56 protein-coding genes (2 of these 56 running past the window's edge) are annotated in these 56011 nt (G+C 63.3%); 20 read left to right on the forward strand and 36 right to left on the reverse strand.

Annotation, left to right across the window (positions count from 1 at the left end; genetic code table 11):
* The 3 genes in view from AC04SF_RS23245 to AC04SF_RS23255 are tightly spaced (at most 53 nt apart) and all read left to right on the forward strand, a layout consistent with a single transcriptional unit that may run on beyond the window.
* Window positions 1-187: the end of a hypothetical protein gene (locus AC04SF_RS23245; protein ID WP_488479677.1), read on the forward strand. 458 nt of this gene lie to the left of the window's left edge; the window shows 187 of its 645 coding nt (coding positions 459-645); its start codon lies beyond the left edge, outside the window; its stop codon occupies window positions 185-187.
* A gap of 51 nt (window positions 188-238) precedes the next feature.
* Entirely contained in the window at window positions 239-1111 is an 873-nt protein-coding gene (locus tag AC04SF_RS23250) for a uracil-DNA glycosylase (RefSeq protein ID WP_488479678.1), read from the forward strand.
* A 53-nt stretch (window positions 1112-1164) separates the two neighbouring features.
* A complete protein-coding gene (locus tag AC04SF_RS23255) occupies window positions 1165-1977 on the forward strand; it encodes a helix-turn-helix domain-containing protein (RefSeq protein ID WP_488479679.1) in 813 nt (270 codons plus the stop codon).
* Window positions 1978-2067: 90 nt separating this feature from the next.
* Here AC04SF_RS23255 and AC04SF_RS23260 read toward each other — a convergent pair whose 3' ends face one another.
* On the reverse strand, window positions 2068-3033 hold the full coding sequence (locus AC04SF_RS23260) for a DMT family transporter (RefSeq protein WP_488479680.1): 966 nt from the start codon (window positions 3031-3033) through the stop codon (window positions 2068-2070).
* A 198-nt stretch (window positions 3034-3231) separates the two neighbouring features.
* On the opposite strand from AC04SF_RS23260, the gene pepN reads away from it, so the two are divergent.
* Window positions 3232-5877 carry an aminopeptidase N gene (pepN, locus tag AC04SF_RS23265; protein WP_488479681.1) on the forward strand — a complete coding sequence of 882 codons (2646 nt, stop codon included), beginning with the start codon at window positions 3232-3234 and terminating at the stop codon, window positions 5875-5877.
* A gap of 199 nt (window positions 5878-6076) precedes the next feature.
* Window positions 6077-8398, forward strand: a complete 2322-nt coding sequence (locus AC04SF_RS23270) for a PAS domain-containing sensor histidine kinase (RefSeq protein WP_488479682.1) — start codon at window positions 6077-6079, stop codon at window positions 8396-8398.
* Between the two features lie 45 nt (window positions 8399-8443).
* Here the strand turns inward: AC04SF_RS23270 and AC04SF_RS23275 are convergent, their stop codons facing one another.
* From AC04SF_RS23275 to AC04SF_RS23295, 5 genes are all read right to left on the reverse strand, one after another.
* Window positions 8444-8920, reverse strand: coding sequence for an EF-hand domain-containing protein (locus AC04SF_RS23275; RefSeq protein WP_488479683.1), 477 nt, complete (start codon window positions 8918-8920; stop codon window positions 8444-8446).
* Window positions 8921-8974: 54 nt separating this feature from the next.
* Window positions 8975-11929, reverse strand: a complete 2955-nt coding sequence (locus tag AC04SF_RS23280) for a bifunctional [glutamine synthetase] adenylyltransferase/[glutamine synthetase]-adenylyl-L-tyrosine phosphorylase (RefSeq protein ID WP_488479684.1) — start codon at window positions 11927-11929, stop codon at window positions 8975-8977.
* Window positions 11929-13410 (reverse strand): sensor histidine kinase, encoded by a 1482-nt coding sequence (locus AC04SF_RS23285; RefSeq protein ID WP_488479685.1) that lies wholly within the window; start codon window positions 13408-13410, stop codon window positions 11929-11931. The genes AC04SF_RS23280 and AC04SF_RS23285 overlap by 1 nt, the downstream gene beginning before the upstream one ends.
* A 92-nt stretch (window positions 13411-13502) precedes the next feature.
* Complete coding sequence (locus AC04SF_RS23290; protein ID WP_027041628.1) at window positions 13503-14177, reverse strand: response regulator transcription factor; 675 nt, start codon at window positions 14175-14177, stop codon at window positions 13503-13505.
* A 365-nt stretch (window positions 14178-14542) separates the two neighbouring features.
* Window positions 14543-16096, reverse strand: a complete 1554-nt coding sequence (locus AC04SF_RS23295; RefSeq protein WP_488479686.1) for a Do family serine endopeptidase — start codon at window positions 16094-16096, stop codon at window positions 14543-14545.
* 195 nt (window positions 16097-16291) lie between these two features.
* On the opposite strand from AC04SF_RS23295, the gene AC04SF_RS23300 reads away from it, so the two are divergent.
* Both AC04SF_RS23300 and AC04SF_RS23305 read left to right on the forward strand, forming a co-directional pair.
* Complete coding sequence (locus tag AC04SF_RS23300; protein ID WP_488479687.1) at window positions 16292-16561, forward strand: CopG family ribbon-helix-helix protein; 270 nt, start codon at window positions 16292-16294, stop codon at window positions 16559-16561.
* Window positions 16558-16866 (forward strand): type II toxin-antitoxin system RelE/ParE family toxin, encoded by a 309-nt coding sequence (locus AC04SF_RS23305; protein ID WP_202350792.1) that lies wholly within the window; start codon window positions 16558-16560, stop codon window positions 16864-16866. Before AC04SF_RS23300 ends, AC04SF_RS23305 begins: the two co-directional genes overlap by 4 nt.
* Here the strand turns inward: AC04SF_RS23305 and AC04SF_RS23310 are convergent.
* From AC04SF_RS23310 to AC04SF_RS23380, 15 genes are all read right to left on the reverse strand, one after another.
* The gene (locus AC04SF_RS23310; RefSeq protein WP_488479688.1) at window positions 16863-17324 is read right to left on the reverse strand and encodes a cytochrome c-type biogenesis protein; all 462 of its coding nucleotides are present in this window, start codon (window positions 17322-17324) and stop codon (window positions 16863-16865) included. The genes AC04SF_RS23305 and AC04SF_RS23310 overlap by 4 nt on opposite strands.
* Window positions 17321-19312: a heme lyase CcmF/NrfE family subunit gene (locus AC04SF_RS23315; protein WP_488479689.1), complete on the reverse strand. Its 1992-nt coding sequence runs from the start codon at window positions 19310-19312 to the stop codon at window positions 17321-17323. Before AC04SF_RS23315 ends, AC04SF_RS23310 begins: the two co-directional genes overlap by 4 nt.
* 5 nt (window positions 19313-19317) lie before the next feature.
* On the reverse strand, window positions 19318-19761 hold the full coding sequence (ccmE, locus tag AC04SF_RS23320) for a cytochrome c maturation protein CcmE (protein WP_010915048.1): 444 nt from the start codon (window positions 19759-19761) through the stop codon (window positions 19318-19320).
* Window positions 19762-19769: 8 nt separating this feature from the next.
* Window positions 19770-20909 carry a c-type cytochrome biogenesis protein CcmI gene (gene ccmI / locus AC04SF_RS23325; RefSeq protein ID WP_488479690.1) on the reverse strand — a complete coding sequence of 380 codons (1140 nt, stop codon included), beginning with the start codon at window positions 20907-20909 and terminating at the stop codon, window positions 19770-19772.
* Between the two features lie 117 nt (window positions 20910-21026).
* On the reverse strand, window positions 21027-21464 hold the full coding sequence (locus tag AC04SF_RS23330; RefSeq protein WP_096456239.1) for an RT0821/Lpp0805 family surface protein: 438 nt from the start codon (window positions 21462-21464) through the stop codon (window positions 21027-21029).
* 186 nt (window positions 21465-21650) lie between these two features.
* Window positions 21651-23021: an ATP-binding protein gene (locus AC04SF_RS23335; protein ID WP_488479740.1), complete on the reverse strand. Its 1371-nt coding sequence runs from the start codon at window positions 23019-23021 to the stop codon at window positions 21651-21653.
* 40 nt (window positions 23022-23061) lie between these two features.
* The gene (locus AC04SF_RS23340) at window positions 23062-23727 is read right to left on the reverse strand and encodes a response regulator transcription factor (RefSeq protein ID WP_095203169.1); all 666 of its coding nucleotides are present in this window, start codon (window positions 23725-23727) and stop codon (window positions 23062-23064) included.
* A 122-nt stretch (window positions 23728-23849) separates the two neighbouring features.
* Window positions 23850-24149, reverse strand: a complete 300-nt coding sequence (locus AC04SF_RS23345) for a hypothetical protein (RefSeq protein WP_096456235.1) — start codon at window positions 24147-24149, stop codon at window positions 23850-23852.
* Between the two features lie 173 nt (window positions 24150-24322).
* On the reverse strand, window positions 24323-24730 hold the full coding sequence (locus tag AC04SF_RS23350; protein ID WP_096456234.1) for a DUF3168 domain-containing protein: 408 nt from the start codon (window positions 24728-24730) through the stop codon (window positions 24323-24325).
* Between the two features lie 330 nt (window positions 24731-25060).
* Entirely contained in the window at window positions 25061-25783 is a 723-nt protein-coding gene (locus AC04SF_RS23355; protein ID WP_488479691.1) for an SDR family NAD(P)-dependent oxidoreductase, read from the reverse strand.
* 136 nt (window positions 25784-25919) lie between these two features.
* The gene (locus AC04SF_RS23360) at window positions 25920-26726 is read right to left on the reverse strand and encodes an ABC transporter permease (protein WP_488479692.1); all 807 of its coding nucleotides are present in this window, start codon (window positions 26724-26726) and stop codon (window positions 25920-25922) included.
* Window positions 26726-27559 (reverse strand): ABC transporter permease, encoded by an 834-nt coding sequence (locus tag AC04SF_RS23365; protein WP_488479693.1) that lies wholly within the window; start codon window positions 27557-27559, stop codon window positions 26726-26728. Before AC04SF_RS23365 ends, AC04SF_RS23360 begins: the two co-directional genes overlap by 1 nt.
* Window positions 27560-27581: 22 nt before the next feature.
* Window positions 27582-28694 (reverse strand): ABC transporter substrate-binding protein, encoded by a 1113-nt coding sequence (locus AC04SF_RS23370; protein ID WP_488479694.1) that lies wholly within the window; start codon window positions 28692-28694, stop codon window positions 27582-27584.
* A 69-nt stretch (window positions 28695-28763) separates the two neighbouring features.
* Window positions 28764-29858, reverse strand: coding sequence for an ABC transporter ATP-binding protein (locus tag AC04SF_RS23375; protein WP_488479695.1), 1095 nt, complete (start codon window positions 29856-29858; stop codon window positions 28764-28766).
* A 136-nt stretch (window positions 29859-29994) separates the two neighbouring features.
* Window positions 29995-30882: a LysR substrate-binding domain-containing protein gene (locus AC04SF_RS23380; RefSeq protein ID WP_095203162.1), complete on the reverse strand. Its 888-nt coding sequence runs from the start codon at window positions 30880-30882 to the stop codon at window positions 29995-29997.
* A gap of 75 nt (window positions 30883-30957) precedes the next feature.
* Here AC04SF_RS23380 and AC04SF_RS23385 point away from each other — a divergent pair, with 75 nt between their 5' ends.
* The 5 genes from AC04SF_RS23385 (at window position 30958) to AC04SF_RS23405 (ending at window position 37310) form a co-directional block, all read left to right on the forward strand.
* Window positions 30958-32544, forward strand: a complete 1587-nt coding sequence (locus AC04SF_RS23385; RefSeq protein WP_488479696.1) for a zinc-binding metallopeptidase family protein — start codon at window positions 30958-30960, stop codon at window positions 32542-32544.
* Window positions 32545-32584: 40 nt separating this feature from the next.
* The gene (locus AC04SF_RS23390) at window positions 32585-33517 is read left to right on the forward strand and encodes a dimethylarginine dimethylaminohydrolase family protein (RefSeq protein WP_488479697.1); all 933 of its coding nucleotides are present in this window, start codon (window positions 32585-32587) and stop codon (window positions 33515-33517) included.
* 220 nt (window positions 33518-33737) lie between these two features.
* Entirely contained in the window at window positions 33738-35891 is a 2154-nt protein-coding gene (locus AC04SF_RS23395) for a transglycosylase domain-containing protein (protein ID WP_202350801.1), read from the forward strand.
* A 272-nt stretch (window positions 35892-36163) separates the two neighbouring features.
* Window positions 36164-36748 (forward strand): DUF1214 domain-containing protein, encoded by a 585-nt coding sequence (locus tag AC04SF_RS23400; protein WP_488479698.1) that lies wholly within the window; start codon window positions 36164-36166, stop codon window positions 36746-36748.
* Window positions 36741-37310: a DUF1254 domain-containing protein gene (locus AC04SF_RS23405; RefSeq protein ID WP_027034350.1), complete on the forward strand. Its 570-nt coding sequence runs from the start codon at window positions 36741-36743 to the stop codon at window positions 37308-37310. Before AC04SF_RS23400 ends, AC04SF_RS23405 begins: the two co-directional genes overlap by 8 nt.
* 61 nt (window positions 37311-37371) lie before the next feature.
* Here the strand turns inward: AC04SF_RS23405 and AC04SF_RS23410 are convergent, their stop codons facing one another.
* Window positions 37372-37557 carry a hypothetical protein gene (locus AC04SF_RS23410; RefSeq protein ID WP_096456218.1) on the reverse strand — a complete coding sequence of 62 codons (186 nt, stop codon included), beginning with the start codon at window positions 37555-37557 and terminating at the stop codon, window positions 37372-37374.
* Between the two features lie 210 nt (window positions 37558-37767).
* Between AC04SF_RS23410 and AC04SF_RS23415 the strand changes: the two genes are divergently transcribed.
* On the forward strand, window positions 37768-38802 hold the full coding sequence (locus tag AC04SF_RS23415; RefSeq protein ID WP_488479699.1) for a hypothetical protein: 1035 nt from the start codon (window positions 37768-37770) through the stop codon (window positions 38800-38802).
* Here AC04SF_RS23415 and AC04SF_RS23420 read toward each other — a convergent pair.
* From AC04SF_RS23420 to AC04SF_RS23430, 3 genes are all read right to left on the reverse strand, one after another.
* Window positions 38780-39127, reverse strand: a complete 348-nt coding sequence (locus tag AC04SF_RS23420; RefSeq protein ID WP_488479700.1) for a DUF1491 family protein — start codon at window positions 39125-39127, stop codon at window positions 38780-38782. The two genes, AC04SF_RS23415 and AC04SF_RS23420, sit on opposite strands and share 23 nt — an antisense overlap.
* 69 nt (window positions 39128-39196) lie before the next feature.
* A complete protein-coding gene (locus AC04SF_RS23425) occupies window positions 39197-39997 on the reverse strand; it encodes a peptidoglycan-binding domain-containing protein (protein ID WP_488479701.1) in 801 nt (266 codons plus the stop codon).
* Window positions 39972-41720, reverse strand: coding sequence for a sensor histidine kinase (locus AC04SF_RS23430; protein ID WP_488479741.1), 1749 nt, complete (start codon window positions 41718-41720; stop codon window positions 39972-39974). The genes AC04SF_RS23425 and AC04SF_RS23430 overlap by 26 nt, the downstream gene beginning before the upstream one ends.
* Window positions 41721-42253: 533 nt before the next feature.
* Here AC04SF_RS23430 and AC04SF_RS23435 point away from each other — a divergent pair.
* A complete protein-coding gene (locus tag AC04SF_RS23435; RefSeq protein ID WP_488479702.1) occupies window positions 42254-42604 on the forward strand; it encodes a DUF5330 domain-containing protein in 351 nt (116 codons plus the stop codon).
* 119 nt (window positions 42605-42723) lie between these two features.
* Entirely contained in the window at window positions 42724-43152 is a 429-nt protein-coding gene (locus AC04SF_RS23440) for a SufE family protein (protein WP_096456208.1), read from the forward strand.
* A gap of 93 nt (window positions 43153-43245) precedes the next feature.
* On the opposite strand, the gene AC04SF_RS23445 is transcribed toward AC04SF_RS23440, so the two are convergent.
* Together AC04SF_RS23445 and AC04SF_RS23450 are read right to left on the reverse strand one after the other, a co-directional pair.
* On the reverse strand, window positions 43246-43671 hold the full coding sequence (locus AC04SF_RS23445) for a Ros/MucR family transcriptional regulator (protein WP_010915014.1): 426 nt from the start codon (window positions 43669-43671) through the stop codon (window positions 43246-43248).
* A 439-nt stretch (window positions 43672-44110) separates the two neighbouring features.
* Window positions 44111-44479 (reverse strand): SH3 domain-containing protein, encoded by a 369-nt coding sequence (locus AC04SF_RS23450; protein WP_488479742.1) that lies wholly within the window; start codon window positions 44477-44479, stop codon window positions 44111-44113.
* A 116-nt stretch (window positions 44480-44595) separates the two neighbouring features.
* On the opposite strand from AC04SF_RS23450, the gene AC04SF_RS23455 reads away from it, so the two are divergent.
* The 3 genes from AC04SF_RS23455 (at window position 44596) to AC04SF_RS23465 (ending at window position 47887) form a co-directional block, all read left to right on the forward strand.
* Complete coding sequence (locus tag AC04SF_RS23455; RefSeq protein WP_488479703.1) at window positions 44596-46719, forward strand: S9 family peptidase; 2124 nt, start codon at window positions 44596-44598, stop codon at window positions 46717-46719.
* Entirely contained in the window at window positions 46716-47342 is a 627-nt protein-coding gene (locus AC04SF_RS23460) for a LysE family translocator (protein ID WP_488479704.1), read from the forward strand. The genes AC04SF_RS23455 and AC04SF_RS23460 overlap by 4 nt, the downstream gene beginning before the upstream one ends.
* A gap of 155 nt (window positions 47343-47497) precedes the next feature.
* Window positions 47498-47887 (forward strand): SET domain-containing protein, encoded by a 390-nt coding sequence (locus AC04SF_RS23465; protein ID WP_488479705.1) that lies wholly within the window; start codon window positions 47498-47500, stop codon window positions 47885-47887.
* Between the two features lie 7 nt (window positions 47888-47894).
* Here the strand turns inward: AC04SF_RS23465 and AC04SF_RS23470 are convergent, their stop codons facing one another.
* The 4 genes from AC04SF_RS23470 to AC04SF_RS23485 all read right to left on the reverse strand — a co-directional run bounded on the left by AC04SF_RS23470 (window position 47895) and on the right by AC04SF_RS23485 (window position 51103).
* Window positions 47895-48842, reverse strand: coding sequence for a cytochrome c (locus AC04SF_RS23470; RefSeq protein WP_488479743.1), 948 nt, complete (start codon window positions 48840-48842; stop codon window positions 47895-47897).
* Window positions 48843-48851: 9 nt separating this feature from the next.
* The gene (locus tag AC04SF_RS23475) at window positions 48852-49289 is read right to left on the reverse strand and encodes a c-type cytochrome (protein WP_488479706.1); all 438 of its coding nucleotides are present in this window, start codon (window positions 49287-49289) and stop codon (window positions 48852-48854) included.
* Window positions 49290-49448: 159 nt separating this feature from the next.
* A complete protein-coding gene (locus tag AC04SF_RS23480; RefSeq protein WP_013532667.1) occupies window positions 49449-50048 on the reverse strand; it encodes a superoxide dismutase in 600 nt (199 codons plus the stop codon).
* Window positions 50049-50224: 176 nt separating this feature from the next.
* The gene (locus AC04SF_RS23485; RefSeq protein WP_488479707.1) at window positions 50225-51103 is read right to left on the reverse strand and encodes a branched-chain amino acid aminotransferase; all 879 of its coding nucleotides are present in this window, start codon (window positions 51101-51103) and stop codon (window positions 50225-50227) included.
* 155 nt (window positions 51104-51258) lie between these two features.
* On the opposite strand from AC04SF_RS23485, the gene AC04SF_RS23490 reads away from it, so the two are divergent.
* Complete coding sequence (locus AC04SF_RS23490) at window positions 51259-51921, forward strand: haloacid dehalogenase type II (RefSeq protein WP_096456195.1); 663 nt, start codon at window positions 51259-51261, stop codon at window positions 51919-51921.
* Window positions 51922-52089: 168 nt separating this feature from the next.
* Window positions 52090-52920, forward strand: coding sequence for a L,D-transpeptidase (locus AC04SF_RS23495; RefSeq protein WP_096456193.1), 831 nt, complete (start codon window positions 52090-52092; stop codon window positions 52918-52920).
* Window positions 52921-52987: 67 nt separating this feature from the next.
* Here the strand turns inward: AC04SF_RS23495 and AC04SF_RS23500 are convergent, their stop codons facing one another.
* The 5 genes from AC04SF_RS23500 to AC04SF_RS23520 all read right to left on the reverse strand — a co-directional run.
* The gene (locus AC04SF_RS23500) at window positions 52988-53800 is read right to left on the reverse strand and encodes a 3-methyl-2-oxobutanoate hydroxymethyltransferase (protein WP_096456191.1); all 813 of its coding nucleotides are present in this window, start codon (window positions 53798-53800) and stop codon (window positions 52988-52990) included.
* A 10-nt stretch (window positions 53801-53810) separates the two neighbouring features.
* Entirely contained in the window at window positions 53811-54593 is a 783-nt protein-coding gene (locus AC04SF_RS23505) for a TIM barrel protein (protein WP_488479708.1), read from the reverse strand.
* A gap of 1 nt (window position 54594) precedes the next feature.
* A complete protein-coding gene (locus AC04SF_RS23510; protein WP_488479744.1) occupies window positions 54595-54906 on the reverse strand; it encodes a MocE family 2Fe-2S type ferredoxin in 312 nt (103 codons plus the stop codon).
* A 110-nt stretch (window positions 54907-55016) separates the two neighbouring features.
* Entirely contained in the window at window positions 55017-55841 is an 825-nt protein-coding gene (locus AC04SF_RS23515) for an ATP-binding cassette domain-containing protein (RefSeq protein ID WP_488479709.1), read from the reverse strand.
* Window positions 55841-56011 carry the 3' portion of an ABC transporter permease gene (locus tag AC04SF_RS23520; protein WP_488479745.1) on the reverse strand. 831 nt of this gene lie beyond the right edge of the window, so the window shows 171 of its 1002 coding nt (coding positions 832-1002); its start codon lies beyond the right edge, outside the window; it ends in the stop codon at window positions 55841-55843. The genes AC04SF_RS23515 and AC04SF_RS23520 overlap by 1 nt, the downstream gene beginning before the upstream one ends.

Consider the following 56011-nt stretch of genomic DNA (forward strand, 5'->3'; position numbering starts at 1 on the left):
GCCCGACAATATCTGGTCGAGCAATTTCGCCGATTTCGACCGCGACTTCGAACCCTATGACCGGCTGCTGTTCAAGAACGGCAAGGTCGACCCGCTGAAGACCGTCAGCTTCGAGTTCCTGATGACGGATTACACACCACGATGGACCTTCTATCTGGTGCAAGATCCGCGCATCCCGACCGGATAGTGCAAGCAGCCGGTCTTGCAAATTGCAGTCATGCGGACGAATGTGCGCGCCATGACTGCCGCCTCCCCCAACAGCCCGACCGATATTGCCGACATCCTGGCGTTCTATGCCAGCGCCGGCGTCGATGAGGCGCTGGAAGACGCCCCGGTGAACCGCTTCGCCGAGGCGGCGCCGAGACCTGTCGAGCGGGCACCTACGCCGGCGGCGCCGCCTCGCGAAGACAAGGCGCCGGAGCGCCCCGCGACATCGCCCGGGTTGGATGCGAGCCGGGTGCCGGACGCACCGGCGCGTCCATCGGTCGCCGCCGTGCCAGACGAAGCTCAGGCGGCGCTTGCGCGCCAGTTGGCAACAACGGCAACAACCCTGGACGAGCTGCACCAGCATATGGCGGCATTCGACGGCTGCAATCTCAAGGCCACCGCCAAGAACCTGGTGTTCGCCGATGGCAACCCCGAGGCCGCGGTGATGCTGGTCGGCGAAGCGCCGGGCCGCGACGAGGACATTGAGGGCTTGCCCTTCGTCGGCCGCTCGGGCCGGCTGCTCGACCGCATGCTGGCCGCGATCGGGCTCGACCGCACTTCAGTCTATATCGCCAATGTCATCCCGTGGCGGCCACCAGGCAACCGCACGCCGACGCCGCACGAGACCGAGATCTGCCGGCCGTTCATCGAGCGGCAGATCGAGCTGGTCAATCCCAAGGTGCTGGTCAATCTCGGCGGCCCTTCGGCCAAGACCTTGCTGAATACCTCGGAAGGCATTCTCAGGCTGCGCGGCAACTGGCGTGTCCACACCACGGCCTCCGGCATCGCCATTCCGGCCATGCCGACGCTGCACCCGGCCTATCTCCTGCGGACGCCGGCACACAAGAAGCTGGCATGGCGGGATTTTCTCGAGGTCAAGGCGAAGCTGCGGGCGCTCTCCTAGCGATAACCTCGGAGGTAATTGAAATCCCTCTGCCGCCGCCTTAATCCTGACCCATGACATCAGCCCAAAATTCCGCTGGCAGTCTCATCCGCGAATGGCGCACGCGCCGCCGCATGAGCCAGCTTGACCTTGCCATGGAAGCCGAAATCTCACAGCGCCATCTGAGCTTCGTCGAGAGCGGGCGCTCTGCGCCCTCGCGTGACATGGTGCTGCATCTGGCGGAGCAGTTGGCGATCCCGTTGAGGCAACGCAACCAGTTACTGCTGGCGGCAGGCTTTGCGCCGAACTTCAGCGAACGGCCGCTGACCGACACGACGCTGGCGCCGGCGATGGCGGCGGTCGAGATCGTGCTCAAAGGGCATGAGCCCTTCCCGGCGCTGGCGGTGGACCGGCACTGGAACCTGGTTTCGGCGAATGCCGCGATTGCTCCCTTCCTCGCCGATGTCAGCGAGGCCTCGCTGCTGACGCCGCCGGTCAACGTGCTTCGCCTGAGCCTGCACCCCGGCGGCATCGCACCACGCATCGTCAACCTCGCGGAATGGCGCACGCATCTGCTCGAACGCCTCAAGCACCAGAACGATGCCAGCGGCGATCCGGTGCTGGTCGAACTGGAGCGCGAGCTGCGCAGCTATCCATCCGGGCTGAAGGACAGCAGGCCAACACCCGTCGAGCCGAACGCCATCGTGCATCCGCTGCGCCTCGCGCATGGCGATCAGGTGCTGTCGTTCATCAGCACCATCACCGTGTTCGGCACGCCGCTCGATGTGACCTTGTCGGAACTGGCGATTGAGTCATTTTTCCCGGCCGACGAGCAGACTCGCGCGGTGCTGGTGCGGCTGGCGAAGGAGCGAAACGAACGATCGTAACTGAGGATATCGGCCCCTCGCTACCGCTCCGGGCGTTCATTGTTCGGAAAGCCAAGCAATTGGCTTTCCGTCCGCTACGAGGACCTCTCCTCACCCCTGTGGCAGCGTCACCTTGCGCGTTCGCGTGCGCTCCAGGCCGAGTTGCCGCTCGCGCCAGATGATGAAGACGCCGGCGGCCACCACGATCGCACCGCCAACCAGCGTGTTGAGCGAGGTCACGTCGCCGAAAATGAAATAGCCGACGACGACGCCGAGGATCATCGAGGTGTATTCGAACGGCGCCACCACCGAGGCCTCGGCATGGCGATAGGCCGAGGTCATCAGGATCTGGCCGAGGCCGCCGCAGAAGCCGGACATGACGAGCAGCGCGGCTTGCGCTGGCATCAGCGAATGCCAGCCGAAAGGCAGCGTCAGCAGCGAGAGCACGCTGGCGGTCGACGAGAACCACAACACGATGGTCGCCGTCTTCTCCGTCTGCACGAGATTGCGGACGAGCAGCATGGCGACTGCCGAGATCGCCGCGGCCACCAGCGCGGCCATGACGCCCAGGACTTCCTGGTCGTCGAGGGCTTCGTCCGAGTTGAGCAGGGTCAGTTCCGGCCAGGAGATGATGAGCACGCCAATGAGGCCGACGGCGACCGCGCTCCAGCGATAGACGCGGATCGTCTCGCCAAGGAAGACGGAGGAGAACACCACGACCAGCAGCGGCTGCGCGTAATTCAGGGTGATCGCCTCCGGCAACGGCAGCCTGGTCAGCGCGAAGAAGCCCAGCCCCATGGCTCCGACGCCGACGACGCCGCGCGCGACGTGGTTGAAGGGACGTTTGGTAACGAATGCCGTCGCCAGCTGTCCCTTCAACGCCAGGAAGGCAATGATCGGGAAGATGGCGAAGAACGAGCGGAAGAACACGATCTGCCCGGCCGGCACGTCGCCGGCCGCCTTGATGCAGGTTTGCATGCCGACAAAAACCGCCACCGAGACGATCTTCAGTGCGATGCCCCTTAGCGTGCCGTGGCCGCTGGTCGTTTCTGGCTCGGTCCCCTTTCCTGACGTCACGTCGGCGATGGGCCCATGCCGAATTTCGGTGTGACGACGGTCATGGCTGCCTCGTGAGGATGTGGAGAAGGAACGCCTGAAATAGGCATCCGCTGAGTTTTGTCGAGGGACTGTTTCGTGTAAAGAGCGCGGACTTCAAATTTCTTGGACCAGCGGGAACTGTCCGCCTCCAACGCAATCGACAGGAAAACCCAGGGAATGCGCACGGACACCGGCCAGGTCTTCAAGCTCGAAGACTATCGCCCCAACGATTATCTCATTCCGCAGACCAACCTCACCTTCCGTCTTTCGCCCGAGGCCACGATCGTCACCGCAATACTGACGATCGAACGCCGCGACGGCGTAGCCGCGGCGGCGCCCTTGGTTCTCGACGGCGACGGGCTGACGCTCAAGCGCATCGAGATCGACGGCAAGAAGGCTAAACCAGCGGACCTGCTGGTAACCCCTGACCAGCTCACCCTTCTCAAGCCGCCTGCCGCGCGCCGGTTCCAGCTGCTGATCGAGACCGAACTGGCGCCGGCCGGCAACGAGGCCCTGATGGGGCTCTACCGCTCGAACAACGTCTATTGCACGCAATGCGAGGCCGAGGGCTTTCGCCGCATCACCTATTTCCTCGATCGCCCCGATATCCTGTCCGTCTACACCGTGCGCATCGAGGCGCCGCGCGACGAGGCGCCGCTGCTCCTGTCCAATGGCAATCCGGGAGACAGTGGCGATATCGGCGACGGCTGGCACTATGCCGTCTGGCACGACCCCTTCCCCAAGCCGTCCTATCTGTTCGCGCTGGTGGCCGGCAATCTCGGCCAGGTCGCCGACAGTTTCGTCACCCTATCCGGCCGCAAGGTCGAACTCGGCATCTATGTCGAGCCCGGCAAGGAGAAGCTGGCCGGCTACGCGATGGACGCGCTGAAGCGGTCGATGCAATGGGACGAGGAGGCGTTTGGCCGCGAATACGACCTCGACGTCTTCAACATCGTCGCCGTGTCCGACTTCAACATGGGCGCGATGGAGAACAAAGGCCTCAACATATTCAACGACAAATATGTGCTGGCCGACCAGGAGACGGCGACGGATGCCGATTTCGCCAATATCGAGGCGATCATCGCGCATGAATATTTCCACAATTGGACAGGCAACAGAATCACTTGCCGTGACTGGTTCCAGCTTTGCCTGAAGGAAGGGCTGACGGTCTTCCGCGACCACGAATTCTCCGCCGACCAGCGCTCGCGGCCGGTCAAGCGCATCGCCGAGGTACGCCTGCTGCGCGCGCATCAGTTTCCCGAGGATCAAGGCCCGCTGGCGCATCCGGTGCGGCCGCGCCGCTACCGCGAGATCAACAATTTCTACACGGCGACGGTCTACGAAAAGGGCTCGGAAGTGGTGCGCATGATCCGTACCATTCTGGGGGCAGATGCCTTTCGCGCCGGCATGGACCTCTATTTCGTGCGGCACGACGGCGACGCCGCGACGATCGAGGATTTCATCAAGGTGTTCGAGGATGCTTCGGGGCGTGACCTGTCGCAGTTCGCGCTCTGGTATCACCAGGCGGGCACGCCGAACCTGACGGTCAGTTCGACGCACAATGCGGCCGCGCAGGAGTTTACGCTCGAAATCGAGCAGTCGGTACCGCCGACACCCTCCGAAAGCCGCAAGCGGCTGATGCATATTCCGCTCGCCTTCGGCCTGATCGGCACCGGCGGCAAACCCGTCGCTTATAGCGGCGTCGAGGGCGCCAGCGTCGAGGACGGCGTCATCCATCTTCGCAAGCGCCGCCATATGGTGCGTTTCTCGGGCGTTGCCGAACGTCCCGCCGTGTCGCTCAACCGCGGCTTTTCGGCGCCTGTAACGCTGTCGGTCGAGCAGAAGGCTGACGACCAGTTCTTCCTCGCCCGCCATGACAGCGACGCCTTCTCGCGCTGGCAAGCCTTCAACACACTGCTCACCGATGCACTGATCGCAGCCTTCCGCGAAATCCTTGGCGGCAAGCAGCCGGTCTTCGCGACGCGGCTTACCGAGCTTGCCGGCAGCATCGCCGCCGATGAGACGCTGGAGCCCGCCTACCGGGCGCTGGCGCTGGCGCTACCGGGCGACGCCGACATCGCCCGCGACATCGGCAGGAATATCGACCCAGACGCCATTCACGCGGCCCGCGAGGCGCTGGCGCAGGTCATCGCCACGGCCAATGGCGAGGCATTTTCCAGCCTCTACCACAGCCTTGCCGACGAGGCCGCCTTCAGCCCCGACGCGGCGAGCGCAGGACGACGCGCCCTGCGCAACACTTTGCTGGATTATCTCTCGCTGCTGCCGGGTGGATCGGCACTGGCCGCCGGGCATTTCCAGTCGGCGACCAACATGACCGACCGCGCAGCCGCCCTTGCCGTGCTCGCGTATCGCCACCATGGTTCGCCGGAGGCAAACCAAGCACTGGCGGCTTTCGAAAAGACCTATGCATCCGACCCGCTGGTCATGGACAAATGGTTCCAGATCCAGGCCAGCGTGCCGGGGCCGCAGGCGATAGACACGGTTCGGGCGCTATCCGCTCATGCGGCCTTCTCGATGGCCAATCCGAACCGGGTGCGCTCGCTGATCGGCACTTTCTCCAGCGCCAACCAGACCGGTTTCCACCGCGCCGACGGCGAAGGCTACCGGTTCTTCGCGCAAACGGTGCTCGAGGTCGAAAAGCGCAACCCGCAAGTGGCGGCAAGGCTGGCGACGGCGCTGAGATCATGGCGTTCGCTCGAACCAGGCCGGCAGGCCAAGGCCCGGGAAGCGCTGCTTTCGATCGCAAATGCCGAAAACCTGTCGGCGGATCTGCGCGATATCGTCGAGCGCACGCTGGCCTAGGCACCCCTTGCCTTCTCCCCATGCGGGGAGAAGGCCCGAGCCATCGCACCTCCAAAACCGATTATTTTAGTCGATTTTTAATCTTTTTTCGCCGGACCACTGGACAAGGCGAATCACCTTTGATTCTTTACTGACGATTCGGATGTGCGGCGTTTGCCGGATCACAAAGCAGCATAGGCAAATTCGGGGAGTGCCATTTATGGCGAAGGCGGACGCGTGGGGCGCGCCCGGTGGGATGGCTTTTGCGCGTCGCGAGACGCGCAGCGATGGCCTTGCCGGGAATACGCGGCTCATTGCCGAACCGGCCTACAAGCGGCTTCTGGCCGCCGAACCGCTGCTGCGCCGGTCGATACCGGCCCTCATCATCATCTTCCTGCTCGTCATCGCGGCGCTGCGCGTGCTGTCACTTATGAACGAGCGCGACGATGTCGAGCGCGATGCCAAGGCGATCCTGACGCTGGCGGCGGGTCAGCTGGCCAGTTCGCTGGCTACCACCTCGGACACCGTACCCGGCGCCATCCAGGACCTGCTGGAAACCACCAGCCGCCAGGGCGCGATGGGCCGCAGCCACGTACTCGTCATCACCGACAACGCCTTCAAGATCACCGCGGTGACGCCGCGCTCGATGCCATGGCAAGGCCATGCGCTCGACGGCCTCGTCGAGGGCGGCCAGCCGCTCTTCATGTTCGGCGACCGCGCCGGCGTCATGGAGGTCAGCATTGGAGGGCAGGACTGGTATGCGGCGGTCAGTGTGGCCAAGGACCGGAAGGGAGCGGCGGCGGCCCTGGTGCCGCAGGAAGCAGTCTTCGACACATGGCGCAAGACCGTCTCGCTCAACGTCACCCTGTTCGTGCTGACAGCCGGCGTGCTCATCATCATCCTCTACGCCTATTTCGGGCAGGCCGCGCGCGCCCAAGCCGCTGACCGCATTTATCTCGAAGCGCATCAACGCATCGACATGGCGCTGGTGCGCGGCCGCTGCGGCCTGTGGGACTGGGACATGGTGCGCGGCAAGATGTACTGGTCGCGCTCGATGTACGACATGCTCGGCTACGAGCCCTGCGACACGATGCTGTCCTTCGGCGAGGTCGACGAGATCATCCATCCCGAGGACGGCGACCTGTTCGAGCTCGCCAACAAGATTGTCGCCCGCGAGATCGACCACATCGACCAGGTGTTCCGGATGCGGCATGCCGATGGCCAATGGGTGTGGATGCGCGCGCGTGCACAGGTCATGGATCCGGAAGCGCCGGAAATCCAGCTGATCGGCATCGCCGTCGACGTCACCGAGCAGCGCCATCTGGCGCTGCGTTCGGAGGCCGCCGACCTGCGGCTCAGGACCGCGATCGAGAACATCAACGAATCCTTCGTGCTGTGGGATTCGGCGCAGCGCCTGATCATGTGCAACTCCAAATACCAGCAAGACAACGGGCTCTCGGATCGCGACGTGATGCCGGGTGTGACACGCGCTTCCCTCGAAGAGCGGATGCTGGCCTTTGCGTCCGAGCGCCGGCTCGCCAACACCAATGGTCCGCAAGGCGGCGCCACTTTCGAGCGGCAGCTGTCAGACGGCCGCTGGCTGCAGGTCAATGAACTCCGGACCCGGGACGGCGGCATCGTCTCGGTCGGCTCCGACATCACGCAGATCAAGCTGCATCAGGAAAAGCTGGTCGACAGCGAACGCCGGCTAATGGCAACGATCCATGACCTCAGCCTCGCCAGGCGCTCCGAAGAGGAGCGCTCCAGTGAACTGGTCGACCTCAACCGTAAATACATGAAGGAAACCGAACGCGCCGAAGCCGCGAACCGGGCTAAATCCGAGTTCCTGGCCAACATGTCGCATGAACTGCGCACGCCGCTGAACGCCATCATCGGCTTCTCAGAGCTGATGGAACAGGGGCTGTTCGGGCCGCTGGGGTCGGAGCGCTACGAGGAGTATGCCACCGACATCAACAGCAGCGGCAAATACCTGCTCGGCGTCATCAACGATATTCTCGACATGTCCAAGATCGAGGCCGGCCAGTTCTCGCTGGACCGCGAGCAGATCGACCTCGGTCCGCTGATCAGCGAGACGGTGCGCGTCGTCTCGCTGCAGGCGGCGCAGAAGGCGATCACCGTGGAAACACGCATCGCCGATGCGCTGACTTTGTTCGCCGACCGCCGGGCCATCAAGCAGATCGTCATCAACCTCCTGTCCAACGCGGTGAAGTTCACCGGCCAGGGTGGCCACATATCGGTCAGGGCCCGCAACACATCGGGCGCGCTGGTGCTGACCATCGAGGACAATGGCTGCGGCATTCCGAAGGAGGCGCTCGGCAAGCTCGGGCGGCCCTTCGAACAGGTGCAGAACCAGTTCTCCAAGAACCATGCCGGATCCGGCCTTGGCCTCGCGATCTCACGCTCGCTGGCCGAGCTCCAGGGCGGCGCGCTGAAGATCCGTTCGACCGAAGGTGTCGGCACGATCGTATCGGTGCGCATTCCAGTGAAGAAGGCGCCGGCGGCCGTTAAGGTCGCAGCTTAAGCGGCTGGGCTCCGGCTGATCTTGCCGGAGCCTGCCTCTTAAACTTCACTGCATGGTGTCGCCGTCGTCGTCATCCGATTGGCCATGATGGTCAAAACGCCCGCCCTTCGGCAGTTCGCTCTTCTCGATCTTGCCGTCATTGTTCTTGTCGAGCATGGCGAACACCTTCTTCTCGCGGCCGGTGATGTCATCCGTGGTCAGCGTGCCGTCGCCCTTGGTGTCGTAGCGGGCGATGATGCGCCTAGCCATCCGCTCGAAGCGGGCCTTCTCCAGCGCGTCGGCGAGTTGGGCGACGGTCAGCTTGCCGCCATTCTCGGCAACGAGCTTCTTCAGCCGGGCGTTCATGGCGTCCGAAAACTGATCAAAGGTGATGGCGCCGTCTGAATCGCTCATCGCCTTGTCGAGGCGGGCCATCATGCTCTCACGCATTTTCGCACTGGCATTATTTTCGGCATAGGCGGTGGTGCCGATGGCGCCGGCAAGCGCCGCGAAGGCAAGGGCAAGCTTGGTTGACTTTCTCATGATCTTCTCCTGTTGCATCGTCACCCCCGATGCGGCCGGACGACCGTTTCACCGTCATCCGGCACGAAGCAAAAGATCAAAATCCTTCCTGACCTTTTGCGACGTCTCCTTGAGATGTGCTTCCAGCACACCGAAATCCGGCAGGTCGGTGACCGCCAGGAGCAGATCCGAAAGCCCCGGCGGAACGTCGTCGCGCTCGAACGGCCCGGTGAGGCACAGACGCGTCATCTGGGTCAGCGCCAGATAGAGCGCATAGGCATCGCCAAGGTCATGCCTGACCCTGGCATCGGCGAAACGAGGCGCCAGTCGCGACAGGATCTCGGCCGTACCGGTGGCGCGCGGCCCGGCCTCCACCTGCCCGGTGATGACAGCCACCTGGGCGATGAATTCGAGGTCGATCAGCCCGCCGGGGATCAGCTTGATGTCCCAGAGGTCACGCGCAGGCTTTTCCTTATCGATCATGGCGCGCATGTCCGAGGCCTCGGCCTTCACCTTTGCCGCGTCGCGCGGCTGGCGGAGCACGGCTGCAACCTCCGCTTCGACCTCGGCGCACAGGCCGGCATCACCGCCAATGGGCCGCGCCCGCGACAGCGCCATGTGCTCCCAGGTCCAGGCCTCCTGGCGCTGGTATTTCTTGAAGGCATCGATGTGGGTGGCCACCGGCCCCTTGTTGCCGGACGGCCGCAGCCGCAGGTCGAGTTCGTAGAGCACCCCTTCCGCCGTCGGCGCCGATACGGCCGAGATCAGCCGCTGCGTCATACGCGTGTAATAGTGGGAGGGCGCCAGGGGCTTGTCGCCGTCTGAGTCCTCGGCGTCCGCGTCATGATCGTAGAGCAGGATGAGGTCGACATCCGATCCAGCGGTCAATTCGCGGCTGCCGAGCTTGCCCATGCCGAGCAGCGAAACCACGCCGCCGGCGACCGTGCCGTGGCGCGCCGCGAATTCGGCGGTCACTGCCTGCAACGCCGCCTCGATGGTGAGATCGGCGAGGTCGGAAAAGGCGCGGCCGGCGCGAGACGGATCGATCGAGCCGGCAAGCAGCCGCACGCCGATCAGGAATCTTTGTTCCGAGGCAAAGATACGCAGCCGGTCCAGCACCTCCTCATAGGCCCGGTCGCCTTCGAGGAAGGCAGAAAGCCGTGCCGAGAGATAGGCGCGGTCAGGCAGTTCGGTGAGAAGGGCGGGGTCGAGAAGGCCGTCGAAGACATGCGGCCGGCGCGTGATGATCGCCGCCAGCCGGGGTGCCGCGCCCATGATGGTCGCCATCAGCTTGAGCAGCGCCGGGTTTGACTGCAGCAGCGAAAACAGCTGGATGCCGGCCGGCAGACCGGCAAGGAACTCGTCGAAGCGGATCAAAGCTTCGTCCGCCCGGCGCGTCTGGCCGAAAGAGCGCAGCAACGCCGGCGTCAATTCCGTCAGCCGCTCGCGCGCCTCCGCCGACCGGGTGACGCGATAGCGGCCGAAATGCCAGCCGCGAATAACGCGGCAGATGTCGCTCGGCCGCTGGAAGCCGAGACCGTGCAAGGTCCGCAGCGTGTCGGGATCATCGACATCGCCGGTGAAGACCAGATTGCCGATCCCAGCCGAAAGCTCCGGAGCGGTTTCAAACAGCGCCGCATAGTGGCGCTCGACCTGCTGCAGCGAGGCGCGGAATGCCTGGGAAAATGCGGCCGCATCGGCAAAACCCAGCATGCGGGCGATCCGTTCCAGCCCTTCATCGTCTTCCGGCAACGTATGCGTCTGCTCGTCGGCTACCATCTGGACGGCATGCTCGACGCGGCGCAGGAACCAGTACTGGCGGGCAAGCGCGTCACGCGCATCGGCGGTGATCCAGCCGCGCGCGGCGAGCTGGCCGAGCATCGACACGGTTTCGCGACCGCGCAGTTCCGGAAAACGGCCGCCGGCGATGAGCTGCTGGGTCTGGACGAAGAACTCGATCTCGCGGATGCCGCCACGGCCGAGCTTGACGTTGTGGCCCTTCACAGCGATCTCGCCATGGCCCTTGTGAGCGTGGATCTGGCGCTTGATCGAATGGACGTCGGCAATCGCCGCGTAGTCCATGTATTTGCGCCAGATGTAGGGCTGCAACTCCTTGAGAAAGGCAGCGCCCGCGGCCAGGTCGCCGGCCACGGGACGCGCCTTGATCATCGCCGCACGTTCCCAGTTCTGGCCACGTGCTTCGTAGTAACGCAGCGCGGCTTCAACGGGGATCGCCAGCGGAGTCGAACCGGGATCGGGGCGCAGCCGCAGATCGGTGCGGAAGACATAGCCGTGCTCGGTGCGGTCCTGCAGAATGCGCACCAGCCGTCGCGTCAGCCGCGAAAACAGCTCCGTGGCGTCGAGCGGATCGACCACGGCAGGCGCTTCCGGATCGAAGAAGACGACCAGATCGATGTCGGAGGAGAAATTCAACTCATGCGCGCCGAGCTTGCCCATGCCGAGCAGGATCCAGCCTGACTGCCGCGACGGATTGTCGAGAGCGGCCAGTTTGAGCTTGCCCTGGCCATGCGCGTCGCGCAGCAGGAAGTCGACAGCCGCGCGGGTGCAGGCATCGGCAAGATCGCTCAACCGCCGCACCGTCAGTGATGTTTCCGCCTCACCGGCGAGATCGGCCAGCGCGATCAGGAAATGCGCCTCTGCCTTCAACTGGCGCAGCTCCATCATCAGGCTGGATTCGGAAACCGCCTCAGCAAGAGGCGCGTACTCGATGGCGGCGGTGATCGCTTTCAGGCGCACTTCGATCGGCTGATCGAAAAGGGCGTCCAGAATCCCAGGCCGGCGCCGTGCCGTATCGCGCAAAAACGGCGAGAGGTCGAAGACGGTGGCCAGGAAATCCTGGCCCTCCCCCTTGCCGGCCAGGAATTTGACCAGCCGCGCCAACCCTTCTTCGCGTGCCACAGCAGTGATTTCGGCCAGTGCCTGCCGCGCCCGATCTTTGTCGAGCGGAGCAAGCCCGGCCATTGGCTTCAGCAGCCAGTCCGTGACCGTCCGTTTCGCAACCGCAGCCATCAATGATCCTCCCGTGCGGGGAAACTCATGACCACGGATAATCCCGGATTGCCAGGCAGAAGATCAAGCCGCCCATAGTGGAAGGTCATGACCGCCTTGGCGAGGCTGAGGCCAAGGCCGGAGCCGGGCTGCGAACGGCTCTTCTCCAGCCGAACGAAACGTTCGGTTGCGCGCGCGCGATCGGCATCGTCCGGAATGCCCAGGCCGTTGTCGGCGACGCAAAGCCTGATCTCGCCATGGGTCCGCTCGAGCGTGACATGAACCGCCGGCTTGGACGTGGAGTCCGTCGAATATTTGATCGCATTGTCGACGATGTTGGACAGCGCCTGGCCGATCAGCTCGCGGTTGCCGTCAACGAGAAAAGCACCATTCACCTCGGCTTCGAGCAAAACGCCGGCCTCTTCCGCCACCGGCTCGTAGAGCTCGGCGACATCACGCACCGCCGCCGCCAGATCGACCCGGTTGGTGTGTTCGGACGAATATCCGGCCTCCAGCCGGGAGATCATCAGGATCGCGTTGAAGGTTCTTATCAGCTGGTCGGACTCGGCGATGGTGCCTTCGAGCGCCTGGCGGTAATCGGCGGGCTTGTGCTTGCCGGAAAGTGTCGCTTCGGCGCGGTTGCGCAGCCGGGTCAGCGGCGTCTTCAGGTCATGCGCGATGTTATCGGAAACCTGCTTCAGGCCTTCGTTGAGCGTGGCGATCCTGGCCAGCATCGAATTGAGGTTTTCCGAAAGCCGGTCGAATTCGTCGCCGGCGCCAGTCACAGGCAGCCGGCCCGATAGATCGCCGCCCATGATGCGGCGGCTGGCCTCCGACACGCTGTCGATGCGCTTCAGCGCGGCACGGCCGACAAAGAACCAGATCAAGATGCCGCCCAGGCCCATCATGCCAAGCGCCAGCATCAGCGCACGGCGGATGACGGCGCGGAAGCGCTCTGGTTCGCCAAGATCGCGGCCGACCAGCATGATCATCTGATTGGGCAGCCGCAGCACCAGCGCAATGGCGTTGTGCCCCTTCTCGCCTTCGGCCTGCGGTGTCGCGTTGTCACCAGTTGCGGGAGCTGTCGTCTGGTCTGACGTTCCGCTGCGCAGGCGGTCAAGCTCGCCTTCGCCGAAGCGCTTGTAGGAGAACGGCTCGGTCGTCCAACCCTCCGTGTCGATCACCCCCGGTTCCAGGCTCTGCACGTTGCCGGTAAGGATCTGGCCGTTGGCGTCGGCGATCAAATAGAGGTTGGCACCAGGCTGGCGGGAGCGGTTTTCGACCACGCGCACCAGCACCGGCAGGCCGCCGCGCTGATAGGCACGGGCGAGGCCGAGCACTTCGTCGTTGATGGTCTCCTGTGTCTGCGCTGTCAGCATGCGCGCCGATAGCGAGGTCATGTAGAAGACAAGCAGCACGGCGCAGAGCGCGAAGAGCAGAAGGTAGAGCGCCGAAAGCCGCGCTGCCGTCGTCCTCATAATGGCCGGCACGGAAAGAGCCATGCTGTCGCCTAGCTCTTTGTTGGAGCATGATCTCTGGACAAACGGAAACCGTTTGTCCGAGAAAACCGGCTCCCACCTTTCGGGGTCATGCTCTAGCCGCCCTTCAGCATGTAGCCGGCGCCGCGAACCGTATGCAGGATCGGCTTGTCGAAGCCTTTTTCGATCTTGCCGCGCAACCGCGAGACATGGACATCGATGACATTGGTCTGCGGATCAAAATGATAATCCCAGACATTTTCGAGCAGCATGGTGCGCGTCACCACCTGGCCGGCGTGGCGCATCAGATATTCGAGCAGGCGAAATTCGCGCGGTTGCAGCGTGATCTCGCGCGCCGCCCGTCGAACCGAGTGCGACAGCCTGTCGAGTTCAAGGTCGCCAACCCGGTAGACGGTTTCGGCCTCCTTGGCGCTGGCGCGGCGGTTCAACACCTCGACGCGGGCCAGAAGCTCGGAAAACGCATAGGGCTTGGTCAGATAATCGTCGCCGCCGGCGCGCAAGCCAGTGACCCGGTCATCGACCTCGCCCAGCGCCGACAGGATCAGCACCGGCGTGGTGTTGCCCCGGGAGCGAAGGCCGGCAATGACCGAAAGGCCGTCGCGGCGCGGCATCATCCGGTCGATGACCATCACGTCGTAGTCGCCGGCGTCGGCAAGCGCGAAACCGGTTTCGCCGTCACCGGCGACATGCGCGGTATGACCGGCCTCGGCAAAGGCTTTCTGCAGATAATCCGCAGCCTCGCGATCGTCTTCTATGACGAGAATCTTCATTGGGCCGTTATACGCGATTTCGCTGGAAGGTTGAGTAGCCGGCATCTGCATTTAGCCTTTGCCAAAGCGCGTCGCGATCAAGATGATCGGGATCGCGCGCGATAAAATCTTGTTCTCTGGTTGCCTTCATCCCCGACAAGCCTGTTTCGGGGCCTGTTTCGGGGCATGATCCTGCAATCACCACATCCTCTCGGCCCAGCCCGAGGGAGTGTTTTTGGGGCGGCTTCCAAAATGTGCGGCAGCGGGCGATGGGAGGCCCGCTGCCGCTGGAGGAGAGCACGATGACTGACTAACGTACCCGGCTCCATGCTTTCCCATGCGGCGGCTCGGGGGTGTTTGAAACCGCAGCACCGGAAAAGTCGTTGTCAGCCCTTGGCGACGGGCAGCGCGACGAAACGGTTGTTGTTGTCGCGGGTGATCTGCATCAGCACCGCCTTGCGGCCGGCCTTCACCGCGTCGGTCATCGCCTTGGTGACGTCGTCGGTGCCGCTCACCTCGTTCGAATTGACCGCGGTGATGATGTCGCCCGGCTGGATGCCGCGGTCGGCGGCTGTGCTGTCGGGATCGACATCGGTCACCACAAGACCCTTGCCGTTTTCGGACTTGGTGACGGTGAGGCCGAGATCGGCCAGTGTGTCGGGCTTGGCCGGAGCAGCGGGCTGCTGCTGCTGGTCGTTCGAGGCCTGCTTGTCGCTGGCCGGCAGCTTGCCGAGATCGACCTTGATCGTCTGGCTCTTGCCGTCGCGCCAGACGGTGACGTCAACCGACTTGCCCGGCGAATAGGCGCCGATCAGGCGGGCGAGTTCCTTCGGCGAAGCGACATCCTTGCCCTCGACCTGGGTGATGACGTCGCCAGCCGTGATGCCGGCCTTTTTACCGGGGCCATCATCCTGGGCGCTCGACACCAACGCGCCGTTGTTGGACTTCAGACCGAGCGATTCGGCGATGTCCGAGGTGACCGGCTGGATTTCGACGCCGAGCCAGCCGCGCTGCACCGCACCGCTCTTCATCAAGTCCTCGACAACCTGCTTGGCGGTCGAGGCAGGAATGTCGAAGGCGATACCGACGCTGCCGCCCGAGGGCGAGAAGATCGCGGTGTTGATGCCGACCACCTGGCCGTTGAGGTTGAAGGTCGGGCCGCCCGAATTGCCGCGGTTGACCGAGGCGTCGATCTGGAGGAAATCGTCATAGGGGCCGGCGCCGATGTCGCGGCCACGCGCCGAGACAATACCGGCAGTGACGGTGCCGCCGAGGCCGAACGGATTGCCGACGGCCACGACCCAGTCGCCGACGCGAACCTTGGAATCGTCGGCGAAATCGACATAGGTGAACTTGCCACCACCGTCGACCTTGAGCACGGCAAGGTCGGTGCGCGGATCGGTGCCGACAAGCTTGGCGTCGAGTTCCTTGCCGTCACTGGTCACCACGGTGAAAGCGGTGCCTTCCTCGACTACGTGATTGTTGGTGACGAGGTAGCCGTCCTCGGAAATGAAGAAGCCGGAACCCTGCGCCACCGGGCGCGGCTGGTCGTTGTTGCTGCGGTCGCGGTGACCGAAGCGGCGATGACCGTCGTCGTTCTGACCGTTCTGGTCGCCAAAGCCACGGAACTCCTTGAAGAAGCGGCGCAGTTGCGGATTGTTGGGAAGATTGTCGAAGCCGTCCTGGTCATCGGAGCCATCATCGGCGGTCGGCTGGATCTTGGCCTTCACCTTGACGCTGACCACGGCCGGCGAAACGCGTTCGACGACATCGGCGAAGCCTTGCACCTGTGGCGCCTCGACACGCACGGCATCGGCCAGAACAGGGCTGGTTCCGCTGGTCAGCGCGCCAACGCCGATCGCGCCGGCGACGGCGACGGAAGCAGCGGCGGCCAGAAGACGCTTGCGGGTGCGGGAATATGAATTGGGGGCAATATTCATGGGTCTCTTATCCTCTTTCAGACGGACGCAGCTTGATCGGCATCCTCGAGGAGAGAGAATTAGAGAGGCGCACATTACAGCGCCATTTCCGACACATGAAACTTTGGTAATGTACCGGCAACGAGGACGCACAAATCCTTGTTGGCGTTCGTTTGCTGGCCTATGTTGTACACAACTCAGCACAAGGCTTTCACCATGACGACCAGCACCACCATGACAATTCGCGTCTCGTCCGAAACCAAGCTGAAGCTTGAAAGGATCGCCGCCGATACCCGTCGCAGCAAATCCTTCCTCGCAGCCGAGGCGGTCTCTGCCTATGTCGACCGCGAACTGGAGATTATCGAAGGCATCAAACGCGGCATGGCCGATGCGGCGGCTGGCCGTGTCGTGCCCCACGACGATGCCATGGCGGAAGTCGATGCCGTTATCGAAGTCGTGGAAGCCAATCGCAGAGGCAATAGGTGAAGCGGTTCGTCACCTGGTCGCGGGACGCACTGGACGATATTAAGCGGCAAGTCGCCTTCATTGCGCAAGACAATCCCTCCGCTGCCAGACACCTCGCGGATCGCATTCGTGACGCGGGCCGGAACCTTGGCGACATGGCGACGGGCCGGCCCGGTCGGGTAACAGGCACGTATGAGAAGCCCCTCGGCCGCCTGCCTTACGTCATTGCCTATGCGTTGCGGCCGATCGGCAGCCGCGAAAGCGTTGTCATCCTGCGTGTCATCCACACGTCGCGGGACTGGCCGCCGGAGGAATGGCCGAATTAGTCTCTCAGCATCTTGTCCAGCGCCGCCTGCTCGTCGGACGAAAGCGCGGTCGATACCGGGCGACGCGACCGCGCGCTAAGCACAATGAAGATGGCGCCGGCAAAAAGCAGGATCGCCGGCGTGCCCCAAAGCAGTGCGTTGCGCAGGTCGAAGCGCGGCTTCAGCAGCACGAATTCGCCGTAGCGCGAAACGACATAGTCCATAACCTGCTGGTCGGTATCGCCGGCGACCAGGCGCTGGCGCACCAGGATGCGCAGGTCGCGGGCAAGATCGGCATCGGATTCGTCGATCGACTGGTTCTGGCAGACCATGCAGCGCAGGCCTTCCGACAGCGCCCGCGCCCTTGCCTCGAGCGCCGGATCGGCCAGCATCTCGTCAGGCTTCACCGCCAGCGCGGTGCCGGCAAAGCCGAGCGCCAGCATCAGGACGAGCAACGCGGCGGAGAACCTTGCCTTCATGGCAGGACCGTGGGCGCCGTGGCGCTCGCCTGCTTGCGCCGGCGCGAGGGTGCGCCGACACGCAGGCGCCTGTCCATCAGCGACATGGCAGCGCCCGCCATCATCACCAGGCCGCCGCCCCAGATCAGCGTCACCAGTGGCTTCCACCAGAGGCGCACCACAACCGAGCCGTCCTTGGCTTCGTCGCCAAGCGAGATGTAGAGCTGGGAAAGACCGAGGGTCTTGATGCCGGACTCCGTCGTCGTCGTCTGCCGCACCGGAAAGAAACGCTTGGCGGAACTGATTTCGCCGACGGCACTGCCGCCGACGCCGATCAGTTCGAAGCGGCCACGGTCCTCGCTGTAGTTTGGCCCCTGCGCCGGATAAAGCCCGACGAAACGCAGCGTATGGCCTGATAATTCCACCGTCTCGCCGGCGCGCATGGTGAGAATCTTCTCGGTGCCGAAGGAGAGCGTGGCGACGATGCCGAGCAAGGTCAGGCCGAGGCCGAGATGAGCCAATGCCGTGCCGAAGACCGAGCGCGGCAGGCCGGCGAAGCGCCTGACCATGACGGCCGGTGCAGCCGATCCGACGCCTGACTTCACGGCAAGGTCGGTGAGCGCGCCGGCGACCAGCCAGACAGCCAGGCCGATGCCGAGAGCTGCGAACACCGACGCGCCGTCGATAAAGAGGCCGGTGATCAACATTGCCGCCAGCGCCACCGCGAAGGCCGCCATCAGGCGCTGTGATGCGGCAATGATGTCACCGCGCTTCCAGGCCAGCAGCGGGCCGAACGGCACGAGGACCAGAAGCGGCAGCATCAACGGGCCGAAGGTCAAGTCGAAGAACGGCGCCCCGACCGAGATCTTGCCGCCGGTGAGCGCCTCCAACGCCAGCGGATAGAGTGTGCCGACGAGCACGGTGGCGGTCGCCGTGGTTAGGAAAAGATTGTTGAGGACGAGCGCGCCTTCACGCGAGATCGGGTGGAACAAGCCACCGGCTGTCAACCGCGAGGCGCGCAGCGCAAACAGCGCCAGCGAGCCGCCGATGAACAGCGTCAGGATGCACAGAATGAAGACGCCGCGCGCTGGATCGGTGGCAAAGGCGTGTACCGAGGTGAGCACGCCCGAGCGCACCAGGAAGGTGCCGAGCAGCGACAGCGAAAAGGTGAGAATAGCGAGCAGCAGCGTCCAGATCTTCAGCGCTGAGCGCCTTTCCATGACGATGGCCGAATGCAGCAGCGCGGTGCCCGCCAGCCACGGCATGAAGGAGGCGTTCTCGACCGGATCCCAGAACCAGAAACCGCCCCAGCCGAGCTCGTAATAGGCCCAGTAAGAGCCCATGGCGATGCCGCCGGTCAGGAACATCCAGGCGACCAGCGTCCATGGCCGCACCCAGCGCGCCCAGGAGGCGTCGATGCGGCCCTCGATCAAGGCGGCGACCGAGAAGGAGAAGCAGATGGAGAAGCCGACATAGCCGAGATAGAGCAGCGGCGGATGAATGGCGAGGCCGAGATCCTGCAGGACCGGGTTGAGGTCGCGGCCTTCGATCGGCGCCGGATTGAGTCGGATGAAGGGGTTGGACGTCGCCAGGATGAACAGGAAGAAGGCAGCGCCGATGGCGCCCTGCACGGCCAGCACATTGGCGCGCAGCGTCGCCGGCAAATTGGAGCCGAAAGCGGCGACCAGCGCGCCGAAAAAGGTCAGGATCAGCACCCAGAGCAGCATAGAGCCTTCATGATTGCCCCAGGTTCCGGTGATCTTGTAGATCATCGGCTGCAGCGAATGCGAGTTTTCCCAGACGCTCGCCACGGAGAAGTCGGAGTTGGCGTAGGCAGTCGCCAGTGCTGCGAAGGACAGCGCCGTCAACGCAAAGCTGGTTATCGCGACGGGACCGCCGACAGCCATCAGGCGCTGGTTGTTCAGCCGCGCGCCGAACAGCGGCACGATCATCTGCACCAGCGAAAGCGCGAACGCCAGGACCAGCGCGAAATGTCCGGTCTCAACCATGCCCCTCACTCACTTTTGCTCTCCTGCCAGACGCCCTTGGCCTTCAGCCCGTCGGCCACTTCCTTGGGCATATAGCGCTCATCATGCTTGGCCAGCACGCTGTCGGCAACAAAGACGCCGTCCGGGCCGAAACTGCCCTCGGTGATGACGCCCTGCTCCTCGCGAAAGAGGTCGGGCAGGATGCCGGTATAGGTGACCTTGACCGATTTGTGCGTGTCGGTGACCGAAAAGGCGACCGTCGCGCCCTGTCCGCGCTGGATCGTGCCTTTTTCGACCAGCCCGCCGAGCCTGATACGCTGGCCGGGCTGGACGCTTGCCGTGGTGAGGTCGGCAGGCATGTAGAAATAGGACGCCTTCTGGCCAAGCGCGTAGAAGGTCAGCCCGGTGGCGGCGCCTAGGAAAGCCAGTCCACCGACAATCACCGACAACCGTTTCTGCTTGCGCGTCATGTCCAGTTCTACTCCGTCACCGTCAGGCCGAGCGAGGCAGCAAAGGCGGTGAATTTCTTGGCTTCGTCGCTGCCGGCGCCAAAGACGGCGATGGCGCGACCCAGCGCCTCGCGCGCCTGATCGGCCTTGCCCAGCACGACATAGGAACGAACGAGCCGCATCCATCCTTCCGGGTCACGCGGATTTTGCCGCAGTTTTTCGTCGAGGCCGGCGACCATTGTGATGATCATGGCTTCGCGATCCTGCGGCGACATAGAGGACGCGGCGTCGACATCCGCGGCATCGGGACCTTTCGCGGCCGCGCCGGATGCGACTTCGGGGCTGGCGGATTTGGCCAGTGCCTGTTCGACGGCGGCGCGCCATGGCGAACCCGGCGGCAAAGTGCCCAGCATCGCCTGCCAGGCCATGACCGCTTCCTTGTTGCGTCCCTCCTGCGCCAAGCCCATGGCCAGATAGAAGCTGGCTTTCGCGTTGGCCGGATCGAGCTTCAGCGCCGCCTCGAAGGCCTCCTGGGCATCGGCCGAGACAATACCGCCCGCCGCGCCGGCGATCGCCTCGCCGAGGCCGGCCTGGCGAACAGCGCTGTCGCCATCGAGGCGGATGGCGTTGCGATAGGCGGTCACCGCGTCGGAAAAGCGCTGCATGCGCAGATAGACTGGAGCCAGCACGTCCCATCCCCTGCCGTCGGAAGGGTTGGCGGCGAGGTGGGCCTCGGCCCGTGCAACCAATTCGTCGACCGAACTGTCGGCCGGGTTCTTGGCCAGCCTTTCGCTGAGCGGCTGCGCCGGCAGATCGGGCGAGCCGATCCGGCTGTAAACACCCCAACTGACCAGTGGCACCGCCAGCACGGCCACGGTCGCGACAAGCCGTGCGGTGACCGAAGCCGGCCTGGCCGACGCCTTGCCGGCCGTATCGGCATTGTCGAGGCGAAGGATACGGCGCGCGATTTCGGCGCGGGCCTCGGCCGCTTCCGCAGGCTGGATCAGGCCGCGCGCGGCGTCGCGGTCAAGCTCGGACAGTTGATCGCGATAGACTTCCAGATCATGCTCGCCGCTCGACGACGCGCCCTTGGCGCCCCCGGCCAGCGGCAGCAGCACCGCCAGGCTCGCGCCCAGCGTCAGTATTGCGGCTATGACCCAGAACAGCATGGTTCTTCCAATAACGACAGAGCCCTGCCCTGCCAACACAAGCATCCTGCGACGCTTTGACGGCCGCCGCGCCTGACGTCCTTGATCGACATCAACCGGCCGGAGCCGGTCTGGATATCAGGTCAGCGGCGTCCAGCTGCCGTCGGCGTTGCGGCACGCGGTTCCGCGCGCCGTGACGCCTGCTCCGCCGGTGAAGACCGTCTGCGTGTACTGGCGGCAATCCTGCGAACCGACGCGATAGGGCTGGGCCGGAACCACCTCGCCATAGTGCGATGCCTGATCGCCCTTCCACGCCACTTTCTGGCCGCTCGTCGTATATTCGAGCGCCTTGTATTCCGCCTCGAGAGCGCTGCGTTTTTCCGATTCGCTGAGGCCGTTGCCAATCGAGCCGCCAATGAGGCCGCCGTCCATCGCCGAAATGATCGACTTGGTAACCTTGCCGCTTGACGGAGGCGTCGAGGCCGGTGTCGGCGCGAGCGTTGGGCCCTTGCCGCTCAAGGTGCCGCAGCCGGATAAGGCCAGCAGGGCGGAAACAAGCGCGACGCGAATCTTCATGCCAACAACCGGTTTTCTTGAGTTGGAGCCTGCCATGGATGCGCCGGGGGCCGCGTCATCGGAGAAGTAGGCGTGGCCATAGTATTGATATTTGTCGGAAATTTGGCCGTTGCCGGCCGCTCAGGGATCAATCGATATGCCGCCATAACATATGCCGTCCACCGCTGTCGATTGGCCCACAAAGCGTCACTGAAGGCTCCGCAATCGCACCACCGCCTTCAATCCGCCTAGGCCGGACCGTTCGAGCGCGAGAACGCCTCCATACTCGTTGACGAGGTCGGCGACAATTGCAAGCCCCAGACCTGTTCCCGGTTTTGTCTCGTCCAGGCGCCTTCCACGCTTCAGCGCGTCGCGTGCCTTGTCCTCGGGAATGCCGGGACCGTCGTCGTCAATGCTGATCTCGAACAGATTGTCATCCTTGCCGGCCGACGGCGCCACTGTGACCGACACTGTGCTTTTTGCCCATTTCATCGCATTTTCGAGAAGATTGCCGAGCAGTTCCTCGAGGTCCTCGCGTTCGCCGGCAAAGACGATCTCGGTGGCCGGCAGCGACAGTGACAGGCTGGTCTGCGGGTTGAGCTTCTGCAAGACCCGCACCATGCGCTGCATCAGCGGCGCCACCGGCGTGCGGTAGACGACGCTGTCGCGTTGCGCCGCGACGCGGGCGCGCTGCAGATAATGGTCGACCTGTTTCTGCATCGAGGCGGCTTGCTCGGCGATCAATTGTCCCTTGACTCCGCCAAGCGCCCGGCCTTCGTTGAGCAGCACGGCCAGCGGCGTCTTCAGCGAATGGGCGAGATTGCCGACCTGGGTTCGCGAACGCTCGACGATGCGTTTGTTGTTTTCGATCAAGGCGTTGGTTTCGTTGGCTAATGGTTCGATCTCGGCCGGGAAGCGGCCATCGAGCCGCTGCGCTGTGCCTTCGCGCACCATGGCAAGGGCGTTGCGGACCCGGCGCAGCGGCTGCAGGCCGAGCAGGATGGCGATGGCGTTGATGGCGATCATGCCGACGCCGAACAGGCTGAGATAGGTCAGCAGGCGGCGCTGGAAGGTGGAGATTTCCTGTTCGAGTTCGCTCTGGTTGCCCATGACACGAAAACGCGCGGCGCGGTTCTTGGCGTCGAGCACGAATTCGCTCTCGAACACTTCGAGTTGCTCGCCGTCGATGCCTTCGGCCGAATAGCTGCGCTGGAAGCTGGCATTGAAGGGCACTTCGGCGACGCTTGGCGACGGGATTTTGCTCGTCATCGACGACGAATGAAGGTCGCCATGCACGCCTTCCGAGGCCGGCTCGACCGACCAGTACCAGCCTGAATTCGGCTCCGAGAAGCGCAGGTCGCCAAGGTCGGGAGCGCCGGTGAGCGCTCCCGTGTCGGAAATGCCGATGGACCCGATCAGGTTGAACAGATGCGCTGACAACAGGCTGTCGAAGCCGCGCTCGCTGGCTTGGCGATACAGCGTGGTGATCAGGGTGAAGATGACGACAAGGGTCAGGATCGCCCAGACCGTGGAAAAGGCGATGACGCGGAACGTCAGCGAACGCGGCCACAAACGCAGCGAAAGCGGCGCCCTTGCGGTTGTTTTGAGCGGTTCCGAGTTACGCCTCCGGCTCGCGCATGCGGTAGCCCATGCCACGCACGGTTTCGATCATGTCGATGCCCATCTTCTTGCGCAGCCGCCCGACAAACACCTCGATGGTGTTGGAATCGCGGTCGAAATCCTGGTCGTAGAGATGTTCGACCAGTTCGGTGCGCGAGACGACCTCGCCCATATGGTGCATCAGATAGGCGAGCAGGCGGAATTCGTGCGAAGTCAGCTTCAGCGGCACGCCATTGACGTCGGCCTTCGAGGCCTTGGTGTCGAGGCGAAGCGGCCCGCAGGAGAGTTCCGACGAGGCATGGCCGGCGGCGCGGCGGATCAGCGCCCTTACCCTGGCGAGCACCTCCTCGATGTGGAACGGCTTGGTGACATAGTCGTCCGCGCCGGCATCGATGCCGGAGACCTTGTCGCTCCAGCGGTCACGCGCCGTCAGGATCAGCACCGGCATCTTGCGGCCGCCGCGGCGCCAGCGCTCGACCACGCTGATGCCGTCCATCTGCGGCAGGCCGATATCGAGCACGACAGCGTCGTAAGGCTCGGTGTCGCCGAGGAAATGGCCCTCCTCGCCGTCAAAGGCGCGGTCGACGACATAGCCGGCGTCGACCAGCGCGTCCGCTATCTGCCGGTTGAGATCCTTGTCATCCTCGACGACGAGTACACGCATGCGGAGATCGATACCTGTTGAAGAGCTTGGTCATATTGAAGACTTGGGCAGATTGAAGACTGGGCAGATATAGGCCGATTCCGCGGCCTAGGAAACGTGGCCCTGTACGATGGAGGATTGGGTCAGTTCTGCGGAACGACGATCTCGGAACGGCGCGGACGCTGCCCGTCCTTGCCCGGCACCAGCACGACGATGACGCAGACCGGCTGGCCACCGCGTGTCGATTGCGAGGCCTTGGCCAACGTTCCACCATTCTGCTCGGCCACCTGCTGGCCGATCGCGTAGCAGTCATTCCCGGCGACGACGATCGGATCGTCCTGGCCGGACGCCGCGACCGACGCGGCGCTTGCCTGCGACGCGAACAGCCCGGCAGCGCAGAGCGCCAGGGTCGCGGTTCGAAAGTGGGAGCGAAGCGTTTTCATGGTCGGCGTTGTAACGCATCGGTGCTGAACGTGAAATGAACGGTGATCGATGCGAAAACCATGTTCGCTACACCCCTGAAACGCGAGACGACCGGCGGTGATTTCGTCGCTCCGAACCGACGAAATCCCGCAAATGCCAGTCTAGACTCCGTTTCGGTCAGATTGAAAGCGTGTCAGGCACTTTCCTGCGTCAGCGCACGAAACCGCAGCAACCCGTGGTGCACAAGGAGATCTTCGTCGTAACGGGCTTCGGTGAATTCAAGCGACAGCCGCGTCTGGCCGCGCGGGCCGATCACCAGCGCCGCGTCGGCGAGGCGGGCCTTGATCGCATCCATGATGGCGAGTGTCTCAGCATCGCCATTGGCTTTCGACCAGACATGCAGCGTGATCAGCTGATCGTCATTGTTGTCGGCGCCGGTGTTCCAGTCAAAGGCGCTGGTCTGGCCGCAGGTCACATAGGGAAAGGCGGCGTTGTCGGTTGCCTGTTCGAGCAGGCCAGCGCCACCCAGCAACGCCGACAGCGACGCATCGCTCTTGAGCCTTAGAAAAAGTGCCTGCAGCAAATCGCCGGGCGCGGTCATTTGTCGTCCCCCCTCGCCTGTCACGCCTTGTGCAAGCCGTTCGCCATACTGGCAAATTCGCGCGTAACGTAGCCGGCTCGACAAGTCCACGCCATACCGCATGATTCGTCTCACGACGATCATGATCGCCGATCATCTCGAAAATACGACTCTGTTGTGAACAGATTGCCGTGCCGGGCAGCCTTGCAGATCCAACCCGCTCAGCCGGCGGATTGCCCGAGCGCCTTGCGGCAAAGGGACAGCAGAGCCATATCGGAATTCCTCGGACCGAGGACCGAAATACCGAACGGCAGCCCCGGCGAAGTCGAAGCTTTGTCTCCGCAATCTCTGCTAGTATCGGGCCCGGCCGCCCGACATGTCGAAGACAGCGCCAGTGTTGAACGCACTGGCATCCGAGCAAAGCCAGACCGCGAGCGCAGCTACCTCGTCCGGATCGCCGAGCCGCTTCAGCGGACTTGCCGAGATCATCGCGTCGACGGTCTCATTGCCGAGATCGCGGATAAGGCGCGTATCGATCGGCCCCGGAGCGATGCAGTTGACGCGAATATCGGTATCGCTGACCTCACGCGACAGGGCTTTGGTAAAAGCGATGACACCGGCGCTGGCGGCGGAATAGGCCGCAAGGCTCGGCAGTCCCTCTTTCCCGGCAAGGGATCCCATGTTGACGATACGACCCTTGCCCGCTCGTCGCATGAGCGGGAGCACGCGATGCGTCACTTCGAACGTGCCAAGGAGGTTGACCTGCAGGATCCGCTGCCATTCCGCCGGTTCGAAATCCTCGAACGGCTTGTAGCTGCCCAGCCACCCCGCATTGTTCACGAGAATGTCGATCGCGCTTTCGCCCATAGTGGCAAGCGCTTGCATGACGTTGTCGCGTTTCGTTACGTCCACTGAAAGGGAACGTGTGCCTTCAAGGTCGACGGGCTCAATATCCCAGATCCAGACGTCCGCCCCACTCAAAGCGAGCTTATGAGCGATCGCTCGGCCGATGCCACGGGCGCCGCCTGTGACGATGGCTGTTCGGCCCGCAAAGTCATACGTCACCGACATCATCACCTCCATGAAACGCCAGTGCCTTGTCTATTTAGCGCCGCATCGTGAGTGAAGTCGAGGAGAACGGATGGACGCCTTGCGTCAGAAGACGGCATTCCGCGTCGGGCAGATTCGGCCGCGTTTCGGTGCGTTTGGTCTAGTGCCCGGCGCGCTGCCTGGTGATCACACTCCTCACCGCCAGCACCAGCACCGTGATGATGATCAAGATCACCGAGAGTGCTGCGATCGCCGGGTCGATGTTGTCGCGCAGGCCCATCCACATCAGACGCGGCAGCGTGATGGCGTTGACCGAGGTGATGAACAGGGTGACGCCGATCTCTTCCCAGGACAGCACGAAGGACAAAAGCGCCGCGGTTACGATGCCGAACTTGATGTTGGGCATGATGATGCGGGTGGCGCGCTCCCAGACACTGGCGCCAAGCCCCCTCGCCGCAAGGTCGATGCGCCGATCGAGCTGGCTGAGCGAGACCAGGATCAGCACCGTGGCGAAAGGCACCGTCATGACCGAATGCGCCATGGCGACGCCGAGCCAGGTGTCGTAGCCGAAGAAGGAACTCATGCCCGAGACCGAGGTCAGCAGGAAGTAGAGCGTGATCGCCGAGACCACCGGCGGCACCACCATCGGCAGCAGCACGAAACCGACGAGGGCCGCGGTGAAGCGCGGCTGGAACATCCAGACGCCGAGGCTGAAGCAAAGCGCCAGCACGGTGGAAAAGGCGCTGCTGACGACGCCGATGCGGACCGACAGCAGGATGGAGTCGATCCAGCGCGGATCCTCGATCAGCGCCCGGTAGTGGCGCAGCGACAGTTCGCCTGACGGCATCGCCAGCATGCGGCTCGGCGTCAGAGACACCGGGATGACGGCAAGCAGCGGCATCAGCAGGAACAGCGCCACCAGGGCGGCGAGGATCAGCGAGACGGAACCGGGGCGATAGGTCGGCATCAGATCAACTGCTTCGGTTTGACGTAGCGGAACAGCAGTGCCATCAGCGCGCCGACGAACAGCACCAGCACGACGCTGATCGCAGCCCCCAGCCCCCAGTCCGGGCTCTGAAAAATCCTGAGATAGATCAGTTCGGCGATCATGACGCTGCGGCCGCCGCCAAGGATCGCCGGGGTGACGAAGAAGCCGAGCGAAAACACGAAGACGATCAGCGCCGAGCCGATGATGCCGGAGCGCGTCATCGGCACGAACACCGTCCAGAAGGTGCGCATGCGGCTGGAGCCAAGCCCGCGCGCCGCCAGAAGCACGCGGTCGTCGAGGCTGCGCATGGCGGATGCCAGCGGGAAAACAGCAAACGGAATGAGGAAATGCGTCATGCCGACGATGACGCCGAATTCGTTGCGCACCAAGGTCAGTGGTTCGGAGATGAAGCCGATCGACTGCAGCCAGGTGTTGATCAGGCCACGATTGGACAAAAGCGCCACCCAGCCGAAGGCGCGCGTCAGCACCGAGATCCAGAACGGCACCAGGATGCAGAATTCGGCGACAAGGCGCTCCGCCGGGCTGCCGCGCACCCAGACGACCGTGATGGCATAGGCGGCGGCGACGGATACGACAGTGACGATGGCCGCGATGCGCAGCGTGCGGATGAACACCGACTGGACCAGATCGTCGGTAAGCAATGCTTCATATTGGCCAAGCCCGGGCGTCGGCAGAGTAAAACTCCACTTCACCACGCCGAGAAACGGCCAGGCATAAGCCAGGACGAGGAACAGGAGCAGCGGCGCCATCAACAGCGCCGCGCCCATCCTGTCGGAGAGAACGCCTCTCATCTCAGATCAGCATCGCCGCCAGTCAGGCGGAGATGATCTTGGTGTATTCGTCGAGGGCCGCGCCGTAGTTCTTGGCGTACCAATCCATGTCGAGCGGGATCTGCTTCTTCATGTTCTCGGGATCGACAGGGTTGATGCGCTTCTTGTCGGCTGGGATCAACGCGTCGGCCGCAGGATTGGCCGGGCCTTGGCCGAGCTTGTCGAACATGACGAGCTGCTTTTGCGGATCCTGTGCGCTGGCGATGAACTTCATTGCCGCATCCTTGCCGCCCGGGTTGCCCTTGAGCACGGCCAGCGCGCCGGGCGAGATCAGGCCCTGGTCCCAGATGAACTTGATCTTGCCGCCGGAATCCTGCTCGATCAGGGAAGCGCGGGTCGACCAGACGATGGCCATCGAGGCTTCGCCGTTGAGCAGCACGCTCTGGCTCTCGGCACCGCCACCCCAGTAGGCGACGACATTTTCCTTGAACGCTGCGATCTTGTCATGCGCGCGCTTGAGGTCGAGCGGGTATAGCGAAGCCGGCGCGATGCCGTCGGCCAAAAGCGCCGCTTCCCAGCTCGACACGCCCCATTTGTAGAGCGAGCGCTTGCCGGGGAACTTCTTCACGTCGAAGAAGTCGGCCATGCCGGTCGGTGCGTCCTTGCCGTATTTCTCGGAATCATAGGCGATGACATAGGAGAAGAAATAGGTCGAAGCGGCATACTCCCAGCCGAAGCCGGGCCGCATCTTCGTCTTGTCGACGATCTTGTAGTCGATCGGCTCCAGCGCGCCCTGGGCCCCGAGCGTGATGGCCGAGAACGGATCGACGTCGACCAGGTCCCAGGTCGGCGCGCCGCTCTTGAACTGCGCCGAGATGGCGCCTTCGGTCGGGCCGGAGCCGTCCATCTTGACGGTGATGCCGGTGTCCTTGGTGAAGGCCTGGCCATAGGCCGCATCATAGGCGGTGATGGCATCGCCACCCCAATTGACCAGTACCAGTTCCTTGGCCGCGGCCAAGGCACCGGTCGAGCGCAGCAGCATCGGCGTGCCGGCAAGCACGAGGGCTGCCAGCTGCGTGAACTGGCGGCGCGAGATCTCGCCGCGTCTGGTCCTTTCGGACAGCGTTTCGATGGCGTTCTTCTTGGTGTCGTTCATGTCAGTTCCCCTTTGTTTTCGTTGATTTCAGTCCGGAAGCCGGTGCGGCGGATCAGGCCGCGCCGGCGCTCATTGTCCTCCGTCCGGAAGGAGGAAACCCTTTTCCGCCGGCCAGGTCAGCCAGACGGAATTGCCTTTGCTCAATGCTGCTGCCGCGACCTCGTTCGGCACCGAGACGGTCACCTTGGCGCCTTGCCGCGTCGTCAGGTCGAGTTTGGTCGCCGCGCCCATATAGGTCGAGGCAATGGCGGTCGCGGCAATGCCGTTCTCGCCGACGGTCGCCTCACGTGCGATCGACATATGTTCGGGCCGGATCGCCAGGATGGCGTCGCCACGGACTTTCTCGGCCTTGCAGTGCATACTGACTGCGCGGTCCTCGCAGAGGCCGGTCGAGCCATTGTCGGCGGGTTTGACCCCCTTCAACGGCAGCATGTTGATCTCGCCGAGGAACTCGGCGACGAAGCGGTTGTCCGGCCGGTCGTAGACTTCGTCCGGCGCGCCGACCTGCAGCAATTTGCCATGGTTAAAGATGGCGACGCGCGACGACAGCGCCAGCGCCTCGCTCTGGTCGTGGGTGACGAAGACGAAAGTGGTGCCGGTTTCCTGGTGCAGGCGCTTCATCTCGGCCTGCATCTGGCCGCGCAGGCTCTTGTCCAGCGCCGAGAACGGCTCGTCGAGCAAAAGCACGCCCGGTTCGAACACCAGCGCGCGGGCAAGCGCCACGCGTTGCTGCTGGCCGCCGGAGAGTTGCGAGGGCAGTTTCTTCTCATGGCCGACCAGGCCGACGCGCTCGATCATTTCGCCGACGCGCTTCTTGATGTCGGCGGCCGATTTCTTGCGCACCTTGAGCGGGAAGGCGATGTTGGCCTCGACGCTCATATGCGGGAACAGCGCATAACCCTGGAACACCATGCCGGCGGCGCGCTGTTCGGCCGGGCGATCGGTGATGTCGGTGCCGTCGCTGAAAAGCTTGCCTTCGGTCGGCTGCACGAAGCCGGCCAGGATCATCAGGAAGGTGGTCTTGCCCGAACCGGAGGGTCCGAGCAGCGTCAGGAACTCGCCGCGACCGATGTTGAGCGACAGATTGTCCAGCGCACGGAACGAGCCGAAGCTCTTACCGATCCCGATTGCCTTGATCTCTGCGGCCCGGCCGGGTTGCTGCATCCTGCCTCTTCCTCAGTCCTGGGTGAAATCGTAGGCAGGCCCGCGGCTCACCGCAACCGAATAGTTTTCGCCTGATCGGCAAATTTGATTCACGTCTGGCAGGTGAGGCGCGCCAAATCTCCCCATCGAGGGGCAATCAGAGTCTATTCTCCGACAGCTTCGCCCTGAGCCAGTCGCTGAAGGCGTTGAGCACAGGATGGCCTGCCTTGGCGTGCTCGAAGACCAGGAAGTAGGAGCGTGGCGAGGGCACGGAAGCTTCAAACGGCTTGACCAGCCGGCCTTCGCTCAGCGCCCGGCGGCCGGTCAGTTCGTCGCCCATGGCAATTCCCTGTCCGGCGACCGCCGCCGAGAAGACGAGGTTCATGTCGGAAAAGAAGATACCACCTTCGGTATCGGGATTCTCCACCTTGGACAGTGCCAGCCAGCGCGCCCAGTCCTCGGTATCGCCGAGGTGCAGCAGGTTGGCGCGCAACACGTCGGCGGGTTTGGAAAATCCGCCCACCTTGTTTAGCAGTGTCGGGCTGCAAAGCGGCGTGAAGTGGACTTCGCAAAGCAGTTCCACCGCGCGGTTCGGCCAGTTGCCGACGCCAAAGGCGATGAAGGCATCGGCGTCCGGATTCGAGACGTCGTCGAGCCGGCGCGGCGTCAGCACCGAGAGCGCCACGTCAGGATACATCTGCTGGAATTCACCGATATGGCTGCACAGGAACATCGAGGCGAAGCCCGGAGGGCACGAGATGGCGAAGGAACCACCGACGCCGGCGCCGCTGTTTTGCGCCCCCGCGTCGCCGAGCACGGTCAGCGCTTTCCTGACATCGGCCGCGTAGCGCTGGCCGCGCGGCGTCAGCGCCACCCCCTTGCCGATGCGCTGCAGCAGATCGAAGCCGAGATCGCGTTCCAAAAGCCGTAACTGGTGGCTCACCGCGCTGCGGGTGAGGTGCAGTTCGTCGGCGGCACGCCAGACACTGCCATGCCTGGCGAAACTGTCGAGGGCGCGCAGCGCCTGTGTGGATGGAATTCTCAAGAGGTGAACCGAATTTGCACGAACCGGGAAAACATATCACTTTTTGGCGAGCCGCTTCACTGCTTTCTTTGACGCATGGACAAACCGGTGACGACATCGGCGCAAGAGACGGCCCTTGCCTGCCTCGACGGCATCCAGCCGCTGCTGTCGGCGTGGACGCGCACTATTTTCGATTTCGGCGAGACCGCCTGGCGCGAATACCAGTCTGCCGCCTGGTATGTGGAGCGACTTAAGCGGGAAGGTTTTGCCGTCGAGGAAGGCTCCGGCGGCATGCCGACGGCGTTCTGCGCCCACTGGACGAACGGCGCGGGGCCGACGATCGGTATGTATGCCGAATATGACGCCGTGCCGGGCAACTGCCAGGATGCAGTAATGGTGAAGCAGCCGCGGCCCGGCCTTGGCGTCGAGGCCGGCGGTCACACCGACCCGCATTCGGGGTTGGGCATGGCAAGCCTTGGCGGCCTGCTCGCCACCAAGGCAGCGATGCAGCGCCACGGCATCCCAGGCACGCTGCGCTTTACCGGCGAACCGGCCGAAAAGGTGCGCGGCTCGAAGCCGATCCATGCGGCAAAAGGCTATTATGACGGCCTTGCCGGCATGATCTCCTTCCATCCCTTCTACATGCTGCCGCTTTGCAACACGGCGCGCTGGGACACGCATTGCGGTGCCGCCTACGCCATGATCTACCGCTTCATCTGCGACGAACCCGAAAACTGGGTTCGCGTGGGAGACGGCGCGCCGATCCCGCAGGCGCATTCGGCGGTCCGCGCGCCTGGTGCCAACGACGCGCTGATGACGATGTACATGGCCTCCAAGGCGCTGCGCGATTCCATGCTGCCGCATCAGGGCGGCTGGTCGATCAGCGAGGCGATCCTGACGGCGGGCCAGGCGACCGCCGACAATCTGCCGGCGGGGCTGGCCGAGATCCAGTACATGATCCGCGTGCCGACCATCGGCATGGCCGAGCAGGTGACAGCCGTACTCGACCGCAATGCGGCGGCTGCCGCCGCGATCAGCGGCTGCCGATACGAACGTCACTGGGTGTCGAAGTCGCGGCCGGGGCTGGCCAATCACGCCATGGCCGAGATCGCCTATGAGGCGCTGTCGACGGTCGGGCCGCCACGCTGGGACGAGGCCGCCAGGGCGATCGGTCGCGAAATCCAGGTCAACGCCGGCGGTACCGCAACCGAAAACCCGTTCATCGATGAGCTGGAGCGGCTGATCGCACCAAAGGAAGCGGAAGCGATCCTGCGCCGCGACCTGCCGCCCTCACAGGTGAATTCAACTTCCGACGACTACACCGACATGAGCTGGCACGCGCCGACGGCACGCTTCTACGTCGCGCGCCCGGCGCTACGCTCGGCACGCGGTCACGCCTATCCCTCCTGGGTGATGAATGCGCTGGGCGGCATTTCCGCCACCATCGATCCGATGGTCACTTGCGCAGCCAAGACCGTCGCGCTGGCGGCGCTGCGCCTGCTCGAGGACAGAACCGCCCGTGATGCGGCGATGGACGAGTTCGTCTCTCGCACCGGCGGCGGCGTTGGCGGTTCGAACTGGATCGCGCCGCTCTGCGACTACGAGCCGCCGATCCATTTCCGCTGGCCGGAATATGTCACCACCGCGCGCGGCCGCGACTGGTGGATCCCAAGCCATGCATGACCCGACCAACTCTTGAGAACAAGCCCATGAGGAGAACCGCATGACCGTTCATGATCGCATCGCCGCCGAGCCGTTTTCGCTGCAGCGCCGCAATCCGGCCGGCGGCACCAAGCCGCTGACATCATGGGGTTTCGCCAACGAAACCGATGTGTTGACCGACGTGCTGCTCGGATCGCCGAATTTCCTGCGCCATCTGTCGACCAGCTCGCTGTCCAGGAAGCATCTGCGCGAGGCGCCCTGCAACGTCCAGATCGCGCAGGCGCAGCACAAGGATTTGGTCGCCGCCTACGAGCATTTCGGCGTCAACATCCACTGGCACGAGCCGACGCCGGAACTGCCGATGCAGGTCTATTCCCGCGATTCCAGTGTCATGACGCCCTACGGCGCCATCATCACCGCCATGGCCAATTGGTGGCGGCGCGGCGAGAATTACGCGGCGATCCGCACCTATGAAAAGCTTGGCATCCCGATCTACGACATGGTCACGGCCGGCACCTTCGAGGGCGGCGACTTCAACGTCATCGAGGACGGCGTGGTGCTGATCGGCTGCGGCGGCGCCCGCACGCAGGAAGAAGGCGCCCGCCAGGTCCAGTCCTGGTTCGAGAAAGAGGGCTGGGAAACGCGGCTCGCCTTTATCGACGAATATTACGTCCACATCGACCTGATGGTCGTGCCGATCGCCGAAAAGCTGACCGCCGTCTGCCTCGCCTGCACCGAACCCGGCATTGTCGACTGGCTGAAGGGCAAGGGTCACGAGATCATCGATGTCCCCTTCCAGGACACGATGGCGCTCGGCTGCAACTTCATGTCGCTCGGCAGGGACAGGGTGATCGCGCCGACCTCGAGCCAGACGCTCATCGGCCAACTCAAGGCGCGCGGCTTCGAGGTCGCGGCCGTCGACATGAGCGAGATCTCCAAGACCGGCGGCGGCATCCACTGCATGGCGCAGGCGCTGAAGCGCGAAGCGGCCTGAACTGCCAGACCCTTCCTATCAGTCCGCCCGCCTGCTGTGATCAGGCGGGCGGACGATCGGATAGGACCGTTCCCTGCCCTCTTGTCGACAAACCTTGCAGCTGTGTCCTTGTCGCCCTTGTGGGCGCCCATAAAATGGATGAATAGTCGGGACAGGGCGCTGCCCTGAAATTGCCGGCTTGCGGTTTTCAGGTCACGCCACAGCCGAGCCGGGTTTTTGAATGGTCAGCCCTGAACCGCGCAAGAGAAGAGGTCCGATCGCGTCGCGCCTTCTGGCGCTTGACGCGTGGCTCGATTCCTCGCTCTACGAGATCGGGTTCAAGGCGCGGCAGTTCTGGGAAGCGGCGACAATCTTCTCGCGGCGCTTCCGTCTCAAGGGCTGGCGGCGCGGCATCATCGAGATTTTGAGCGAAGGTTTCACGCTGGGCGCCGGCGGCATCGTGGTAATGCTGGCGCTGGCCATTCCGGCTTTCCAGGATACGGCCGGCGACTGGCGTGCCCAGGGCGATTTCGCCGTCACATTCCTCGACCGCTACGGCAACGAGATCGGCCAGCGCGGTATCATTCAGCGCGATTCCGTGCCGGTCGACGAGATGCCCGACCATGTCATCAAGGCGGTGCTGGCCACCGAAGATCGGCGTTTCTTCGACCACTACGGCATCGACGTGCTCGGCCTGTCGCGCGCCATCTTCGAGAATGTGCGGGCGAATTCCGTCGTTCAGGGCGGTTCCAGCATCACCCAGCAATTGGCCAAGAACCTGTTCCTGACCAATGAGCGCACGTTCGAGCGCAAGATCAAGGAAGCCTTCCTGTCGCTGTGGCTCGAAGCCAATCTGTCGAAGAAGGAGATCCTGCAGCTCTATCTCGACCGCGCCTATATGGGCGGCGGCACGTTCGGCATCGAGGCGGCGGCGGATTTCTATTTCGGCAAGAGCGTCAAGGACCTCAACCTTGCCGAGGCGGCGATGCTGGCCGGCCTGTTCAAGGCGCCGACCAAATATGCCCCGCACATCAACCTGCCGGCGGCGCGTGCGCGCGCCAATGTGGTGCTGTCCAACCTGGTCGATTCCGGCTTCATGACCGAGGGCCAGGTGCTGCAGGCCAGGCTGCATCCGGCCGACGTCGTCGACCGCGGCGAACAGAAGAGCCCCGACTATTTCCTCGACTGGGCCTTCGACGAGGTCAAGAAGATCGCCAAACCGGGGCAGCATTCGCTGGTTGCCCACACCACCTTCGACGCCAACATCCAGAAGGCGGCCGAGGAGTCCGTCGAGTTCCACCTGCGCCAGTTCGGCAAGGAGTACAACGTCACCGAAGGTGCCGTGGTGGTCATCGAGACCAATGGCGCGGTGCGGGCGATCGTCGGCGGCCGTGACTACGGCGCCAGCCAGTTCAACCGCGCCACCAAGGCGCTCCGCCAGACCGGCTCTTCGTTCAAACCCTATGTCTACGCCACGGCGATGGAACACGGTTTTACGCCGAACTCGATCATATCAGGCGGGCCAATCAGCTGGGGCAACTGGTCACCGCACAATTACAGCGGCGAGTCGGCCGGCAACATTACGCTGATCATGGCGATGGCCAAGTCGATCAACACCGTACCTGTGCGGCTGGCCAAGGACCATCTCGGCATCGCGCCGATCAAGGCGATGGCCGAGGCGATGGGCGTGGAATCGCCGCTCGAAGCGCACAAGACGATGGTGCTCGGCACCTCGGGCATGACCGTGATGGACCAGGCGACGGGCTACAGCGTGTTCGCCCAGAACGGCTTCGTCGGCTCAAGGCACGGCATCACCCAGCTCGTCACCCGCACCGGCGACGTGGTGTATGACTGGACCAAGGACGCGCCACCGCCGCACCGGGTGCTCTCCGAGCAGGCGCTGAAATCCATGAACACCATGCTGGCGGCCGTACCGGTGATGGGCACGGCGCGGCGTGCGCAGATTCCCAACATCGTCGTCGCCGGCAAGACCGGTACGACGCAATCCTATCGCGACGCCTGGTTCGTTGGCTTCACCGGCAACTACACGGCGGCCGTATGGCTGGGCAATGACGACTTCACCCCGACCAAGAACATGACCGGCGGCTCGCTGCCGGCGATGGTGTGGCAGCGCCTGATGGTCTACGCGCACCAGAACATCGACCTGAAGCCGATCCCCGGCATCGACAAACCCTTCGTCGACGAGGACACCGCAGCCAAGGCCGCGGAAGCGCAGAAGAAGAGCGAGGAACAGGCTGCGGCCGACGCTGCCGCCGAACGGCCAGCGGTGCTGTCGAGCCGAACCACGCAGACGCTGAGGGACATGACGCAATTGTTCCAGTCGGCACCCAAACTTAACGCCCCCACCCCGCCCGAAACGCTTTCGGCGTTGTGACTTTAGCGCCTCTTCCTTCTCCCCCCTGTGGGAGAAGGTGGATCGGCGCGAAGCCCCGAGACGGTTGAGGGGTGCGTGACGGATCGCTGTCGGTGCCAAGCTGGAGCACCCCTCATCCGACCTCGCTTCGCGAGGCCACCTTCTCCCACAAGGGGAGAAGGGAAGACCGCTCCTAACCACAGCTCTTACATCCAAATCGGAAGCCTCCGCTTGCCACAAGGCCCCACGCCGCGATATCCCCGAACGGCAATCCTTCGCGCACGCGGCCCTTCATGCTCAAGAATGTCTTCCTGATGCTGCTTTCGCTTGCCATAGCCATTGGCGGCGGCGGCGCCAGCGTCTGGTACGCACTGAAGGTCCAGGACGGTGTCGGCGCTATCCGGATCGGCCAATGGACCGCCTTTCCCGACATCGGCACACCAGCCGCCGACCCCTATTCCAAGGCGCGCGTGGCGCGCGAGGGCGTGCTTGCACTCGGCCGCGCCGAAGGCCTGTCCTTCGTCGCGGAAAATGACGCGGCCGGCGACCAGCTCAAGCGGGAATGCAGCTACAGGATAGAGGGCGGATTCCCGACCGCCCGCTTCTGGACGCTATACGCCGCCGACCAATCGCTCGGCGTCGTCGAAACCGGCAAGCCGCGGCTTGCAGCACTTCAGTCCTACGAGGTGCTGCGCCAGCCCGACAATTCGGTGATCATTTCGGTCGGCCATCACCCGATGTCCGGCAACTGGCTCCTGACCGACGGTTCCGGACGGATGTATTTCGTCCTGACCTTCTACGACACGCCGATCGCCAGCAGCACCGGCCTGTCGGACGTGTCGCTGCCGAGGATCGTGAAGGCCGGCTGCGATGCGTAATGTCCTGGCCGCGCTGCGCCGTCTTTTCCATGCTGTCCTGCTCGGCCTGGTCGGCGCCGGCATCGTGCACATCGTAGTGCTGCTCCTGGTGCCGGAATTTTCCGAACGCGATGCCTGGTCGCGGCTGTCCATGGCGTCGGATCTCTACCGGATGAACCGGCTCGATGCCGAGGCGGGCGGCGCGCCGGTGGTGAAATCGGTCGACCCGCTGTTCTATGCCACGGCCTGCCGTTTCGACCTTGAGGAAGGCATGGTCCGCATCAAGGCGCCGGGCAATGTCCCCTTCTGGTCGGTGTCGGTCTATGACCGCAACGGCCACAACATCTATTCCTTCAACGACCATACCGCGACCGGCGGCAAGCTTGATGCGGTCGTGCTGACGCCGGCGCAGATGATCGACGTGCGCAAGGACTTGCCCGAGGATTTGCAAGGAGCGATCTTCGTCGAAGCGCCGATCGACGAGGGCATCTTCGTCATCCGCAGCTTCGTGCCGGACGACAGCTGGAAGCCGATCGTGTCGCGCTTTCTCGATCAGAGTTCCTGCGAGCTGCAGGATTTCTAGGTCAGTTCATCAGGGCCTAGAGCCAACGGCCTGACGGATCAGGTCGCGGCTTCAGCAAGGCTCAGTGGTGCGGCACCGGCGTCCGCGGCGATCCCGGCTTGTCGGGCCCGACAGGCCGCGTCTCGCCGGTGCTGGACCGCTCATAGCGGATGCCGGGAAAGATGATCACCGCCGCCGGTATTTCGGTGGTTTGCTTGGCTCGATTGGTCGGTGCCGCACGCGGCACGAAAGACAGTACCATGCCCATGATTCGCGCATTCCTCTCGGTTTCCCCGGAGCACAACGCAACGCCTCCAAATATCATTAAGGCAGGCAGAGGGTTAACGGAGCGCTAACGGATCGTCGCTAACTTGATCTTTGTCTTGGGGTCAGGACGTTCTGACCGGGGCAATCGCGAAACCGACATAGTCCCGGTTGAGCGCGATCAAGGCTGTGTGTCGAGTATCGGGTATCCTTCGTGTCATCTTCGGACTTCAGGCAAATCGCGATACGGACGGAATCGGGCAAGGCCGAAAGGCTGTTCCGCGCCGCGGTGTCGGCGTTCTGCTCGCTGACCCGCCCGTCGCGCCGCGAGATCGGCCAGCTAGAAGACCTGACGCTGCCGCTGTTCGACGATGTGTCCGTCGAATCGCGGCGCTACGTGGCCGCCGCCCTTTCCGAATGCGAATATGCCCCTGCGGCACTTGTGCGGCGCCTCTGCGAAGAACCGGTCGACATTGCCGCGCCGCTGCTGATCCGCTCGCGCGCGGTCAGCGATATCGACCTGATCGCATTGATTGGCCGGCATGGGCTGCCGCATGCGCGCGCCATAGCGCGCCGCAAGGACCTGAACCCGACTATCGCCGATCTGATCAGGGTGCTCGAACGGCCGACACTGGTGCGGGTGCGCGATCCGGAGGTGCAAGCCCCCGCGGCACCAACCGTCGCAGTCGCAAAAGTGGAAGCGGCCAAAGACAGTGCGACAGGGCAACAGTCCGCCGGCATTGCCGCCGAGAATGCGCGGCGCAGGCTGCGCTCCATGATGCGCACCGGCGACGAAGCATCGGCGGCGAAGGTCGATGCGTTCCCTGGCGCGGATACCTACGTCAAACTGCGCGAGACGGCGCTGACGGGAAACGCCGCATTCTTCCAGACCGCGCTTGCGGACGCCCTCGACATTGATTTCTCGACCGCGCGATCGCTGATCGCCAACCAGAACTATGCCTCACTGCTTGCAGCACTGCGCTCGCTCGACTTCAGCGAGGACCGGTCCTTCCTGATCACGGTCGCCATCTATCCCGGCCTGTTCCCGCATCCGCAGGCCATCCGCACTTATCTCGACCGCTACCGCCTGCTGCATCGCGATGTGGCGCTGGACAGGGTTCGGAGCTGGAAAGCCGAGACCTTGTCCAGGATGGTTCGTGACGCTTCGCCCGCAAACAGCGACAGCCGCAAGGCCTCGAACAGCGACGAAGCCACGGCTTCCGGCCTCAGGGCGTCTTCACGGAAATAAGCTCCTCGACGGGAAAGGTGCCAGCCTCGATCTCGACCACCCAGATGTCGGGATCGAACTTCTTTTCCCTCTCAAGACGGGCATCGAGCACGGCCGGATCATCGCCGGCGGCGAGAAGGCTGAAGAAACGGTCGTCGGGCTTGGCTGAATCGTAACTTGTCTGCGGCGCCGGCCCGTAGAGGGCGACCTCTCCCAGCCTGCCCCGTACCAGCACGAAAACAGCACCGGCCTCAGTCGCGCCGCGATTGACCACGGCAGCGAAACCACCGGCGCCGAAAACCCGGCGCAACAGAGCCGAGACCCAGAAATCCGATGTGACGCGCATGAGAGAAACTCCGAAAGCGTGCGGCTATCTAGCGATATTTCCGCAGCTCCGCGAGCCGTCATTTCCGGGTCAATTGGTCAGGCCGATCTCGCGCATCTTGACGTAGACGATCTCGTCGGGCTCGCCGGTCTGCGGCAGCCCGAACAGCGACTGGAATTCCTTGATCGCCGCCTTGGTGCGCGCGCCGACGACACCATCCAGCTGCATGTCGTCATTGCCGAACGCCTTGAGCCCCGCCTGGATCTTGACTATGCGGGGGTCGGGTCCCTGAGCCGGGGCGGCCCCCGTCTGCCCAGAATTTGTCTGCCCGGAATTTGTCTGCAAGGACACCGGAACGGCGGCCGGCGCCACGTCGGGACGCGGCTGCGGTTTCGGCACCGAAGCGGTCTTCGGCGTTGCGCCAAGCTGATCCAGCAGCAACGCGTCGATCTCGCCGGAAGCGTTGAGGCCGACCTTCTGCTGATAGGCCTGTATGGCCTTGCGCGTGTTGGGGCCGGAAATGCCGTCGACCGTGCCGGAATAGAAGTCGAGGTCCTTCAATATGCCTTGCACCTGCTCGACCACCGGATCGCCCTTCATCGGTGCGGGCGCCGCATTGGGCCGCACGATGTTGATCGTCGTCTCCGGCTCGTCAGAGGTGGTGTGCGGAAAACCCTGGAAGTGGCGGGTGGCGAAGAACGCCCCGGCATGCGGGAAAGGCTGATACCACAGCGCATTGGCCGAGACATAGAACAGCGTCACCAGGAATGCCGTCGATCCGCCAACCAGGACGGGATTGCGCGAAATCACCCCGCCGACGGCGATGGCGCCATCTTGAAAGGCGTTGCTGCGGCGCTTGACCGCCTTAGGCTGTTTTGCGGAGCGAGCCATTTCTGTCCCCTTTCGCCCTCGTCATCGGCATCGTCAGCACCCCTGCCTGGTTCGCCGGGCGCCCCTTCGGCCCGTTGACCGGCAGGCTGATGGTCACCGTGGTGCCCTCGCCCGGCATGCTTTCGATCGACATGGTGCCTTCGTGCAGCGCCACCAGCCCCTTCACCAGTGACAGGCCAAGGCCGGTCCCCTCGAAGCGGCGCGTGTAGTCGTTGTGGATCTGCGTGAAGGGCTTGCCGAGATTGGCGAAATCCTCCTCGGCAATACCGATGCCGGTATCCCTGACCCAGAAATGCAGGCGCGAACCGATCCGCTTGGCGCCGACGACGACATCGCCACCATCGGGCGTGAACTTGATCGCATTGGAGACCAGATTGATGAGAATCTGCTGCACGGCGCGGCGATCCGCATTGATGTCGCCGGCGTCGGGAGCGATCTGCGTCTGCAGGTCGATGTTCTTGGCCTGAGCCTGCAGCCGCATCATCGACTGGCACATGTCGACGGCTTCCATGAACCGGAACGGCTCCGGTTCCGCCGTGTAGGCGCCCGATTCGATCCTCGATACGTCGAGTATGGATGTTACGACGGCCAAAAGATGCTGGCCTGAATCCCGCACCAGGGTGACATATTCCTTCTGACGCGGATCCTTGAAGGCGCCAAACATCTCATGCAGCAGCATGTCCGAGAAGCCGATGATGGCGTTCAACGGCGTGCGCAGCTCATGGCTGACCACCGCCAGGAACCGGCCCTTGGCCACTTCGGCGGCAGCCGCCGTCTCATTGGCCTGCGCGAGTTCCTCACGCAGCCGGGCCGTCTCGTCATTCTCACGCAGCACCAGCGTGAAGACGTCGCTCTGTTCCTCGCCACGGACCAGTTCGAGCAGGAACGGCCGATAATTGTCGGCCATCGAGCGCGCGTCATTCTGGCCATTGCCGTTCTGAGGCAGCCTGATGCGCAATTCGAGGCGGCGCGAGGCAGCACCGTCACGCAGGTCGGCCAGAGCGCTGAGATAGGAGACACGGTCCGACAAATGGACGCGGTCGAAGAAGCCGGTTCCGGAAAGCAGTTCCGGCGGCAATTTCAAAAGCGTGCGCGCCTTGGCGGACGCATCGAGCACCTCGCCGTGGCGGGCGATCCGCAGGACCACCGCATCGATAATGTCTTCCAGCCGGTCGCCGGTATCCAGCGCATCAGCCGCACCGGCGCTATCGCCAAACGCCGACACGCGCGGGATCAGCGTCAGTGCCCAGGCCAGCGGCACCAGCCAATGCCAGGCCGCGATCTGCGCGCCCGCGAAGGGCAGGAAGGCCGCAGCGAGAGGCTGAAGGGCAATGGCTGCAATAGCAGAGACCACTCCCCACAGGGCCGTGCGCCGCGAGGCGCCGATCCACCAGACTTCGAAGGGTAGCGCCACGGCAAGCATGGCGACAGGAGAACTCAACCCGCCTGCGGCGGCGATCAGGCCGCCAAGGGCAACAGCCGCCATCGCCAGGGCGATCGGTGCCGCCGCGGCCATCTTGCCGGTCGCCGCCACCAGCAAGGCGACGAACCAGCACAGACCGAAGGCCGCGAAGATGGCGGCCACGGTCACCGCGGCACCCATGCCTGATGTCACCAGCGTGACCGCGGCACCGGCGGCAAAGAACGGCGCCGCCAGCATGACGCCGATGAAGCGGCGCTGGCGCTCGCGGCCGCTCTGCCCGAGAATCGAGGGATGGACCATACGTTCGCAGCCGGCGGCAATCGCGCCAGGCAATTCAGCGTATCTGGCCTTGATCGGCATCAACTCAACGCACTCGCACTCGTCGTGAACAGCTCTGCTTTTGCAGATTGTTTTGATTGGCTCTGAAACTCTCATCCAGCGTTTAAGGAATGGATAAGGCAGCGCCGACCAAAGCCCGGCCTGTGGCAAATATCGGGATGGCGGGGGGCGAAAACCCGGGCAAATGCCGCCATAGTAAATGGAGGGTTATCTGCAAACGCCTGCCGTCGGCGGATCATGGGACGGAAGAGAACCGCCCGAATTCCAGGAAACCGTAATGGAAACAACCAGATAAATGGTTATCAAGGGGTAACGAAAATCGTCCTGATATGAAACAAATCCATGGCAAAACGCTTCGTTTCGAATTTGCCTAAAATTTGAGGAAAATTGTCGCTGTGCGCGCAAGCCGTCCTTTGTGCCTGTGTGCCAACATCCTGCCCATAAAAGAGGTCATGCCATATGACGCATGATCCGGTCACGACGAAAGGCAAGGCATGTTCTTCCTGATAAGAATGGCTTTCTGGTTTTCACTGGTGCTGCTGGCGCTGCCGCTGAGTGTCGGTTCCGACGAACCGGGCCAGGAAAGCGTCGGGCCTATCCAGGCCCTGTTCGCGGCCCGCGACGCGGTGGGCGACATTGCCGGCATCTGCGAGCGCAAGCCCGATGTCTGTGAGACCGGCAAGTCGGCGATGCACACCATCACCGCGCGTGCCAAGGAGACCGCCAAGATCGCGGCCGCCATGCTGGACGACAAGTCCGCCGGCCCCGACACCTCGACCATGACAGCCAGCGTGCCGCAAGAGGTTGTCCTGCCCGAGACCGTCAACTTGCCGATAAAGAATTAGGCTGCCGATAAAGAATTGAGCCGTTTCGACGGCGCACCGCGGGGCGTCTGCCCTCTCGACGCCCGCGGTGTCCTTGTTTTTTCCGTGACGCGGCGCCGCTGCGTGACTATATCCGGGTCATGACGACCACGATCCAGACGATCCGCGACGATTTTTCGTTCCTCGACGAGTGGGAAGACCGCTACCGCTATGTGATCGAACTGGGCGAGGCTCTGCCGCCGTTTCCAGATGAGGAGCGCAATGCCGCCAACAAGGTGCCTGGTTGCGTCAGCCAGGTCTGGCTGACCACCGAACGGGGACCGGGCAACGATCCGGTCATTACCTTTACCGGCGATTCGGACGCCCATATCGTGCGCGGGCTTGTCGCCATCATGCTGGCGCTGTTTTCCGGAAGGACTGCCAGCGAAATCCAGAAAACCGATGCGGAAGCGACGCTGAAGGCACTCGGCCTGGACGAGCACCTGTCGCCGCAGCGCGCCAATGGCCTTCGCTCGATGGTCAAGCGCATCAAGCGCGATGCCGAGATGGCACTCAAGCAGACCGCCTGACGCCCCTCCAGTCGGCATGACCGTGACGCGTCCCCAAAATCAAACGGCGCCCGAAGGCGCCGTTGATGTCGGTTCGACCTGACAAAGCGGCGATTACCGCGCCTTGCGCTTGCGGCCAAGGCCCATCTTCTTGGCGAGCTGCGAGCGGGCTGCCGCATAATTCGGAGCAACCATCGGATAGCTCGGGTCGAGATTCCACTTTTCGCGATACTGGTCCGGCGTCAGATCATAGTGGGTCATCAGGTGACGCTTGAGCGACTTGAACTTCTTGCCGTCTTCAAGACAGACAATGTAGTCGTCATGAACCGAGCGCTTGGGGTTGACAGCCGGCTTCTGCTTGTCGGCAGGAGGCTGTTCGGCGGTTCCGCCCACACGCCCGAGAGCGGCATGGACATCGGATATGAGGTTCGGCAGTTCGCCGACCGGCACGGGATTGTTGCTGACATAGGCGGCCACCACATCGGCGGTCAGTTCGATCAGCGCATCATTGTTTCTGGAAGGTGTTTCGACAATATCCATGGTTCAGGCCCCAACAAGAGTTACGTCGATATGCGCCCTTTTTTACAGGCAGGGCTTCGCACGAATTTTGTGCAGGTAGAGTTCCTGCGATTCGTGTCACGGGCACATCAATGGGCCTGCTGCGCAAGTAAGTCAATTCGACCCTGGCTCTATATTGAACGATGCTGATCAAATATTCCCGATTCAGCTTCAATCTTTCGTGCATTGTGTAATTTTTCGATATTTTTTCGTCGAAACCAGCAGCGGCTGACGTTACGTCAATTCCTCATTACATTCGCAATAGCTCACAAAACCCGCCTCAATGCTTCGCTTTGCTTGATCATCGAGAAGGCAATCTTGGTTGTTCACATCTGTCCACAAAACCGCAGGTTGCTGCTCCTCTTTTTCGCCGGCAACCGGGCGTCATGGCTCGCCTCACGACCAGTTGCTGGTTGGTCGATCAATACGGGGTTATGTACTTGCCGTAGGCCCAGCCGGTCACGAAGGCGCCGTTCTTGGCCGGGTCGTGCCAGACCTCGCACCAGCGATAACGAATCGTGTGCTGTTGCTTCCATGCCGGTTGGTTGGCGATGTCGAGCAGGTTTGTGCCACCAGTGCATCGTCCGGTCATCTGCAGGACGGTCCCGTTCGGGTATGCGGCCTGCTTCTGCGATGTGCCGGACGGATATTTACGCACATTGAGCGTGTCGCCGAACGGCACATTGGCCACTTGCCAAGCCGCGAATACGGTCGCATGAGACTGGCCAACAAAGACCAGAGTTAGCGAAGCAACGGCGAAAGTCGCGGCAATCCGAGATCGAACAGTCATCATCTTTCCTCCCGGCCCATCTCCTGGAGCCGATACCACCTCTAGGCCGCCGCCCTTGAACCCACCCTGATCGGCGTGTTCATTCACCATTCAAGATATTTCCCAAGCGAGACGCAATGACCAAGACTTCCCGATTTCCGATCGTCAGCCCGCCAACACCGCAGAAGCGGCCGGTTATCGACACGCATCACGGCATCACGCGAACCGACGAATATGCCTGGCTTCGGGCCGACAACTGGCAGGAGATGTTTCGAGATCCTTCCCTGCTCGATGCGGGCATCCGCGCCGAACTCGAAGCCGAGAACGTCTACCAGTCGAAGCTGATGGCCGACACGGTCGAGCTCCAGAAACAGCTTTTCAAGGAGATGAAGGGCCGCATCAAGGAAGATGATTCCTCCGTTCCGATGAAGGACGGGCCTTATGCCTATGGGTCTTCTTTCAAGCTCGGCGGCGAGCAGCCGCGCTATTTCCGCATGCCGCGCGACGGCGGAACCGAGCAGATCCTGCTCGACGGCGACCTTGAGGCGGAAGGCAAGGCCTATTTCCGGCTCGGCGGCGTCGATCATTCGGCCGATCATCGCAAGCTGTTGTGGGGGTTCGACGACAAGGGTTCCGAGTTTTATACGCTGCGCGTGCGCGACCTTGCCAATGGCAAGGAACTGGCGGACCAGATTCCCGCCACCGGCGGCTCGGGTGTATGGGACGCGGGCAATGACGGGTTCTTCTATACGCGTCTCGACCCCAACCACCGGCCGTCGAAGGTGCTGTTCCACGCGCTGGGACAAGACCCTGAAAGTGACCGCCTGATCTATGAGGAAACCGATCCCGGCTTCTTCATGAATGTCGACGGTACCCGCAACAATCAATGGATCATGATCGGCATCAACGATCACGAGACCTCGGAATATCGCCTGTTGAGCGCCAGCGATCCGTTTGCCGAACCCAGACTGGTTTCGCCGCGCGAAACCGGCCTTCAATATGAGCTGGAGGAAGGTGGCGACACCTTCTTCATCCTGACCAATGCGGACGGCGCCAAGGACTTCAAGATCATGACGGCGCCGGCAAGCGATCCGGTCCGCGCCAACTGGCAGGAACTGGTGGCGCATGAGCCGGGCCGGCTGATCCTGTCGGTGATCGGCTTCAAGGACCATATGGTCCGGCTCGAGCGCAAGGAAGGCCTGCCGCGCATCGTCGTGCGCGACCGCGCCAATGGCGAAGAGCATCTTCTGTCGCTCGATGAGGAGGCTTTCTCGCTCGGTCTCTCGGGTTCTTATGAATACGACACCGAAATCATGCGCTTTTCCTATTCGTCGATGACGACGCCGGCGCAGGTGTTCGACTACAATATGCGCACCCGCGAACGGGTCTTGCTCAAGACCCAGGAAGTGCCATCCGGCCATGATGCGGACCATTATGTCACCAGGCGGCTGATGGCACCCGCCGCCGATGGCGAGTTGGTGCCGATCTCGCTTCTGCACCACCGAGACACGCCGCTCGACGGATCGGCACCTTGCCTGCTTTACGGATACGGCTCCTACGGCATCACCGTGCCGGCGGCGTTCAACACCAACTGCCTGTCGCTGGTCGACCGCGGCTTCGTCTATGCCATCGCTCATGTCCGTGGCGGCAAGGACAAGGGTTATGGCTGGTATGATGACGGCAAGCGGGCGCACAAGATGAACACGTTTACGGATTTCATCGCCTGTGCGCGCCACCTCGTTGCCGAACGCTATACCGCGCATGACCGTATGGTCGCGCAAGGCGGCTCGGCCGGCGGCATGCTGATGGGTGCCGTCGCCAATATGGCGCCGGACTGTTTCGGCGGCATCGTCGCCGAGGTCCCCTTCGTCGACGTGCTCACCACCATGCTCGACGCGACCTTGCCGCTGACGCCGCCGGAATGGCCGGAATGGGGCAATCCGATCGCGTCGGCCGACGACTACCGCACCATCGCCGCCTACTCGCCCTACGACAATGTCGCCGCACTCGACTATCCGCCGATCCTGGCGCTTGCCGGCCTCACCGATCCGCGCGTCACCTATTGGGAGCCGGCCAAATGGGTGGCGCGGCTGCGCGACCGCAAGAGCGGCGACAATCCGGTGCTGTTCAAGATCAACATGGACTCCGGCCACGCCGGCGCGTCTGGCCGGTTCTCAAGGCTTGAGGAAATCGCTTATACCTATTCCTTCGCGCTGAAGGTGACGGGCAAGCCGCAGCTCGCCGAGGAACCGCTCAAATGATCGATCTGTCCACGTTGATTGCCTATGTCGCCGTCGTGCTCGGCTTTGTCTTTATTCCGGGTCCGGCCACGCTGCTGACGATCGCCCGGGCAACGAGTTCGGGAACGAAGGTCGGGATCGCGACCGGTGCCGGGATCGCGGCCGGCGACATATTTCACACGATCATGGCGATGGTCGGCATCTCGGCGATCATCGCCACGTCGGCGACGCTGTTCAGCATCGTAAAATACATCGGCGCAGCCTACCTTGTTTACCTCGGCATCCGCGCGATCATCGAAAAGTCGCCGACCGATCCAACTGCCGGCGCGCTTGCGATCTCCGCCGGCAAGGCGTTTCGGCAGGCTGTCCTTACCGAGGTGCTCAACCCCAAGACCGCGCTTTTCTTCCTCGCCTTCCTGCCTCAGTTCGTGCGGCCCGAAAACGGAACGGTGATGCTTCAATTGGCCGTATTGGGAATTGTCTTCGTGGTGCTCGGTCTTTTCAGCACGGTCGTCTTTGCCGTGAGCGCCGGTCGCCTCGGCGCTTTCCTGCGCCGCAATCCGACCGTGCTGAAATGGCAGGGCAAGGTTGTCGGCGGCATCTACTGCGCCTTGGGCGTGCGTCTGGCGCTGCAGCAACGCTGAAGGCTCCCAAGACGGCACGTTCACTTTTGGATTTGGCGATCATGACTTTTTGAATTCCGCATCGCTCATTTCCACTCGCAATTGCGATGGTCGCGCGTTACCCAATGCACGACTTTCCCGGGGCGATGAAGCCCGCACTCGCACAAGGGTCCATTATGCTGCTCGTCGACGTCTATCTCGACAAATCGCCCATTCAAGGCATCGGTGTCTTTGCCAAGCACCACATCCCCAGGGGCACGCTGATCTGGAAGCTCGACCCCCGCTTCGACCGGATCATCGACGTCGAGACCTATGAGGGCGAGACCGGGCCGGTGAAAAACTACCTCGACCGCTATTCCTACCCGGACCGGCGCGATCCGTCCTACATCGTCTTCGAAGCCGACGACGCCCGCTACATGAACCATGACGACGAGCCGAATTGCGACGTCTCCTCACCCGAGGAAACCTACGCCTTGCGCGACATCGCACCCGGCGAGGAACTGACCTGCAACTACAATCATTTCTTCGAGACGGGCTTCGATTTCCTCGGCGACCGGCACCTCTAGTCGATAATCAGCTCGCCGGCTTGCGTGCGGGATAACCATTCGGGTGCGGCGGTACTGACTTGAGATAGGCGGCGATCGCGGCCCGGTCCTCCGGTGCCAACTCAGCCATATTCCGCTGCACGTCGACCATCGCGCCGCCAACGGAATCGAAATCGGGCGTGAAGCCGGTTTCGAGGTAGTTGGCGATATCGGCTTCCGACCATTTGGCGACGGCGCCGGCGCCCGATGTGATGTTGGGCACAATGCCCGAACCTTCGGCGGCCACGGCACCGGCAAGCCATTCGCTTTTCTTGATGCCGCCAGCGAAGTCGCGCGATGTGTGGCATTCGCCGCAATGGCCCGGCCCTTCGACCAGGTAGCGGCCGGCCATCACGGGCTCAGGCGTGCCAGCGGCCAAGGCAACAACAGGCTGGTCGCTGAGATAGAGCCGTTTCCACAGGCCGATGCCGCGACGGATGTTGAAGGGAAAACCGAGCGAATTGGCCGGCGCCTTGCCGGCGACCGCCGGCAGCGTCTTCAGGAAGGCGTAGAGATCGGCAATGTCCGATGGCTTCATGCGGGCGTAGGACGCGTAGGGAAAGGCCGGATAGAAATGCTCGCCGGACGGTGAAACGCCCTTGAGCATGGCGTTGGCGAGGTCCCCGACCGACCACGAACCGATGCCGTCCTTGGGGTCTTGCGAAATGTTGGGCGGAACAAAGGTGCCGAACGGGGTCTTGAGTTGGAGGCCACCGACCAGTTGAAGCCGGGCATCGCCCTGCGAACCCGGCTTCGCGTGGCAGGAAGTGCAGCCGCCGGCATAGAAAATGCGCTTGCCCTTGGTCGCGTCGCCCGGCCCGAGTTGCGCCAGGGCCGCGGCATCCAGCTTGACCGGCGCCGACAGCAGCCAACCACCGGCCGCGCCGACGCCGCCCAGGACGAGGGCCGCGCCGACGAGCTCCTTCAGCCATGCCATGTCAGGCAATCAGCCCTTCTTGACCCGGTAGGTCTGGTGACAGGTGCCGCAATCGCCACCGAGGGTGTTAATCTGCCCCTTCAGCGCATCAACGTCGGCGGGAGCAGCAGCGGTCGCGGCCTTGACGTCGGCGAGATATTTGTCCTCGGTAGCCTTGAAGCCTGCCATGTCTTCCCAGATCTTCGGACCCGCCGTGGTGTCGCCGGCATCGCTGCCTGCAGGGAACAACGCGTCCACGTCGAGCTTCTCAGCATTTGCCTGCAACGCCTGGAGTTGTGTAAGCACGGCTGCAGCATCAAAGGGATCCTCGCCCTTAGCCACTTTCGCCAAGCCGCCGACGATCTTTCCGCGCTCCTTCATCAGAGCCTGCCGGTCGATGATCGGATCGGCAAAGGCCGCCGAACCGGCGAAGGCGAGCATTGAGATGGCGATGACAAGCTTTCTCATTCATTTGGCTCCATGAAGGTATCTTGGGACACGACGTTAACGGATGCAGCGGACGGAATATTCCCTCTCCTCGGATGGTTTTTCCGGGCCTTCACAGCCACTGATATCGGCAAAGAAAAAGAAAAGCCCCGGGAATGCCGGGGCTTTTCTGATGATCGACTACTTCGCCTTTTCGTAGAGTTCCAGCACATGATCCCAGTTGATCAGGCTGTCGACGAAGGCCTCGAGATATTTCGGGCGGGCGTTGCGGTAATCGATGTAATAGGAGTGCTCCCAGACGTCGACGCCGAGGATCGGCGAAGCGCCATGAACGAGCGGATTTTCACCGTTCGGGGTCTTCGAAATCGCCAGCTTGCCGTCCTTGACGGAAACCCAGGCCCAGCCCGAACCGAACTGCGTGGTGCCCGCGGCGATGAAATCAGCCTTGAACTTGTCGTAGCCGCCGAGATCGCTGTCGACTGCCTTCTGCAGCGCGCCAGGCAGCTTGTTGCCGCCGCCGCCCTTCTTCATCCACTTCCAGAAATGGATGTGGTTGTAGTGCTGGGCTGCATTGTTGAAGAGACCGGCATTCTTGCCGAACGACTGCTTGACCACCTCTTCGACCGACAGGTCGCCAAGACCCGCCTCGGCGGCCAGCTTGTTGCCGTTGTCGACATACGCCTTGTGGTGCTTGTCGTGGTGATACTCCAGCGTCTCTTTCGACATGTAGGGCTGCAAGGCCTCATAGTCGTAGGGCAGAGCGGGCAATTCAAAAGCCATGGGTAGTACTCCCTCGTGGAAAAATCCGGTGTGGATACCGGATTAAGATAGGTCTGGATTGAGCTGGGGCAACTCCGGAAGTGAAGCGCCGGTACCCTTTCTAAGCGGGTTCCAGAAAACTGTCACACGGTTTTCCCGCGCGAACCGCGCAGCGACAAAAAGGCCGGGCCGGCGCGTCAGCCAGCCGATTTCGAATGCGCCCAGTCCCAATAGAGCTCGCGCGCCTTCTTGGCTACCGGCCCGGGTTGCAGGTTACGATCCTCGATACGCGTGATCGGCACCACCTTGGAATGGTTGCCGGTCGAAAAGATTTCGTCCGCTTCGAGGAAATCGCGCACCGACAGCGTCTTTTCCGTCGTCTTGAAGCCATACTCGCCCAGCAGCGTCATCGTGCGCGAGCGGGTGATGCCGGACAGGAAGGTGCCGTTCGGCGCCGGCGTCAGCACGTGGCTATCCTTGACCAGGAAGATGTTGGAGCTTCCGGTCTCGGCGACATTGCCCAGCATGTCCAGCACCAGCGCATTGTCGAAGCCACGCATCTTGGCTTCAAGGATGGCACGGCCATTGTTGGGATAGAGGCAGCCGGCCTTGGCATTGGTCGGCATGGTTTCGATGGTCGGACGCCGGAACGGCGACACGGTCACCGAAAAGCCGGTCGGCGAGATCATCGGCGATTCATAGAGGCAGAGGCAGAAACGGGTCGAAGCGGGATCGGCCGGCACGCCCATATAGCCGCCATGCTCGGCCCAGTACATCGGCCTGATATAGACCGCCGTCTTGCCGTCGAACTTCTTCAATCCATCCCAGGTCAGCCCGACGATCTGTTCGGGCGACATGTTCGGCTTGAGGCCAAGCGCGATCGCCGAGGCGTTCACCCGCCTGGCATGAAGGTCGAGGTCGGGCGCCACGCCCTCGAACCAGCGCGCGCCGTCGAACACGCTGGTGCCGAGCCACATGGCGTGGCTGCGCGGCCCCAGTATGGCGACGTTGCCCTCGTACCAGTCACCATCGACGAAGGTCCATGTCGCGGATTGCGCCGCTGCCGCCAGTGTCATTGCGTTATCCCGTTCCGATCAATCTTGTGTGACAACATTGGATGATGCTTTGGCCGCTGCCGTCAACGGGCATAGGGGAGTTTTGTTGAGGCCAGCGGCGGGCGCGATGCAATCAAGGCTTGCACCTTGCCCCGCCTCGCCTCAAAACTGTTGCCATGCAATACGCCGCCTATGTTTTCGACGCCTACGGCACGCTGTTCGACGTGCATGCCGCCGTGCGCCGCCATGCCGACCAGATCGGACCCGACGGCCAGTTGCTGTCCGAAATCTGGCGCGCCAAGCAGCTCGAATATTCCTGGGTGCGTACGCTGATGGGCGCCTATGCGGATTTCTGGCAACTGACAGAACAGGCGCTCGACTTCGCCTTGCGCAAGGTCCCTTCGGCAGATCCCGGTCTCAGATCAAAATTGCTGGAAGCCTATTGGCGACTGGATTGCTACCCGGAAGTGCCGGCCGTGTTGAAGGCGCTCAAGGCTTCGGGAGCCAGGCTGGCGATCCTTTCCAACGGTTCTCCCGAAATGCTGGAAGCGGCGGTCAAATCGGCCGCGCTCGACCAGGTTCTGGACGACATCTATTCCGTCGATGCGGTACGCCGCTTCAAGACCGATCCAGCGGTCTACGACATGGTCGCCACCGGCTGGCGGCTCTATCCCGGTGCGGTGTCCTTCCAGTCCTCGAACCGCTGGGACATTGCGGGCGCCACCAAATTCGGCTTTCGCACGGTGTGGATCAACCGCTCCAACCAGCCCGAGGAATACCGGGACTTCCCACCGGCCCTGATCCTGCCGACCCTCGAAGCATTGGTGTCCGGCAGCTAGGCCTGTGGCCCTGGCGCCACAGTGGCGGCGCAGTCACAGCTTCGCCTTTGTTTGTCCACGTTCGGGCCAGAATCGGAACCGCCTATCGCCCCAGGTGTTGTCAGGCACCTGCAACGGCGATCGGCGTATTGACGCTTTGTTGCGATTTGAGTCTTAAAGAAGGCAGTCATGTCCATAACCGAAATCGAATCCTATCGCCTGAGCCGTCGCGGCTTCCTCAACGCCGCAGCATTGGGCGCCGCCTCGATCGCGGTTTCAGCATGCGCCACCACCGGGCCGGGCCCGGTAGAGCCACCGCCGCCAACCTATGTCGAGCCGCCGCTTGCCGATTATGCGTCGATGTACGCGGCCGTCAGCGATGGCGGCTTCGACCTGCCGGCCATCCCCGTCGACAGGATCGATCCGCAGTTCCTGCGCCAGATCGTTCCCGACCCGACCGGGCAGAAGCCGGGAACCATTGTCGTCGATACGACAGGCCATTTCCTCTATCTGGTTCGTCCAGGCGGTCAGGCGATCCGCTATGGCGTCGGCCTCGGCCGCGCCGGCTTCGAATGGTCGGGCGACGCTGTCGTCCAGTGGAAGCAGAAATGGCCGAAATGGACGCCGCCGGATGAAATGGTCGCCCGGCAGCCGGAATTGAAGCAGTACAGCGCCGACAATGGCGGCATGCCCGGCGGGCTGAAAAACCCGCTCGGCGCCCGCGCGCTCTACCTCTTCCAGGGCAATGTGGACACGCTTTACCGCCTGCACGGCTCGCCGGAATGGAAGTCGATCGGCAAGTCGGTCTCATCCGGCTGCGTGCGCCTGATGAACCAGGACATCATCGATCTCTACGACCGCGTGCCGTCGAAGACTCCTGTCATCGTGACCAGCGATGCCAGCCAACCGCAGGTGGCGGCAGCGACGGCGAACCACAAGGCCATCCCGATCGACGCCGGCGTGCCCGACGGATCGGTGCTGCTCGGGCCGGTCAAAGCGGTCACGAACGCGATCTTCTGATCCGATTGAAGGAGCGGCGGACAGCCGTCGCTCCTGCCACGCCTGTCGGCGCCCAAAACGATTTCAGTCAGAGGCCAAGCGGAGCCTTGAAAGCCGCGAGTTCTTCGTCGGCGATCGAGACGAGGTGCTGCGGCTCGGGATAGGCGCCGGTCTTCACGTCAGAGATGAACTCGCGATAGGCGGCGATGCGCTCGCGCTGCAGCCGCTCATATTCGGCGGCGAAGTTGCGATAGGTCTTGGCGTGGCGCGGTCTGTGGCCTGCGGTGTGGCCGAGCACATCCTCGCTGAACAGGTACTGCGCGTCGGCATGCGGTCCGGCGCCCATGCCAAGCATGATCATCGGCGTGCTCCGGGTGATCAGTTCGGCAATCCGGTCCGGCACCACTTCCAGCTCGGCGCCGAAGCAGCCGATGGTTTCGAGACGCTTGACGTGGTCCCACACAGCACGCGCGCTCTCGGCCGTCCTGCCGACGGCCTTGAAGCCGCCGGTCCAGGTGCATTGCGAGGGGATCAGGCCGACATGGGCGACGACCGGCACGGCGTTGTCACAGAGCGTCTTCTGGATGTCGAGCGAGGCGGCACAGTAGAAGCAGTCGCCGCCGATGCGCATGAAGTGGTAGGCGGTTTTCAGATAGTCCTCCGCCGTGACCAGATTGCCCGCGGGACCGTAGGGAAGCCCGACCTGCACGAAGCAGCGGCCGGCCGCCTCGCGCATCTCGGGCGAAAAGAAGCGGCCCTCGATCGAAAGCATGTCGATGCCGGCGGCGTCGGCCGCCGCAGCCTCTTCGAGCGAGGTGACGTACAGCATGGAAATCTTCTGGCCGCGGCCCTTCATGGCGCGGATGTCGGCAACGGTGGGCCGGCTGTTCTTGGTGACCATTCTTTTTCCCTCAGACAGTGAAAGCTTCGCGAAAGGCCTGCAGGGCCGCTTCGGGGTCACCGGAGGCGAATGCCTCCATGCCCACCGGCCCGCGATAGCCCATCTCCTTCAGCGCATGGGCAATGCCCCGGTAATTGATCTCGCCGGTGCCGGGCTCCATGCGTCCGGGCACGTCGGCCACCTGAACCTCGCCGATCCATGGCAGGCAGGCGCGGCACAGCTCGATCAGATTCCCTTCGCCGATCTGCGCATGGTAGAGATCGAGATTGAGGCGCAGGCCAGGCCGGTCGACATCAGAGACCAGCGCCAGCGTATCCTGCGCGCGCCCGAACGGTACGCCGGGATGGTCGACCGGCAGGTTCAGATTCTCCAGCGTAAAGGTCACGCCTTCCGCCTCGGCGAGGTCGGCGATGCGGTTCAGCGTGTCGCGCGCCTTGAGCCACATGGCGCCGGTGACGGTCTCGCAAGACGTGACCGGCAGGCCGCCTTCGCCGAGCCCGGTGCCGTGCAGATTGAGCCGCGCGACGCCGAGGCGCTTGCCGACCGCCGCTGTCTCCCTGGCCGTCTTCAACAGCTCGGCGGCGCCCTCGTCATCGGCAAGCCGGCCGCTGAGATAGCCGTTCATGATCGAGAAGGTCGCGCCGGATCTTTTCAGCATCGCAAGGTCATGGTCCGGCCAGTTCCAGAGGCCGACCTGGAAACCCATTTCGGTGAGGCGCTTGACGCGCCATTCCATCGGCTTGTCGCGCCACAGCATTTCGACGCAAGCCGCAAGGGTGAAAGTATCGGACATGTCAGATCTCGATGTACACGCGGCCGTCCTCGACCTTGGTGGTGTAGGTTTTCAGGTTCACGCAGACCGGTGCGCGCAGCGCCTCGCCAGTCCGGTAATCGAACACACCGCTGTGTTTCGGGCATTCGATCCTGTGATCCATAACCAGCCCTTCGCTCAGATGCACCTTCTCATGCGTGCACAGCCCGTCGGTGCAGAAGAACGCATCGTCGGGACTGCGGTAGATGGCGAAGGTCCGGCCCTCGTGATCGAAGCGGATGACGTCCTCTTCGTCGATGTCATCGGTCGCGCACGCATCAATCCACTTTGCCATTGTCACTCTGCCGTCTGTTCTTTGGTTGGTTGAAAAAGGGCGGCCGGCGGGATTTCCGCCGACCGCACAGGAAGATGCCCGGGAGGAGGAGAGATGGGCGTCTTCGCTGGTCATGCATGGCTCGCGCCCTGCGGCGCATGCCCGTCATCGGTGGCGGAGAAGCTCTCGATCTCGGCTTCGAGCTCGGCCATCTGCTCGCCGCCGGCCATCAGGTCGGTGATCGCCTCGCGGCTTTTCTCGCCCTTGCGGAAGTCGGCGGCCTTGGCGCCTCTGATGAGCACGGCAAAATGGTCGCCGACGGTCAGCGCATGGACGACATTGTGGGTGATGAAGATCACCGCGATGCCCTTGCGGCGCGCCTGGAGCACAATGCGCAGCACATGCGCCGCCTCCTTGACGCCAAGTGCGGCGGTTGGCTCGTCAAGAATCAGCACGCTGGCGCCGAAATGCACGGCCCGTGCGATCGCCAGCGCCTGGCGTTCGCCACCCGACAGTCCGCCGACGAGGCGATCGCCGTCGTCGATGCGGGTTATGCCGAGTTGGCGCATCTCGGTGACGGCGATCTCATTGGCCCGCTTGCGGTCGTAGATGATGAGCGGCCCCCAGCGCCGCGTCGGCTCGGCGCCGACGAAGAAGGAGCGGCCTATGCTCATCAGCGGGAACGTGCCGCCGAACTGGTGAACGGTCGCGATGCCATGGTCGCTGGCATCACGGGGGCTGTCGAAGGCGACCGATTTACCGTCCATTTCCATCGTGCCCGATGTCGGCCTGTGGACGCCGGAGAGGATCTTGATCAGCGTCGACTTGCCGGCGCCATTGTCGCCGAGCAGGCACAGCACCACGCCTCGGTTGACCTCGAGCGAGATGTCGTGGAGCACGTCGATCGGGCCGAACGACTTGTTGATTGCGGTCAGTTTGAGCAGGGGCGTGGTCATCAGCGTGCCCTCGGTTTGGCACGCGGCGCGTAGGCCAGCGCCATGGTGCGGAAGGTGTTGTTCATCAGCACGGCCGCCAGCAGCAGGACGCCGATGATCAGGCTTGCCCAGTTGGCGTCGAAGCCGGTGTAGAAAATGCCCTGGTTGACGATGGCGAAGGTCAGTGTGCC

The sequence above is a fragment of the Mesorhizobium sp. CNPSo 4671 genome, assembly GCF_057784245.1.

Excerpts from the sequence above, each read along its gene's own strand:
- AC04SF_RS23430 (WP_488479741.1), bottom strand. The coding sequence starts at position 41,720 with ATGGTCCATCCCTCGATTCTCGGGCAGAGCGGCCGCGAGCGCCAGCGC.
- AC04SF_RS23395 (WP_202350801.1), top strand. The coding sequence starts at position 33,738 with ATGGTCAGCCCTGAACCGCGCAAGAGAAGAGGTCCGATCGCGTCGCGC.
- ccmE (WP_010915048.1), bottom strand. The coding sequence starts at position 19,761 with ATGACGCGCAAGCAGAAACGGTTGTCGGTGATTGTCGGTGGACTGGCT.
- AC04SF_RS23450 (WP_488479742.1), bottom strand. The coding sequence starts at position 44,479 with ATGACTGTTCGATCTCGGATTGCCGCGACTTTCGCCGTTGCTTCGCTA.
- AC04SF_RS23510 (WP_488479744.1), bottom strand. The coding sequence starts at position 54,906 with ATGGCAAAGTGGATTGATGCGTGCGCGACCGATGACATCGACGAAGAG.
- AC04SF_RS23460 (WP_488479704.1), top strand. The coding sequence starts at position 46,716 with ATGATCGATCTGTCCACGTTGATTGCCTATGTCGCCGTCGTGCTCGGC.
- AC04SF_RS23420 (WP_488479700.1), bottom strand. The coding sequence starts at position 39,127 with ATGCGCGTCACATCGGATTTCTGGGTCTCGGCTCTGTTGCGCCGGGTT.
- AC04SF_RS23365 (WP_488479693.1), bottom strand. The coding sequence starts at position 27,559 with ATGAGAGGCGTTCTCTCCGACAGGATGGGCGCGGCGCTGTTGATGGCG.
- AC04SF_RS23370 (WP_488479694.1), bottom strand. The coding sequence starts at position 28,694 with ATGAACGACACCAAGAAGAACGCCATCGAAACGCTGTCCGAAAGGACC.
- AC04SF_RS23440 (WP_096456208.1), top strand. The coding sequence starts at position 42,724 with ATGACGACCACGATCCAGACGATCCGCGACGATTTTTCGTTCCTCGAC.
- AC04SF_RS23480 (WP_013532667.1), bottom strand. The coding sequence starts at position 50,048 with ATGGCTTTTGAATTGCCCGCTCTGCCCTACGACTATGAGGCCTTGCAG.
- AC04SF_RS23445 (WP_010915014.1), bottom strand. The coding sequence starts at position 43,671 with ATGGATATTGTCGAAACACCTTCCAGAAACAATGATGCGCTGATCGAA.
- AC04SF_RS23280 (WP_488479684.1), bottom strand. The coding sequence starts at position 11,929 with ATGGCTGCGGTTGCGAAACGGACGGTCACGGACTGGCTGCTGAAGCCA.
- AC04SF_RS23350 (WP_096456234.1), bottom strand. The coding sequence starts at position 24,730 with ATGACCGCGCCCGGCGATTTGCTGCAGGCACTTTTTCTAAGGCTCAAG.
- AC04SF_RS23405 (WP_027034350.1), top strand. The coding sequence starts at position 36,741 with ATGCGTAATGTCCTGGCCGCGCTGCGCCGTCTTTTCCATGCTGTCCTG.
- AC04SF_RS23310 (WP_488479688.1), bottom strand. The coding sequence starts at position 17,324 with ATGAAGGCAAGGTTCTCCGCCGCGTTGCTCGTCCTGATGCTGGCGCTC.
- AC04SF_RS23515 (WP_488479709.1), bottom strand. The coding sequence starts at position 55,841 with ATGACCACGCCCCTGCTCAAACTGACCGCAATCAACAAGTCGTTCGGC.
- AC04SF_RS23315 (WP_488479689.1), bottom strand. The coding sequence starts at position 19,312 with ATGGTTGAGACCGGACATTTCGCGCTGGTCCTGGCGTTCGCGCTTTCG.
- AC04SF_RS23340 (WP_095203169.1), bottom strand. The coding sequence starts at position 23,727 with ATGCGTGTACTCGTCGTCGAGGATGACAAGGATCTCAACCGGCAGATA.
- AC04SF_RS23300 (WP_488479687.1), top strand. The coding sequence starts at position 16,292 with ATGACGACCAGCACCACCATGACAATTCGCGTCTCGTCCGAAACCAAG.
- AC04SF_RS23500 (WP_096456191.1), bottom strand. The coding sequence starts at position 53,800 with ATGGTCACCAAGAACAGCCGGCCCACCGTTGCCGACATCCGCGCCATG.
- AC04SF_RS23455 (WP_488479703.1), top strand. The coding sequence starts at position 44,596 with ATGACCAAGACTTCCCGATTTCCGATCGTCAGCCCGCCAACACCGCAG.
- AC04SF_RS23390 (WP_488479697.1), top strand. The coding sequence starts at position 32,585 with ATGACCGTTCATGATCGCATCGCCGCCGAGCCGTTTTCGCTGCAGCGC.
- AC04SF_RS23495 (WP_096456193.1), top strand. The coding sequence starts at position 52,090 with ATGTCCATAACCGAAATCGAATCCTATCGCCTGAGCCGTCGCGGCTTC.
- AC04SF_RS23400 (WP_488479698.1), top strand. The coding sequence starts at position 36,164 with ATGCTCAAGAATGTCTTCCTGATGCTGCTTTCGCTTGCCATAGCCATT.
- AC04SF_RS23355 (WP_488479691.1), bottom strand. The coding sequence starts at position 25,783 with ATGATGTCGGTGACGTATGACTTTGCGGGCCGAACAGCCATCGTCACA.
- AC04SF_RS23250 (WP_488479678.1), top strand. The coding sequence starts at position 239 with ATGACTGCCGCCTCCCCCAACAGCCCGACCGATATTGCCGACATCCTG.
- AC04SF_RS23475 (WP_488479706.1), bottom strand. The coding sequence starts at position 49,289 with ATGAGAAAGCTTGTCATCGCCATCTCAATGCTCGCCTTCGCCGGTTCG.
- AC04SF_RS23470 (WP_488479743.1), bottom strand. The coding sequence starts at position 48,842 with ATGGCATGGCTGAAGGAGCTCGTCGGCGCGGCCCTCGTCCTGGGCGGC.
- AC04SF_RS23275 (WP_488479683.1), bottom strand. The coding sequence starts at position 8,920 with ATGAGAAAGTCAACCAAGCTTGCCCTTGCCTTCGCGGCGCTTGCCGGC.
- AC04SF_RS23290 (WP_027041628.1), bottom strand. The coding sequence starts at position 14,177 with ATGAAGATTCTCGTCATAGAAGACGATCGCGAGGCTGCGGATTATCTG.
- AC04SF_RS23485 (WP_488479707.1), bottom strand. The coding sequence starts at position 51,103 with ATGACACTGGCGGCAGCGGCGCAATCCGCGACATGGACCTTCGTCGAT.
- AC04SF_RS23255 (WP_488479679.1), top strand. The coding sequence starts at position 1,165 with ATGACATCAGCCCAAAATTCCGCTGGCAGTCTCATCCGCGAATGGCGC.
- AC04SF_RS23385 (WP_488479696.1), top strand. The coding sequence starts at position 30,958 with ATGGACAAACCGGTGACGACATCGGCGCAAGAGACGGCCCTTGCCTGC.
- AC04SF_RS23345 (WP_096456235.1), bottom strand. The coding sequence starts at position 24,149 with ATGAAAACGCTTCGCTCCCACTTTCGAACCGCGACCCTGGCGCTCTGC.
- AC04SF_RS23360 (WP_488479692.1), bottom strand. The coding sequence starts at position 26,726 with ATGCCGACCTATCGCCCCGGTTCCGTCTCGCTGATCCTCGCCGCCCTG.
- AC04SF_RS23295 (WP_488479686.1), bottom strand. The coding sequence starts at position 16,096 with ATGAATATTGCCCCCAATTCATATTCCCGCACCCGCAAGCGTCTTCTG.
- AC04SF_RS23505 (WP_488479708.1), bottom strand. The coding sequence starts at position 54,593 with ATGTCCGATACTTTCACCCTTGCGGCTTGCGTCGAAATGCTGTGGCGC.
- AC04SF_RS23465 (WP_488479705.1), top strand. The coding sequence starts at position 47,498 with ATGCTGCTCGTCGACGTCTATCTCGACAAATCGCCCATTCAAGGCATC.
- AC04SF_RS23270 (WP_488479682.1), top strand. The coding sequence starts at position 6,077 with ATGGCGAAGGCGGACGCGTGGGGCGCGCCCGGTGGGATGGCTTTTGCG.
- AC04SF_RS23330 (WP_096456239.1), bottom strand. The coding sequence starts at position 21,464 with ATGAAGATTCGCGTCGCGCTTGTTTCCGCCCTGCTGGCCTTATCCGGC.
- AC04SF_RS23435 (WP_488479702.1), top strand. The coding sequence starts at position 42,254 with ATGTTCTTCCTGATAAGAATGGCTTTCTGGTTTTCACTGGTGCTGCTG.
- pepN (WP_488479681.1), top strand. The coding sequence starts at position 3,232 with ATGCGCACGGACACCGGCCAGGTCTTCAAGCTCGAAGACTATCGCCCC.
- AC04SF_RS23375 (WP_488479695.1), bottom strand. The coding sequence starts at position 29,858 with ATGCAGCAACCCGGCCGGGCCGCAGAGATCAAGGCAATCGGGATCGGT.
- ccmI (WP_488479690.1), bottom strand. The coding sequence starts at position 20,909 with ATGCTGTTCTGGGTCATAGCCGCAATACTGACGCTGGGCGCGAGCCTG.
- AC04SF_RS23410 (WP_096456218.1), bottom strand. The coding sequence starts at position 37,557 with ATGGGCATGGTACTGTCTTTCGTGCCGCGTGCGGCACCGACCAATCGA.
- AC04SF_RS23285 (WP_488479685.1), bottom strand. The coding sequence starts at position 13,410 with ATGGCTCTTTCCGTGCCGGCCATTATGAGGACGACGGCAGCGCGGCTT.
- AC04SF_RS23490 (WP_096456195.1), top strand. The coding sequence starts at position 51,259 with ATGCAATACGCCGCCTATGTTTTCGACGCCTACGGCACGCTGTTCGAC.
- AC04SF_RS23425 (WP_488479701.1), bottom strand. The coding sequence starts at position 39,997 with ATGGCTCGCTCCGCAAAACAGCCTAAGGCGGTCAAGCGCCGCAGCAAC.